Genomic DNA, 55,105 nt, shown 5'->3' with positions numbered 1-55,105 from the left:
CGCCCTTTTCATGAGGGTGAGACACCAAGCAAAGCTCGGGCGAGATGAGCCGCGAGAGCGTGAAGGTGTGTCTTTGGACGATATGCGGATCGGAAGAGCGATGGACGCCGCCTCACATTCCGTCATTGCGGGCGCAGCGAAGCAATCCAGAGTCTTTCCGCGGCAGGATTCTGGATTGCTTCGCGGAGCCTGTCATCGGGCCGCGCTTCGCGCGGACCCGTTGGCTCGCAATGATGCTGTCGATGCAGTTGCGCGCGGACACTCCAACTGTCGTGCCCCGGCTCTGCAGCGCGACGCGGTGCGCTGCAGAGCCGGGGCCATCCCGGCCCTTGCAGCGGCAACGGTCCTTGTAACAAGACTGTCATCCAGCGAAACTAAACGAAGCTCTGGAGGCCGCGTTCGCGGCCACGCCGGCTCACCGCAGGGAGAGAATTGATGCGCCGTTCACTGGTGTTGCTGTCCGCCGGACTGACTGTGCTGTCCACCGGATTGGCGTCTGCCCAGAACAGCACGCCCCGCAACCTGATCCTGTTCATTCCCGACGGTCTGCGTGCGCTGAAGGTCACACCGGAAACCGCGCCGGCGATGGCTGAAGTCCGCGACAAGGGCGTCCACTTCAAGAACCCGCATTCGCTCTTCCCCACCTTCACGATGGCCAACGGCTCGGCGATGTCGACCGGCCATTATCTCGGCGACACCGGCGTGTTCTCCAACACGATCTGGACCAACTACACCTCCGCACCTGCGGGTGACACCGTCGTCCCCTTCATCGAGAACGACGCCGTGCTCGGCGACATCGACGAGCATTTTAGGGGCGACTACCTCAACGAAGAGACAATCCTGAAGATGGCTCGCGACAAGGGGCTGAGCACCGCGGCGATCGGCAAGGTGGGCCCGACCTACCAGTTCGACCACACCGACAAGCCTGAAAAGCCCGGCCAGCATTCGATCGTGTTCGACGATTCCACCGGCGGCAAGAACGGTGTCGCATTGTCCGACGAGGTGAAGGAGGCCTTGACCAAGGCCGGCCTGCCCCTCGCCACGCCGGCGCGCGGCGACAACTCCAAGGCGGGCGATGCCAGGACGCCGGGCACCACGGTCGCCAACGTCGCGCAGCAGGCCTATTTCGCCGACGTCGCCACCAAGGTGGTGTTGCCGATGTTCAAGGCGCGCAACAAGCCCTTCGTGCTGGTGTTCTGGTCGCGCGATCCTGACGGCAGCCAGCACAATACCGGCGACAGCCTCAACCAGATCATGCCCGGAATCAACGGGCCGACCTCGATGGCCGGCATCAAGAACGCCGACGCCAACCTCGCCCAGCTCCGCAAGGCGCTCGACGAGCTCGGGCTCACGGCCTCGACCAACATCATCGTCTCCGCAGATCACGGCTTCTCGACGATCTCCAAGGAGAGCAAGTCCAGCCCCTCGGCCAAGGTCGGCTATGACGACACGCCGAAGGATTTCCTGCCGATGGGATTCCTGGCGCTCGACCTTGCCAAGGCACTCGACCTGCCGCTGTTCGACCCCAACGACAAGAACGCGAAGGTCGAGGGCAACAAGCATCCCAGGGCGGGCAACGGGGTGCTCGGCAAGGATCCGGAGAAGCCCGATCTCGTCGTCGCCACCAATGGCGGCTCCGACCTGATCTATCTGCCGAACAAGGACAAGAAGCTGGCGGCGAAGACCATCAAGGCGCTGCTCGAGCAGGACTACGTCTCCGGCCTGTTCGTCGAGGATTCGCTCGGCCGCTTTGCCGGGACGCTGCCGCTGTCGAGCATCAACCTGCGCGGCAAGGCTGCGACGCCGACGCCGTCCATCGTCGTCAACTTCCGCTCCTATGCCAGCGATTGCGGCGAGGCGCCGACCAACTGCTCGGTCCAGGTCGCCGACACTGTGCTGCGCCAGGGCCAGGGCATGCATGGCAGCTTCAGCCGCGGCGACACCATGAACTTCATGGCCGCGATCGGGCCGGACTTCAAAGCCGGCTATGTCGACGAACTGCCCGTCAGCAATGCCGACGTCGGCATGACCGCTGCCCAGCTCATGGGCCTGCGCGTTTCGCAGAAAGGCGACCTGGTCGGCCGCGTGATGTCGGAGGCCATGCCGAACGGCACCGTGCCCAAGGCCTATGTCGGCACGCTGAAGTCCAAGCCCGCCGAGGGCGGCCTGATGACCGTGCTGAACTTCCAGCGCGTCGGCAGCCAGCGCTATTTCGACGCCGCCGGTTTTCCGGGCCGCACGCTGGGGCTCGAGCCTGACACCGGCAAACAAAAAACGGCGGGGAAATGACCCCGCCGTCCCCTCGCGTCCTCGAGTGACGCACAAATCTTAGATGTCCAGTTTCTTACATCCCGATGTCGAACACGTTCGGCAATTGGCCCGCCAGAGGCAGCGCAGTCGCGCCGACGAAGGTCGCTACCATTGCCATCAGGCGACGGTTATTCTGGCGCTTGCCGCGCATCTGGCCGGCGATCCACTCCAGCATCTCGCTGTTGACCTTGGAGGCATAGGACGGCGCCCAGCTCTCGATCTCGGTGTCGGCCGACAGCGCCACGCTCCGCGGCGGCACCTTCAGGCCCGAGGCGCTCGCCGCGTAATGGGCAACCGCCTTGGCGAGCAGGTCGTCGAACCGGCCGCCATCAGTGCGCTCGGTCGCGGCCTCGTTGATCTCGAACAGGCGTTCGGCTTCACCGCGGCTGACCGGCTGGTCGTTGACGGCGGTCGCGGTCAGGATGCGCAGGCACCAGGCGGTGTCATCGGCATCGAGCGAGCGGGAGAAGTGGACGCGGCCCTTGGTGGTCGGCCCCTCGCCCGTGATTACGCCGTCCCGCACGATGGAGAGTGCATGGGCCGCGGTATCGCGGCAGGACGGTTCGAGGGACGGCGACTCGACAGACTTCTCAGCGGATTTGGGCGCAGCGGCAGACATAGTTCACTTCCAGACTTCTTCTGATCGGCCAGCATTTTCATGCCGGCGTAAAGGGGTGGTTAACGATTCGATACGGGGATCGCGACTTTTCGAGATGGTTGCCAATTGGTCGCTGTCAGGACCATTTCGGTTCCGGTACGCGCCGGGCGAGCGTGATGGAAGTCATAAAAGGCATTAGCGGGGCGAGCGAGACCGTGTGACCCCGGATGGGGATGTTTCGCCGCAGGTGCCGCTGTAACAATAAGTTGCTAGGAAATCGGCCCTTCAAGCAAGGAATTCACATTTTACTTGAGCCGGTTCAGTCGGCGTTCACTTGGCCTTGTAAGGGCCCTATACTGAGGGTGACGGCCTGAGACGAATCTTCCAGTAAATTCAATGCGATGAGGTAAAATCATGACACTTCCGATCGGCGCTACCGCACCCGACTTCGAAGCCGAGACCACCGAAGGGAAGATCAAGTTTCACGACTGGATCGGCAACAGCTGGGCGCTCTTGTTTTCGCACCCCAAGGACTTCACGCCGGTGTGCACCACCGAGCTTGGTGCGCTCGCCAGGCTGAAGCCGGAATTCGACAAGCGCGGCGTCAAGCTGATGGGGCTCTCGGTCGATCCCGTCGACAACCATGCCAAATGGTCGGAAGACATCAAGGAGACCCAGGGCGCCGCGCCGAACTACCCGATGATCGGCGACACCGATTACAACGTCTCGAAGCTCTACGGCATGCTGCCGGCCGCGATCTCGGGCGATCCCCTCAAGCGTACCGCCGCCGACAACCAGACCGTCCGCAACGTCTTCATCATCGGGCCGGACAAGAAGATCAAGCTCGTGCTGGTCTATCCGATGACCACGGGCAGGAACTTCCAGGAGATCCTGCGCGTCATCGACTCGCTCCAACTCACTGCCAAGCACCGCGTGGCGACCCCGGCCGACTGGACCCAGGGCGATGACGTCATCATCGCGGGCTCGGTCTCCAACGACGAGGCCAAGACGATCTACCCGCAGGGCTGGAAGGAGCCGAAGCCTTACCTGCGCATCGTGCCGCAGCCGAAATAACCAACTGTCATCCCGGGATGGTCCGAAGGACCAGACCCGGGATCTCGAGATTCTCTGGTGCGCAATTGCGCACCAGAGTTCGGTCCTACGGACCGCCCCGGGATGACTGTAGCGATTACGCCGTCCGCACGCGGTCGAGGAAACCGTCGACCTCTGCCTTCAGATGCAGGCTCTCGCCGGACAGCGCCTGGGCCGAGGCAAACATCCGGCTCGAGGTCTCGCCCGTCTCGCTGGCACCCTTGGCGGCGTGCCGGACGTTGACGGCGACCTCGGTCGTGCCTGAGACCGCCGCGCGAACGCTCGCCACGATGTTGTGGGTTGCGCTTTTCTGCTGCTCGACCGCAGCCGAGATCGAGCCGGCAATGCCGCTGATGCGCTCGATGGTCTCGCTGATCGCCTTGATGGCAGCGACCGATTCCTCGGTCGCAAGCTGCATGCTCTCGATCTGGTTCGATATCTCGTCGGTCGCTTTCGCGGTCTGGCCGGCGAGCGTCTTGACCTCCTGAGCCACCACCGCAAAGCCGCGGCCGGCATCGCCGGCGCGAGCGGCCTCGATGGTGGCGTTCAGCGCCAGCAGGTTGGTCTGCTCGGCGATCGAGGTGATCAGCTTGACGACGTCGCCGATGCGCGTGCCGGCCTCCGAGAGCTGCGCAATGCGCTGGTCGGTCGCCTCTGCCTGCCGCACCGCGTCTGCGGAAATCTGGTTCGATTCCTGCACCCGGCGGGTGATCTCGGAGATGGATTGAGACAGTTCCTCGGAAGCCGACGCCGCCGAACGCACATGCTCGGAGGCGGTTTCGGACGCTCCGGCCGATTGCGCCGACAGATCGGCCGTGGTGCGCGCGGCATCGGTGAGTTGTCGCGCAGCGCGCTCGAACTCGCCGGACGATGCGAGCACCTTGTCGAGAATGCCGCCGACGCTGCCGCGGAACTCCTCGACGAAGCTGCGCAGTTCGGCCTTGCGCTGCTCGGCTGCGGCAGCGGTTGCCGCCGCCTGCTCGCTGCGCAGGCGCGCCCGCTCCTGCGAATTGCTCTTGAACACCGCAACCGTGCGGGCGATCTCGCCGATCTCATCGGCACGGTCCTCGCATTCGATCGCGACGTCGCTCTGGCCCTCGGCAAGCGCGGTGAGCGAGCGCGTGACCGAGGTGAGCGGCCGGGTGATCCGGCGGACGACCAGCAGGGTCAGAGCCAGCACCAGAAGCGCGGCAAGCCCGGCGGCCGCCGCCATGCTCTCGATGGCCTGGGCCAGCATGTTCTCGTACTGGATCATCGGGATGCCGACATAGAGAATGCCGGCGACCTTGCCGGTCGAGTCCAAGATCGGGAAATAGGCGGTCATGAACGTCTTGCCGAACAGCGTGGCCGGCCCCTTATAGGCTTCGCCACGGCGCAGCGCGGCCTGCCCCGGATGATCGGCGGCAAGCTGGGTGCCGACGGCGCGGTCGCCGTTTTCCTTCTTCACATTGGTGGAGCGGCGAACGAACTGCCCGCTCGCCGCGTCGAACACGAACAGGGTCGCATTGCCGCCGACATAGGACACCGCGCGATCGACAATGGCATGGTCCTTGAAATCGGGCATCTTGGGGATCTCCGCGCGCACGACCGCGCCGTCCTGGACCGTGATCTTGGCCTCGGGAACGGTCTCTGCGAACGCCAGCGCCAGCGTGCGCAGGCTGACGTCGATGTCGCGGAGCGCGCGATCATTGAAGGCGGAGGTCAGCGACCAATAGCCGGCGCCGACCACGAGCCCCGTATTCATGGCGATCAGCAGCACTGCGCACAGGACAGCCTTGGTGCCCAGCTTGAACTGCGGCAGGAACTTCGAAGCTTTGAACATGGTTGGAATGGCCCCAGTAATTCCTGCATATTCGTGCAATAGGCTTACGGCGGCATTAACGACCATGATACCGCTGCAGGCGGCACGCCTTTCCAAATCGTAAACGAGGATCCCCCCTGACCGCGCCAAACGTGCCGCCCGTCATTGTCTGGTTTCGCGACGATCTCCGCCTGTCCGACCACCCCGCCCTGCACGCCGCCGCGAAGACCGGAGCGCCGGTGGTCTGCCTCTATGTGCTCGATGAGACAACCGGGCGGGCACTGGGTGGCGCGGCGCGCTGGTGGCTGGCGCAGTCGCTGCGGGCGCTCGGGGCCGAGATCGCCGAGCGCGGCGGATCGCTGGTCCTGCACAGGGGACCGGCCGCCAGGGTCATCCCCGAATTGGTGCGCGAGAGCGGCGCCCGCGCCGTCTACTGGAACGGGATCGCCCAGGCGCCGCATCAGTCGGTTGAGCGAGCGCTCGAAGCGGCGTTGGCAACGCTCGGAGCAGACTCGCAAAATTGTCCCGGCGATTTGCTCGTCCCACCCTCGGCGATCCGCAGCAAGGACGGCCGGGGTCTGCGCGTGTTCACACCATTCTGGCGGCGCGTGCTGTCGCTCGGCGATCCGCCAAAGCCGCTGCCCGCACCGAAGGCGCTGCGCCCTGCACCAAGGATCGCCGGCGATCGTCTGGAGAGTTGGGGACTGGAGCCGAGCAAGCCTGATTGGGCCGAAGGCCTGCGCGAAACATGGACCCCGGGCGAATCCTCTGCACGAGAGCGCTTGCGCGACTTCCTCAAGCACACCGCACGCGGCTATGTCGGCGACCGCGACCGCCCGGACCGGGACGGCACCTCACGGCTATCGCCGCACTTGAGGTTCGGCGAGCTCAGCCCGCGCCAGGTCTGGCACGCCGCGCGGTTCGCCGCGGCCGAAGATCCGGCGCTCGGGCCGGGCATCGAGAAATTTCTGAGTGAGCTCGGCTGGCGCGAATTCTGCCGCCACCTCCTCCACGACCATCCCGACCTCGCCACCGAAAACCTGCAGACGAGCTTCGATGGCTTCCCGTGGATGCGCGATGACAAGGCGCTCGCTGCCTGGCAGCGCGGGCGCACCGGCTACCCGATCGTCGATGCCGGTCTGCGCGAGCTCTGGCACACCGGGGTGATGCACAACCGGGTACGGATGGTTGTCGCCTCCTTCCTGATCAAGCACCTGCTGATCGACTGGCGCGAGGGGGAAGCCTGGTTCTGGGATACGCTGGTCGATGCGGACCCCGGCAGCAATCCCGCCAACTGGCAGTGGGTCGCCGGCTGCGGTGCAGATGCTGCACCCTATTTCCGCGTGTTCAACCCGGTGCTCCAGGGCGACAAGTTCGATCCGGATGGCGCCTACGCTCGGCGCTGGGTGCCGGAACTGAAGAACCTGCCGGCCAAGCTGATCCACCAGCCCTGGCAGGCAACGCCGATCGAGCTTGCGAGCGCGGGCATCACGCTCGGCAAGACCTATCCGCAGCCGATCGTCGATCATGCCAGGGGGCGCGAGCGTGCGCTCGCCGCCTACGCAAAGATCCGCAGAGGTTGAGCGATGCTTTGACACAATTTCGAAACCCGCTATCGTCATCACTCCTGTCAAACCGCGGGGGACGATATGGACGACGAAAAGCCGATCACCGAACAGGCGATGGACACGATCACCAGCGCCGTGGACGCGACCAAAGACGCGGCGGTCAATGCCGTCAAGCAAGTCAGGAAAGCCGCCAAGAAGGTCGCGAAGAAAGTAGGCCCGAAGAAGACGTCCAAGAAGAAGGCCAAGAAGGCAAAGACATCCTCGAAGAAAGCGGCCAAGAAGACCGCAAAGAAGGCCAGCAAGAAATCTGCGAAAAAAGCCGCCAAGAAAGCCGCCAAGAAGAAGAAGGCCAAGAAGGCGAAGCGCTGATCGCAACGTTCAGAGCAGGTCTCCAGGTGCGGATGTGCCCGGAGACCTGCCCTGCGATATCCTACCCTTGCCGCTTGGCCGCGCAGCGGCCCGGGTGGTGCTTGCCGTCGGAATCGCGGAATTCACTGCGATGGCCGCGCCGGCCCGCGGCGTTGAATCGGCGCCGCTTTCCTGGTGCCCCGAACCGCTTGATCAGCCGTCTTCCGATGCGCCAGCTCACCCACATGACCGGGAAGCTGAAAATGCATCCCGCCTACCACGAACGTGCCCCGCACGGCAGGGATGTATTCCAGCGCCCGTTCCGTCCGCCTAGAAGCGCCGGTTGACGACGAAGACCGCCGCCGCGCACATCGCCATGCCGGCAATCGCCAGCGCATCGAGTCTTTCGCCGAACAGCAGATAGGCCATCAGCGCGGTGACGGCGGGCACCAGGTAGAACAGGCTCGCGACCGAGGTTGCTGCAGCGTGGCGGATCAGCCAGTACAACAGCCCGATCGAACCGATCGAGAGCGCCACAGCGAGCCAGGCGAGCGCGAGCACGAACTCCTGCGTCCAGTGCACCACACGGTCTTCGAACAGGAATGCCCCGATCGCGAAGAAAATGGTGACGGCAACGTATTGCACGAGATTGCCGGTTCGCCAGTCGATGTGGTTGCAGTAGCGGCGCTGATAGAGCGTACCGAGCGTGATGCTGATCAGCGAGACCACTGAGGCAAGCCAGCCAAGCCCGGCTTCGCCGGTCATGGGGCGGTTGTGCAGGATCAGCACGACGCCGCCCAGGCCGAGGACGAGGCCGGCCCATTGCACCGGCGTCACCTTCTCGCCGAGCCAGCGGTTGGCGATGGTCGAGGTCAGGATCGGCTGCAGGCCCGGAATCAGAGCGGACAGGCCGGCCGGAATCGAATGCGCGATCGCGATCGCGGTGCCGCCGAGATAGAAGCCGTGGACGAGGATGCCGGCGACCGCGCTGTGCGCAATGCCAATCCGGTCGGGCCATTTCGGCCGCGCGATCCCGGCGATGATTGCCATCAGGCCGACCACGATCGCCATGCGGATGGTGAGATAGGTCAAGGGATCGGCATTGTTGACGACGTATTTGGTGCCGATGAATCCGGTGCTCCAGAGCAGGACGAACAGGATCGGCGCAGCGCGGGCGGCCAGGTTTTCTTGATTATGGTTCATTCCCGCCCTCATTGCCTCAGTGGAAGGCCATGCGGCAATGCGAATTTCATCCGGACGATGCTGCGCCGCGGCGGATGACAGCGGCCTGGCTCAGCTGATCACCATTCTTCCGGACAAGGATCGATGATCTTCCAGAGCTCGACGCCGTTCTTGATCTTTTTCATGTCGGTGGTGAGCCCACCATTGCGACGAATCCAGTCCTTCACCTTGTCGGGATAATAGGACATGAGATCGGAGGTGCCTTCGGCGCTGGTGACCTTGATGCCGAAGGTGAACGCCTTGTCGTAATAGGCCTGGTGGAAGCCGAGGCTCGCGCGCGGCGTCACGCAGATCTTGTTCATCGGCACGATGCCGAGCACCAGCGTGCAGGCCGAATTGCAGATGCCGTCGATGATGACGCGCTCGCCTTTCTCGCGCACGCGCTTGTATTTGGCCTTGTACTCCTCGACATAGCCGCCATGGTCGCGGGTGATGTGCAGTTCGGCCCGCGCCGGCATAGCGGCGGCGAAGGAGAGCAACAGCAGGCTCAGAAGCGTGATGCGCATGGCGAGGTAACGGCGATGGCCTTCAATGAACCGGCCTCGAAGGACCCGCAAAATGATCCCTGGGGCCGGCGACAGGATTCTTACCAGAATGCTCTTTGGTCATACTTGTGTGGGGAATTCGTTAAGCATCCCGAAAAGGCCAAAAATGGGCAGCTTTCGACCGCATGTCCGGCAATTCTGTCACACCCGACCGGCAATCTGCGGGACTGGCCATGATTTCGAGCCTCCGCAGCAATGCCTGACCGCTCGAAATTGCTATAAATAGCTGATCTATTCGAGCGGGTTCTGGAGAATCGAGATGAGCAAATTGACGCTTGTAGCCGCGGTTGCGGCCCTGACGGCTGCAATTCTGGCCCCCGGCCTTGCGGAGGCGCGCGGACATCACCGGCACCACCGCTTCCATGCCAACGCGCTGCCCTACCCGATCAGCTACCTGCACAATTACGGACCCGGCATCACCCCCGGCACCTTCGCCTATTATGACGGTCCATCGACCAACGCCTGCTATCGCAGCGCGGCCGCTTATATCGGCCAGGACGGCCGGCGGCACCCCTGCTACTGAGGCGCCGCGCCCTCTGCGGGTGCCCTATTTCGCGGCATCCGACAGCAGCAATTGCTTCTCGATCTCGTAGACCGGCAGCTTGACGAGATCCTTGCTGACCTCCCCCTGAAGCGCCTTGCGCACGACGTCAGAATAATCGGCCCGGATCATGCCCAGCGCGCGCGGTGAGGCCACCATGGTCAGGGCCTTGGTCTCGCCGGAGCTGACGGCGGCATCGAGCCGGCCGGCCAGTCCCCGCAAGAAGGCGCGCTCGGTCTCATCGTGCCAATCGGTCTGCTCGACCGAGCTGCGCGCCCCGCCGGCCGCCGGGTGCAATCGGCCCGGCGCATCGCTGCCTTGCGCGGTGGTCGAGGGGTTGGGCTGCTCATGCACTTCTCTGGTGTGGAGATTCGGAAACTTGTCGTCGCCGAGGTTCTCCAGAATCAGCGCCTTGCGCCCGTCACACACGACCAGCCAGTCACCCTTGTCCATTCTCATCTTGTTCATCACAACTTCTCCTTGACACATGCAGATGCCGCTTCGGCATCAGAGCTGCTCTTCGAATTCCTCGAAGGACTCGCCGAATTGCGCCATCGCTTCTTCCAGATAATCGGCGAGCATGGGCGTGCCGATCAGGTAGGAGGCCGTGCGCTGGTTGTGCGCCTGTGCGGCCTGAGCGCGCAGTTCGCGCCAATCGGAGAGATCGCCGTCGCCGCGGCCGAGCCAGGTCAGCGCCACGAGATCAATCTGCTCGTCGACATTGAGATCGCGGATGAAGCCCGCAAGCTCCGCACGATCGGTGGTTTCGCCGCGGCCGCCGCGACCGTAGCCCATATCGTCGTCCCCGGATTCCAGGATGACACCGCTTCCCGCTGCTTCGCTGTCGGATCGGCGCGACTTCGAGATGACGAAGAAGACCTTCTCCGGCGAGATCGATAGATTTGGAATGACTCGCATCCGCTCACCTTGTCCGGCAGCAGGCACCGCGCCGCTGCCATATCGGTGAGACTAAAGCCAAGGCAGACTTGCGAATTGCGCAGGATCAAGGTCTAGGGCACGGCATTGCTCTACGGCCAAGCCGGTTGGCGCGCTGGGATTGAGCCGGGCCAGATCGCTGAAGGTTTGTTCATCAGTATTACATTTCGGTTCCGCCACAATTTGATCAGAACAACTTCGATATCCTTGCATCGCGTAAGCGGAGGAAGACATCATGAATCTCAAGACTGGCCTCGTCGCCGCGTCCCTGTTCGGCGCCCTCGCGGCATCGTCGGCGGCATCCGCCATGCCCATCGCGCCCGCGCCTGCGACACCGCGGGTCTCCGGCGTCGAGCAGGTCCGCATGGTCTGCAACGCCTGGGGGCAGTGCTGGTGGCGCCCGAACTACTACGGGTACTACGGACCGCGGCCGTATTACGGCCCACGGTACTATGGGCCGCCGCGCTATTACGGTCCGCGCTATTATGGTTACCACGGCTACCGCCGCTGGTGACGTTTGAAGGGGCCCTTAGGGCCCCTTCGCTTTTGCAACGTCATCTTGCGCGGCCGAACCCGACCCGGATCTGATCTGGATCAAAGTTGAAATTAGCCGATACCGTCATTCTACATCCTGATGAAGCGACGAAGTTTCGTCCTTCGCACGTCAGCTTGCATGCAGCATTTCATTCACCTCGCTTCCGGCGAATCGATGAACCGAGAACGTGCGGTGACTTCAATCCGGCGGATCGCATGACATGATGCCCGCAATACTACGGTCCGGAATCCGGTTTACTGAAACGCGATGTTTCGCCATTGATGGTGCATCGACGTTCATTTGATTGTCTTATTTCAGCAGCCGACCAGAACCATGTTGTTCGACGAACTCACGCCATCCTCCGCACTTCAACTGATCGGCTTTTCCGACGTCGATGCGTTTCGGCCGATCGAGACGATGGAGGATGCGAGAAGCATTCCGCTCGACATCCCGAACTTCGCGGCGGCCCGCGCCGTCGTCTCCCTGCCGGCGTGCCGCATCATCATGATGAAATCGTTCGCGCGGATCCTCGATACCGCCTATCGCATGCCGGGCGGGATGGTGATCCTGTCCATGACCGACGACCTTCAGGTCAACTTCAATGGAATGGATCTCGACGCCCGCTTCTTCGTTGCACTCCGCGGCAGCGATGAGTCCCATTTCGTCGAGCCGCGGACCAATCATTATGCCATGATCATCTTCTCCCCCGCGCTGAGAGACCGGGGCTGGTTCGACCAGATCGACGATTTACGGGTCCATGTCGCGAACCGGGCCGCCCTGCTGCACACGCGACAACTCCTGCTCGATATCCTGCGCACCGCGTCAATGCAGCCGAGCCTGTTCGAAGCCACCGAGGTTGCGGCCCATCTCCAGGAAGGCCTGCTGCTCGCGCTCGACGATCTGTTCCGGATCGATTCGATCCCAGATCGGAGCACCTCGGTCCAGGGCGAGCGAGCGATCAAGCTCGTGCAGCGCATCGACGATTACGTCGCGGCCTATCCCACGACGCCGATCTATACAGCCGATCTCGCCCGGGAGTTTGACGTGTCGATCCGGACGCTCGGCGGCGCCGTCGGCAAGGTGCGCGGCATGAGCCTGCACCAGTACATTCGCCTGAAAAGGCTGTGGGCGACCCGCGTCCGCCTGCTCAAGGGCGGCGGCGCCACCGTTGCCACCTGCGCACGCGCCCACGGCTTCCACCATCTCGGTGAATTTGCCGCAGCCTACCGCGCGATTTTCCGCGAGGCTCCCTCCGACACGCTGGCACGCGGCCGGCGAAGCGGTGTCCCGGCAGGCTGATCGATCCCGCAGGCACCCGACCGTGATCGGCGCTAGCGCCGTTTCGGAACATATCTAGAACATTAAAAGTGGCGCGCTCGGAAGGATTCGAACCTCCGACCCTCGGAATCGAAATCCGATGCTCTATCCAGCTGAGCTACGAGCGCCCTGGCCCGGGCACCGGGCCACCGATATTCGCCAGACCGCGCCGGTGACAAGCCAGCACACCGGACGGCGTTCGGATTGGTTCGAATTAGCAGAGAGCCCGGCCAATAAAAAGCCCTTCCCGCCTCGATCGAGGCGGGTCGAAGGCGCTGTCACCAGGTCGTGTTGAACAGACCGAAATGCGGCTGCTGAGCGACCTGCATCATCGGCCGGCCGGGCTGCGGCGCCGGATGCGTCCTGACGATCTTGCGCTTGGGTTGAGGAGCCGGCGCAGGAGAAGCTTGAGCCTGAGCAATCTGAGATTGAGTGGCCTCTGCCTTCTTGGCCGCGACGGTATTGGCCTTCGGCTCCGGCGTGAACTGGGCGAAGGTCTCGCGCACCCGCGTCTTGGCTGACATCTCGGCCAAAGCTGGCGATAGGCCCTCCGGCTGCACCGGCGGCTGGGGAGCCGCAACAGCGGCAGTCGTCACCGCGGGTGCGGCAATTGTCGGCTGGCTGGTGTCGAGCACGACACGCTCGGGCAGGTGCCGATCAGACCGGATTCGGATCAGAGGCTGATCGTTGCCCGCGGTCACGACGGCTTGTGCCACGGGAGCCGCCGGGAAAACGAAATCCGCCGCGAACAGCAGTGCCAGCAAGGCTCCACCGACAAAAATGAAATACCTAAAGATGGGCATTGGCCGCGCTCCGCCCCCCGCATTCCCGCGTAGGCTCTCCGCCTCAACAGGCGATCTCTCAATTGGTTCCTGGCCCAGCCGTTCGGTTCAAATGGCGATGCATGGCTTTTTCGCCAAGTCCGCGGAGAGTAACTTTTCCGCTACCTGAACGTGCCGCCTTCAGGCGCGGCGCGCTGCGACCAGCGAGCATTTCGCCTGATCGGCATTCACGTTAACGAAGCCGACGGGAATACGCGCAAAGGTCTTGCGACTCTTCATGCTGACCGCATCCGCCAGCACGCGGCTACGGTCGGTAAGATGAGTGCCATCGCGCCGCGTAAAGGCGCAGACGATCTCGACATCCTTTACGGCATAGTCGTTGTCGTTTCGCAGTGTGAACGTCACCAGAGCTTTGGAGCCAAGGCCGCCGCGGCGCCAGGTCTGCGATGAAATCCTGAGACGGCTGAGTTCCGCCGAAACCGGTGCCGGAACTTCGGACGCCGACGACACCACGGCGGAAGCATCGCCCGAAGGAGCCGGCTCAACAGCCGCCAGCTCCGGCCTCACCGGCTCGGCACTATTGCTTTTGGAAAGGGGCAGCAGCATCCAAATGCCGCAGCCGACGATGATTGCGGCCAGCAGCCACAGAAGGCTGCGGCCAAACGAGACGCTCGCGATCGTTACGGCCCGGGCCAATCGTTCGCCGCTCCCGGCGAAGCGCCCCAATCCGATCCGGTCGAGCCTGGCACCCATGGTTCCATCACCGATCGCGGCCGGGCACCATCAACGATGGACTCGGCCACTGCTTACCTTAAGCCGGGCGACGAACTAAGGTTCCCGCACTCGATGCGAGTCGGCGAGAGCGGTGGCGACCACCGGCCCAGGCCGCTAACATGCGCCGGCAACATCGAAAGACCCCGTTGGGAGAATATGAAATGCCGATCGCCGTCACTTGGGATCACGTCCATCTCCGCAGTCCCGACCCAGAGGCCACGGCGGCCTGGCTGCGCGACATCCTTGGTGGCGAGATCGTGCGCGCCCCCGGACGGATCGAGGTGAATCTGGGCGGAGCCAGGATCTTCATCGCACCACTCGAAGGCGACAGCGCCGTCAACCCGCCGCCCCCGCATCCGCATCAGGGTCTCGACCATTTTGGCCTGACGGTGAAGGACCTCGACGCCGTCGCCGCCGAGATCAAGGCCAAGGGCGTCACCTTCACGCGCGAGCCGACGACCATCCGGCCCGGCGTGCGCATCTGCTTCATCCGCGGCCCCGAAGGCATCTCCATCGAGCTGCTCGAGCGCGACAAAAAGTATACCTGACGTGACGCGGCGCGGGCCGTCTCAGGCCTCCACCGGGGGACGTGACACCCCGTGGGGCTAAGTCATGCTACCGGGCATAAAGCAGCGGATAGTGACGCCCATGTAGCCGTAGATCGGCCAGACCATGGTGCGTCCCACCCGGTTCGGCTCCGAAATCACGGCCTCCTCGGGGACGTCGACCCAGACGAGTTCCTGCTGCTGGCCGTCGAGCGCGTACCCGTAGCGCGGGACGCGGACGCGATAGTGCCCGTCCTTGCTATCCCAGTCGGAATCCGAGAGCGCCGAACCATCAGCATCGGAGCAGCAAGGCCCCTTGCCGCTCCGCAGACTGTCGAACCAGGCCTTCAATTCGGGATTGGTGTTGGCGAACTGCCCACGGTCGCGCGCGTGCCCGAAGGGGGCCGCGAGCGCAATCAAGGCCAAGGCGCACGCCAGCCTTGTCAGGTTGCGCCGGCGTATCGCACTGCCAATCCGCCGTTGCTCGCTTTTATAATTCGCGGGACGCGCACGGTACAGACGCGGCTCATCGCCGCCGGAATCGATCCAGCTGGTCACGTTCGTCTTGCTCCAGCACCCCGCGGCCAGTGCAACAATGATTATGCATTTCGCGGGCCAACTCTAATTCATAACGGCGGGCCCGCTTCACCATCAGAGCGTCATGACAGCGTCCCGCGCAAGTCGGGACAACTACGGCTCGCCGCTGCAGGCCTCCCGCGACCTGCCGCCAAACTGCCGCGTTGCGCGAGGGGATCGGCTTTGGCATAAAAGCCGGACCGGTGACGCCATTGGGCGATGGCGGCCGGCCTGCGGGACGTTATGAAGAACGGCCTCTATTCAATTCACGTGACCCTGCTCGATGGTCGAGTCGGCAAGGGCAGCGGCGTGATTCTTTTCCGCGACGGCAAGATTCTTGGCGGCGATGCCTACCTCTATTACACCGGCAGCTACACGGTGAAGAACAACAACACCTTCAAAGGCGAAGTGCTGGTGCAACGGCACACTTCGCCTCGGGGCGACGACAATCCGCTGTTCGGCGGCCCTGCCCCGGTCGGCATCGGCGTCAGCGGTACCTACACGGACACGCGCGCGGAGATGACGGGCACGGCGCTGGTCGGCAAGGCCAGCCTGATTTTCGGCGCCACCCTGCACAAGCTCGTAGACGTCGATTAGCTATTCCGCAGCCTGCTCGAGCGGCGCCACGCGCGGCAGGATGATCTGGATACGCGTGCCGCCGCCAGGTTCGGAATCGAGATCGAGCCGTCCGCCGAGCCGGTTCGTAACGATGCTGTAGACGATGTGCAGCCCAAGGCCGGTGCCGCCCTGGTCGCGCCGTGTCGTGAAGAACGGATCGAAGGCACGGCGGCGGACGTCGAGCGACATGCCGCAGCCATTGTCGGAGAAGATGATCTCGACATTGTCCTTGCCGGATTCGCGCACCTGGATCTCGATGGTCCCAGGCCGGCCGTCCGGGAAGGCATGCGCCACCGAATTGAGGAAGAGGTTGGTCAGCACCTGGCCGTACGGGCCGGGATAGCTGTTCATGGTCAGGTCCGGCTGGCACTCGACGTTGAGCGTCAGGTTGTGCTTGCGCAGGCCCGGCCGCAGGCTCATCACCACCTGCTCGGTGAGATCGCCGAGATCGAAAGTACGCTGGTCCGAATAGTTGCGGTCCGCGGCGACCTGCTTGAACGACTGAATCAGCTCGGCGGCACGGTTGAGATTGGAGACGAGCTGCGAGGACGCATCGCGGCTGGTGTTGAGGAAGTCGTTGAGCGTGGAGCGGCGCAGCTCGCCGCGCTCGACTTCGGCCGTGAACATCGCGGTCTTGCGCTCCAGCGCGGAGGCGACCGTGAGGCTGATGCCGACGGGATTGTTGACCTCGTGGGCGACGCCGGCGACCAGGCGTCCGAGCGCGGCGAGCTTCTCCGCCTCGATCAACGAGGCCTGGGTCTCGCGCAGATTGCGCAGCGCGGTTTCGGCGGCTTCCTTGGCCTTGCGCATCTCCTGCTCGCCGCGCTTACGCTCGCCGATGTCGAGCGCAACGGTCACGATCCGCTCGATCTCGCCCTCGGCATCGAGCAGCGGCAGCTTGTTGACCAGCCATTGCCGCATATTGCCGGTCACGTCCTTGTACTCCTCCTCGTAGAAGCCGAGTCCTTTGCGGAGCTTGAGCACCCTCTTGTCGCTCTCGTCGGACTTGGCCGCGCCATAGCGCGACATCAGATCGGCCGTGGTGCGGCCGAGCGCATCGCCGGGCTCGATGCCGAATATGCCCGCCATGTAGCGGTTCATCAGCACGTAGCGCAGATCGCGGTCCTTGACGTTGATCACCGCTGGCACGGTGTCGATGACCTGCTGGAGCAGGCGCCGGCCCTCGGCGATGGCGTCTTCCGCGCGCTTCTGATCGGTGATGTCGCGCAGGGTACCCTCGTAGCGGACGATGTTGCCCTGCTCATCCCGCACACCCGTGGCGCTGTCGGAGAGCCAGAGGATGTTGCCGTTGCGCTGGCGCACCTGGTACTCGAATTCGCGCACCATGCCGTCCCGCGCCATCAACCGCTGGTATTCGACACGCGCCTCTGGATGGACGTAGATCGTGTGGGCGATGTCGTTGATGCTGTCGATCAGCTGCTGCGGACTGTCATAGCCCATCATCCGCGCCAGCGCCGGATTGGCGTTGAGGAGGTCACCGGCCGGCGTCGTCACATAGATGCCGTCGACCGAACCCTCGAACAGCTTGCGGTAGCTCTCTTCGGCGAGACGCTGCTCGGTGAGCGCGCGCACCGCCGCCTCGCGCGCCCTGTCGGCCTCCTCCAGCGCGCGGCGGAACACTTCGGCCGCCCGCGCGATGTCGCCGATCTCGTTGTCGAGGTCGGCGGACGGAATCGACGTGTCTTTCCGGCCGGCCGCAAGCGCGCGAATGGATCGCGCGATCTGGGCGAGCGGACGCACCGTCCGGCGCACGACGAACAACGCAGCGCCGATGCCGATCAGCACGCCGATCGTACCGAGCACGATGCTCTGCCACCGCGCTTCGGTCAGCGTACGGGCAAAGTCGCGTGACAGCACATGGCCGCGCCTTGCGCTGACCTCGCGCAGCAATTCGGTGACGCGGCCGATCAATCGGCCCTCGGTGCCCAGCACCTCGCGGTCGATGTCGGCGATCTGCCGTTCGCGGACGGCGACGGCCATAATGGCCTCGGCATAATCGTTCACCGCCGACTTCAGCCTGGCATCGCCAATGTCAAGCGCCCGCATCCCCTGCGCAGCCTGCTCGGCGGCGGACGGGTTGCGCGCGAGCAGCCCGACCGAGATCCGGCTCTGCGCCTCGGACAGATGGGATGCCAGCTCGCGGTCCGCGGTGCCTGCGACGGCAGCATCGAACCGCTCGCGCAGCGGCGGCAGGCCGGCAAGCAGTTGGGCGCGGCGGTCGATCAGGGTCGAGATCCGCTCCAGACCGTTGCGATAGGTCGCAAGCCGCTCGGTGACCCCGTCGATCATGTCCTGCTGCTCGGGCGCGAGCTCGATGCGGGTCTTCTTCAGGATGTCGCTCAGGGTCGAGGCCGCCTCGCCCACCTGCTGGAACTGGATGCCCGCGCCGGGGTCTGTGACGAAATCGCGCGCGGCGAGGCGCAACTCGTTCATGCGGCGGTCGATATCCTCGGCGAGATCTCCGACGCTCTGGAGCCGCTGCAGCTCGGCGAAGGTCGTGTCGATGTGCCGGATCGCGATCACGCTCGCGGTCGAGGTGACGATGATCACCGCCAGCATCAACAGAAAGCTGCCGAAGGTGAGCTGGCCGATGGAGAGCGAAAATGTTCGCCTTTTCTCAGGGGACGGCGTCAATTCGGCGGACATTGGTGGTTGAGGACCGGGGCTGCTGAAACCCCAATATACGACGTATTGCCACCCGGGGGGAACATGCATCGGGGCACGGAATATCCCTAATATCGGGCCTGCCGCCCTCTCCAGCCTCGGCCTACGACAGTTTGACGCTGGCTGACCTGCGGGCCGGGATGGTCATGGCGGCGACGCCGAGGACGACGCAGGCAAGGCCGATCCAGGCGGTCCGGCTCAGGGTCTCGCCGAGGAAGGCAACGCCGATGGCAACCCCGATCGGCACACGCAGATAAGCCTGCGCGGTAGTGCCAACCGAGCCAAGGGCCTGGATCAGGCGGAAATAGATCGCGAACGCTGCCGCGGTCGAGAACGTCGCGAGCGCCGACAGCGCGAGCACGGAGCTCAGCGAAGGCGACAGCGTCCAGGGCTGCTCGAGCACCAGCGAAGCCGGGATCAGGACCGCGGCACCCGCCAGCAGCGAGCCGGCCGCCGGCGCCATGGGATCGAGGTCCTTGAAGCTGCGGCCGAAAATCGCGGCACAGGCGTAGCAGAGGGTGGCGGCAACGATGGCGGCCTCGGCGAGGGGGCCGCTGCCGATGCCATGAAAGGCATCGGCCCCCACGATCAGCAGGATGCCGGCTATTCCCGCCAGGACCCCGAACAGCTTCCGGGGCGTCGTCGCCTCGTGGCGGCTGACGATCGCCGTGAGCAGGAAGGTGAAGATCGGTCCGGCCGAGTTGAGGATGGTCGCGAGCGCGGCATCGACGTGACGCTCGCCCCAGGCGATCAGCGTCCAGGGGATGACGCTGTTGAGCACGGCCTGGAACGCGAAGCGCTGCCAGCTCGCCCCATCCCTCGGCATCTTGATCCCACGTGTCCACATGACCGCCAGCAACAGCAGCCCGGCGATCGCGGTGCGCGCCGCGATCAGCGTGATCGGCGGGATGGTGGCGACGCCGAGCTTGATGAAAGTGTAGGAGCCGCCCCAGAGCGTTGCGAGCAAGACCAGCAGTGTCAGCTCGACGGCGATGTTGGTGTTCTGACGGTTGTCCATGGCGCGCATTCCGTCCTTCTCGGTGGACGGAACCTAACCCGTTCGGGCTCGCCATACTTCGTTGCGTATCGAAGTGTACTAGCCGACCGCTCCGACCTCGAACACCTCGCCGTCATAGCCGGCTTCGCGGGGGATGCGGAGCTGGCGGCCGGTTTCGGTCTTGGTCATGACCGGCATCACCGTGACGATGGACAGGCCGCGGGCGTGCTCGAGCGCCGCGCTCACGTTGGGCTGCTTCGCAAGCCGGATCAGATTGCGCGTGGTCGGAAACGGCAACTTGAAGCGGCCGCTCTCACCGCCCTCCACCGCTTCGCGCGGCGAGACCCAGATCGAATCCGTGGACTCGCGGCCGTCATGGGCGCCGAGTTGATCGGGCGGAGCTGCAGCGAGGAAGAACCAAGTGTCGAAGCGCTTCGGCATGCCTTCCGGCGTGATCCAGTGCGCGTAAGGCACGAGCGTGTCCAGCGCGAGTTGGAGACCGTTGTCGGCCAGAATCTCGAGGAAGCTGATCTTGTGCTCGTTGAGCGCAACGCGGTGCCTATCTGCGATCTCGCCGGCACGTCTGGCATCGACCGGCGTCCCTGTTGCCTTCGACCGCGCCAGCAGGATGCCGCTCTCCTCGAAGGTCTCGCGGATCGCGGCGATACGAAATCCGCGGTCCGCTTCGCTGAGGCCCTCGCCGCCCGAATACAGGTGCGAGCGCGCGACGATCTCCTTGTCGCCGGCATCGACGCTGCCGCCGGGAAACACCAGCGCGCCCGAGTTGAACTCGATCTGATGATGGCGAACCATCATGAAGACCTCGACTTCCTGCGCGGCACCGTCGCGGAGCAGGAGGATCGTCGACGCCGGGCGTGATGCTGATGCTTCGACCATTCAACTAACCCGCGGCACTGGATTGCGGGCCGAGATTGGCGCGCTTGTCGAAACGGGCAACGCGCGACAGGAGGTAATCCACCTCGGCCTTCGCCGTCGCCGTCATGGTCGCGCCGGGCTTGCGCTGGGCACTGGAGGCGATGACGCCGCGCTTCTGCAGCACGTATTTGCGCACGGTTAGGCCGACGCCGGGCTGCTGCTCGTAGCGGATCAGCGGCAGATGCGCGTCGAACAGGTCATGCGCGGCATCGCGCTTGCCGGCCCTGGAGAGGTTCACGACGTCGATCAGAAGCTCGGGGAAGGCGTAACCGGTCATGGCACCGTCGGCGCCGCGCTCCATCTCGAAGTCCAGGAAGGTGCCGCCATTGCCGCAGAGGATCGAGAGCGGACGCAGCGAGCCGTCCTTCTGGAAGCCGCGCAGCGTCGTGATCTTCTCCAGGCCCGGCCAGTCCTCGTGCTTGAGCATCATGCAGTTCGGATTGTCCATGACGATCTTGCGGATCACGGCGGGGGTGAACACCACCTGCAAGGTGAGCGGATAGTCCTGGAGCACCCAGGGCACATCCGGGCCGATCGCCTCGGCGGCCTGCTTGAAATAGCCGATGATCTGGTCGTCGGTGCGCAGGCTCGGCGGCGGTGCGATCATCACGCCGGCCGCACCCGCATCCATCGAGGCCCTCGCCAGCGAGCGCATGGTGGCAAAGCCGGGCGCGGAGACGCCGACGATCACCTGCATCTTCTTGGCGCGCTTGACGTAGCGCACCGCCACCTGTTCGGCTTCAGTGGCATCGAGCTTCGGGGCCTCACCGAGGATTCCCAGCACCGTGACGCCGTCGCAGCCGACCTCCTCGTAGAAATCAGTCAGTCGGTCGATCGAGCGCTCGTCGATCCGGCCGTCGTCGTGGAACGGCGTCGGCGCGATTGCGAAGGTGCCCTTGGCGTCGGCGGTGAGTTTCATCAGTCCTTGTATCCTCTTGTTCGTCATTTCAGGGCGATGCGTCAGCATCGAACCCGGAATCTCGAGGTCCCGGGTTCACGCTTCGCGTGCCCCGGGACGACAACAAAAGCTAGAACCGCCGCGCCCCCATCTTGATCTGTTCCTCGGAGAAGAAGATCTCCTTGGCGTGATCGACGATATCCTGGGCCTTCCAGCCCGTGTGCGGCGGCTTCCAGCCTTCCATTTCCATCATCCGCATTTCGCGCACGCCGCGGGGCCCGGACACGCCCAGCACCTTGCCGGTCTGGTCGCCCGACAAGTCGCTGACCATGTATAGCACGGCCGGCGCGATGCCGTCCGGGCCCAGCGCCGCGCCGGGGTTCTCCTTATAGCGGGGCAGGTCTGCGGTCATGCGGGTCAGGGCGCCCGGAGCCAGCGTCCAGATCCGGATATTGTATTTGCGGCCCTCGATCGCCAGCACGTTGGACAGGCCCCAGATGCCGCCCTTGGCCGCGCCGTAATTGGTCTGGCCGAAATTGCCGATCAGCCCTGACGTCGAGGAGGTGTTAACGATGACGCCGCCGCCATTTTCCCGCATCCAGCGAAACACCGGCAGGGTGCAACAAAAGGTGCCCTTCAAATGGACCTTGATGACCTTGTCCCAGTCGGCTTCCGAGGCCTTGGCGAAGGTCTGGTCACGCAAAATGCCGGCGTTGTTGACGAGGATGTCGGCGCGGCCAAAGTGCTTGATTGCATCGTCGAACACCGACTGGCCGCCTTCCATGGTGGAGATGTCGGCTCCGTTGGCGACCGCCTTGCCGCCTTCGGCCTTGATCGCGTCCACGACCTGCTGCGCCATGGACTTGTCGGCGCCGGAGCCGTCGCGGGGACCGCCGAGATCGTTGACGACGACCGAGGCCCCTTCCCGCGCGAACAGCTTTGCGTAGGCCTCACCGAGCCCCCCGCCCGCGCCGGTGATCAGCGCAACCTTGCCGTCGAGTAGTCCCATGGTGGCTTCTCCCTGTTCTTGTTTTCTTGCGTCCCGGACGCGATGCAGCGTGAAAAGCTGCTTCGCAGAGCCGGGACCCAGTTCTTGGTTACGGCCTCTGGGCCCCGGCTCTGCGGCGCATCACTGCGTGCTGCGCCGCGTCCGGGGCACGAGACCAACTAACCCAGCACCGTCTTGCCGTTCTTGATCACGGTGACGCCGCGCGACTTCACCTTGGCTTCGAACGAGACCACGTTGCCGTCCTTCCAGAGGTCCATGGTCACGGTCTCGCCGGGATAGACCGGCGAGGAGAATCGCGCGACGTGCTGGCGGAAGGCGCTTGCGTCGTAGTCGGCATAGGTCTGGAGCACGCCGCGGCAGGTGATGCCATAGGTGCACATGCCGTGCAGGATCGGGCGCGGGAAGCCGGCCTTCTTGGCGAACTCCGGATCGGAGTGCAGCGGGTTGCGGTCGCCGCAGAGACGATAGACCAGCGCCTGGTCCGGACGCGTCGTGATGTCGATGGTCTTGTCGGGCGCGCGCGAGGGGATCTTGTGCGGATCGGGTTGGGTCAGGCTCGGACCGCCGAACCCGCCGTCGCCGCGGGCAAAGCGCGAGGCGACCAGCGTCGCCAGCTTATCGCCTTTTTCGTTCTTCAGCACGGTCTGGTGAACGATGACGACGCCCTTGTCCTTGCCCTTGTCGTAGACTTCGATCACGGAGGAGTCGGCGGTGATGTTGGCGGCGACCGGCAGCGGCTGGTGGAAGGTGATGTCGCGTTCGCCATCCACCACCATCACGCGGTTGAGATTCATCTCGCCCGGGCCCGAGCCCCAGGCCGCGACCGAGGCGAAGGTCGGCACCACCTTCAGCGGCCGCGGCGTGAACGTGCCCTCGTTGACGAAGGCGAGTTCGTTCTCGTCCATGGGATCGGCGCCGAGCCCGATGCCATAGGCATAGAGCATGACTTCGCGATCCGTGTAGGCGTATTTCTGGCCGAGATTTTTCAGGCCTTTGAGCTCTTCGTATCTGGCGGACATGTCGTCTGTCTTCCTCCCGGTCTCTCCGCGAGCAGCGGCGCCCGTTGATGTGCCCTCTCCCCTTGCGGGAGAGGGCAGCACCGCCCTTGCAACAAACTCACTCGGGTGAGGGGTTGGCTCGCAGTGACACTTCTCTTGTGGAGAGAGACCCCTCACCCGGCAGCCTTCGGCTGCCACCCTCTCCCACAAGGGGAGAGGGTTACATCGTGCTTCGCGTCAAGCCACCGTGAAGAACGGCAGCGGCGCGCCGTCGGTCGGCTTGAACACCACCTTCACCTTCTGGTCGATCTTCAGCTTCTCGAGATCGCAGTCGACGAAATTGGTCTGCACCGACGGTCCCTCCTTCAGCGTGACGTAGCCGATCGCGTAAGGGCCGGTCGGCGACTTCCGCATCAGACTGTAGGTGTAGATTGTGCCCTCGCCCGAGGCTTCCTCCCACACCGTCTTATCGGAGTAACAGAACGGGCAGATCGAGCGCGGGAAGTAATGCGCTTCGCCGCAGGCGGTGCAGCGCTTGATCATGAACTTGCCCTCTTTCGCCGCATCCCAGAATGCGGCGGTCTCGGGGTTCGTCACGGGGGCCGGATATTTCTTCGTCTCGCTCATCACACGCGCTCCAGAATGGCCGTCGAAGCGGCATGGCGAACGCCCAGGAGGCCGCCGGTGCCGTGGGCGATGGCGAGATCGCAATTCGGAACCTGCACCTTCGGATGCGCCTCGCCGCGCAGCTGCCTGACAGCCTCGAGGATCTTGGTCATGCCGCCGCGGTTGACGGGATGGTTGCTGCAGAGGCCGCCGCCGTCGGTGTTGAACGGCAGCTTGCCGACGCCCGAAATGAGATTGCCGTCGGCGACGAACTTGCCGCCCTCGCCCTTCTTGCAGAAGCCGAGGTCCTCCAGCTGCATCAAGACCGTGATGGTGAAGCTGTCGTAGATCGAGGCGTATTTGATGTCCTTCGGCGTGATGCCGGCTTCCTCGAATGCACGCGGACCGGACCAGACGCCGGCGGAGTAGGTAAGATCGAGATCCTTGCCGCCGCGCGGGCCCTTCATGGCTTCGCCATGGCCGATCAGGCGCACCAGCGGCTTCTTCAGGCTCTTGGCGATCTCCGGCGTGGTCACGATCAGCGCGCCGCCGCCGTCCGAGACGACGCAGCAATCCATGCGATGCAGGGGATCGGAGATCATCGGCGAGTTCAGGACGTCCTCGACGGTGACGACGTCCTTGAGCATCGCATGCGGATTGTATTGCGCGTGATGGGAGGCCGCGACCTTGATCCAGGCGAGTTGCTCGGAGGTGGTGCCATAGTCGTGCATGTGGCGCATGGCACACATGCCATAGGCATTGTGGGTGGTCGCGCCGTAAGCGGATTCGAAATCGGCCTCGGCGCCGGCGGCGCGCGGCGGCATCACGCCGGTGCGCGGCTTACCGGCCAGGGTGATCAGCGCGATCGAGCACTTGCCCGCCGCGATCGCTTCTGCAGCGTGGCCGAGATGGATGATATAGGAACAGCCGCCGGTCTCGGTGGAATCGACATGGCGGAGCTTCTTGGTGTTCAGGCCGAGATAGTCGACCATCGGCCAGGCGCCGCCCGGGGCATCGCCGGCGCAGAAATAGCCGTCGACGTCGTCCTTGCTGATCCCGGCATCCTCGATCGCGCCCTTGGCGACCTCGGCATGGAGCTGGGCGGTGGATTTGTCCGGCGCATGCCGGGTCGGGTGTTCGTAGATCCCGGCAATGTAGGCCTTGCCCTTGATGGTCAAAACAGAGGTCTCCGCTCGCGTTTCTTCTTGCTCCGTTTTTCTGAACCGCGAGGGCCTGATTGGCAAGCGCGGAAATATTCCGTCGCGCGAGAGGGTGGTGGGTGGCGCAAAAGGGTGCGCCGATATCGGGCCGAGATAGGCGGCCACCCGTCCCGCCGCGTCGTCATTGCGAGGAGCCCTTGCGACGAAGCAATCCAGAGTCCCTCCTCAGATGGATTCTGAATTGCTTCGCTGCGCTCGCAATGACGGAGTTCGCGGAAATCGAGGTTGCTCTTCCACTCCCAGCTGAATCGCAGTCGCAATTCCGCATCCTCGCGGCGTGTTTTCGCCCGAGCTTTGCTTCCGCCTGGCTCCCTCACAAAATAGAGGGCGCAGGGAAGACCGGGTGCCGGCTGGGCACCCACGGTCCGCTGTGCGCGAATTGCGCGAAGAACAATTGCACAGCGGCATACAGGTGCGGCCAAACATCCGGCCTTCCCTGCGCAGTGGTTTTACGGCTTATGTCGCGCTCTCCCCGGGGAGCGATGCACTATTGCCCCCGTCGCCTTGCGAGCGACCCGCAAGACTTGACGCACAGACCCCGGGCGTCAGGACCACACGATTTTGCCGTACGCGAGCCGCGCCCGTCGTGCGCGCGAGACGATCGCTCGTGCGACGCAGCCCGCGTCCACCGCCGCTCACCCCGCGTTTCGTGACGATCGCGATACGCCCCTCTGACTAGGATGAGGTGGCGAACGAATACGACGATTCCGAATTTCGGTAAAGCGGAATGTTTTTGGGAATGCGGGTTGACCATAGCGTGGGTGTTTTGCCCGGCGGGCGGCACTAGGCGTGGTGTGTAGGGTGGGTTAGCCGAAGGCGTAACCCATCACTTGCTCTCAGCGGAGGCCGAAGCGGTGGGTTACGCCTCGCGAACGCGCTTCGCGCATTCGCGAGGCTAACCCACCTTACAAGACCGGCTACTCCGCGGCGATCTGCCTCGGCGCGGGCGGCGGATTGGCCAAGTCCGCGGCGAGCTGGGCGTAGCGGGCCTTGGCGTCTGCGACCGCCTTCTCCTTCACCGGGCCGTAGCCGCGGATGCGATCGGGCAGCGACAGCAATTCCACGGCGGTGTCGATCGTGACCGGCGACAACAGGCCGAGCACGGTGGCGACGTCCTTCTCATAGCCGGCGATCAGGTCGCGTTCGAGCTTGCGGTCGGCGCTGCGGCCAAAAATGTCGAACGGCGTGCCGCGCAGGAACTTGAACTTTGCCAGCACGCGGAAGACGTTCAGCATCCACGGGCCGAACGCGCGCTTCTTCGGGCGTCCGAGCGCATCGACGCCGCTCGCCAAAATCGGCGGCGCCAGGTTGAAGCTGAACTTGAAGTCGCCCTCGAACTGGTCGCGGAGCTGCTGCTCGAACGCGCCGTTGGTGTAGAGGCGCGCGACTTCGTATTCGTCCTTGTAGGCAAGGAGCTTGGCGTAGTTGATCGCGACCGCCCGCGGGAGCGCGTCGCCATAGCCGCCCTGCTTGGCGGCATCGCGAACCTGGTCGACCAGCTTGCGATAGCGTCTTGCCAGCCGGCTGTTCTGATAGGCGGTCAGGTGCTTGGCGCGATGCTCGATCACCTCGTCGAGCGTCATTGCCTCCAGGGCTTTGGGCGCGATGACCTCGTCGCCCCCCTTCAGCATGTCGGCGAGGCGCTTGGGGTCCGCGACCGCGAGGCGGCCGAGGCGGAAGGCTTCCTTGTTCATCTTGATCGAGACGCCGTTGACCTCGATCGCCTGCTCGATCGAGTCCGCCGACAGCGGGAACAGGCCCTTCTGATAGGCGTAGCCCATCATCATCATGTTGGTGGCGATGGCATCGCCGAGCAGCTGCTCGGCCGGCCTGGTGAAGTCGAAGAACACCGAGTCCTTGTGTAGTGCCGTCTCCAGCAATCCGTTCAGCTTGCGGGTCTGGAAGTTGAAATCGCGGTTGAGGACGAAGTCGGCAGTGGGGATGACGTGGCTGTTGATGATGCCGCGGGTGCGGCCGGAATCACAGAGCGAGATCGTGTCCTTGGCGACCGCGACCACCTCGTCGGCGGCCAGCACGAGATCGGCCGTGCCGGTGACGATGCGCGAGCAGGTCACCTCGGCCGGATGGTCGGACAGGCGGACGTGGCTGAGCACCGCTCCGCCCTTCTGCGCGAGGCCCGACATGTCGAGGATCATCGAGGCCTTGCCCTCGATATGGGCGGCCATGCCGAGCAGCGCCCCGATGGTGAGCACGCCGGTGCCGCCGACGCCACCGACGGCGATGTTGTAGGGCTTGTCGAGTGTCGGGCGCGAGGCCGGCTCGGGCAGCGCACCGATCTCTTCAAGTTCGGCCGGCGCACGGTGACGCGGCTTGCCGCCATCGACGGTGACGAAGGACGGGCAGAAACCCTTCAGGCAGGAATAGTCCTTGTTGCACGAGGACTGGTTGATGGCGCGCTTGCGGCCGAACTCGGTCTCCAGCGGTTCCACCGAGATGCAGTTGGACTGCACCGAGCAGTCGCCGCAGCCTTCGCAGACCGCAGGATTGATCATGACGCGGCGCGCCGGATCCTCCATCAGGCCGCGCTTGCGGCGGCGGCGCTTTTCGGCGGCGCAGGTCTGCACGAAGACGATCGCCGAGGTACCCTTGTATTCGCGGCACATCTTCATGACGCTGTCGAGCTCGTCGCGGTGATACTTCTTCACGCCGGGCGCGATGGTGTCGGCCGGATAGGTGTCGGGCGCCTCCGAGACCAGGTAGATCTCGCGGATTCCCTCGGCGTGGAGCTGGAAGGTGATCTGCTGCGGCGAGAGATCGCCGTCATGGCGCTGGCCGCCGGTCATGGCGACGGCGTCGTTGTAGAGGATCTTGTAGGTGATGTTGGTCTTGGAGGCGACCGCCTGGCGGATCGCCAGAAGCCCGGAGTGGAAGTAAGTGCCGTCGCCGAGGTTCGCGAAGATGTGGTTCTCGTTGGTGAAGGGCGCGATGCCGACCCACGGCACGCCCTCGCCGCCCATATGCGTGAACGTCTCGGTCGAGCGGTCCATCCACAGCGCCATGAAGTGACAGCCGATGCCGGCGAGCGCGCGGCTGCCTTCGGGGATTTTTGTCGAAGTGTTGTGGGGACAGCCGGAGCAGAAATAGGGAGTGCGGGAGACAGGAGCGACCGCCTGCATCTGGGTCGCCTGGCGGCCGTTGAACCAGTCGGCCTTGGCGCGGAGCATCTCCGCGATCTCGGGGTTGAGATTAAGTCGAAGCAGGCGTTCCGTGAGCGAGGTCGCAAGCGAGGCGACGCTGAGCTCGGCGGCGAAGGTCAGGAAGCGCTTGTCGTGCTCGTCCATCTTGCCGACGATGCGCGGACGGACATCATCGCGCCAGTTGAACAACACCTGCTTGACCTGGTTCTCGACGATCTCGCGGCGCTCCTCGACGATGAAGATCTCTTCGAGGCCGACGGCGAATTGATGCACGCCTTCCGGCTCCAGCGGCCAGGGCATGCCGATCTTGTAGAGGCGAAGGCCGATCTTTGCGGCGACCTCCTCGGTGATGCCGAGCTCACGCAGCGCCTGGCGCACGTCCTCATAGCTCTTGCCCGACGCCATGATGCCGAAACGTGCATTCGGCGAATCCATGGTGATGCGGTTGACCTTGTTGGCGCGCGCAAAGGCGATGGCGGCAAAGCCCTTGTAGTCCTGCAGGCGGCGGTCCTGCTCGAAGCGGTCGTCGGGCCAGCGCAGGTTGAGGCCGCCAGGCGGCAGCTCGAAATCGGTGGGGATGATGAAGGGCTTCATCTCGTCGGTGAGGTCGATCTCGGCGGTGGTCTCCACCGTCTCCGTGATCACCTTCATGCCGACCCAGCAGCCGGAATAACGCGACATCGCGATGCCGAGCAGGCCCATCTCGATCATCTCGTGGATGCTGGAAGGATAGAGATAGGGCATCAGCGCCGAGATGAAGGCGTGGTCGGACTGATGCGGAACGGTCGAGGATTTCGCGCCGTGGTCATCGCCGGCAAGGCACAGCACGCCGCCGTTCTTGGCCGAGCCGGCGGCATTGCCGTGGCGGAACACGTCGCCGCAGCGGTCGACGCCCGGGCCCTTGCCGTACCAGATTCCGACAACGCCATCATATTTGGCACCGGGCGAGAGGTTGAGCTGCTGCGAGCCCCAGACGGCAGTGGCCGCCAGATCCTCGTTCACGCCGGGCTGGAACTTGATGTTGTATTGTTCGAGATGCTTGCGGGCGGCGAAAAGTTGCTGGTCGTAGCCGCCGAGCGGCGAGCCGCGATAGCCGGAGATGAAGCCCGCGGTATTGAGGCCGTTGGCGCGGTCGCGCCGGATCTGGGCCATCGGCAGGCGGACCAGGGCCTGGATGCCCGTGGTGAAGACGTGTCCGGTTTCCTGGGTGTATTTTTGATCGAGACTGATCGGACCCTGGTTGATGCCCATGCTGTCCTCGTTTGGCCCTGCTCAGGCCTTGGTTACTTAAGGTCGCTTAAGCCGTTGCCTTCCCGTCTTTTTTAGCTAGGGCGCGCCGACCGTCGCCGCCACTCTATGTCGGATATTTCATGATCCGCACCACAAATCTGGATGAAAGGGCGCGCCGGGCAAAAATCGCAATTTCGTGGCCTCAAACACGCCGGGCATTTTCAATTTGTGTCACCATACCCCCGCCGTCGCGAAATGAATGGCCGCCCTCATGGCGCCGATGACGGCGATTGGTCGCAGGAGAGGCCCAAGCATGCGCACGATTCTGGCTTTGATTGCGTTGTGCAGTGCAGTTGCTGGCGCGGCGCTTGCCGCCGAGCCATCGCCGGAGCTGATTGCCTATGGCAAGGCGCTGGTCGAGGCCGGCGACTGCGCGGGCTGCCACACTGCCGATCCGGCCAAGCCGTTCGCAGGCGGCAAGCGCATCGACACGCCTTTCGGCGCGATCTTTGCGCCGAACCTGACGCCGGACCGCGACACCGGCATCGGCGCCTGGACGGACGCCGATTTCGTGCGCGCGGTGCGCACCGGCATCGCGCCCGACGGCTCGAACTATTATCCGGCCTTTCCCTATCCCTACTTCACCAAAATGACGAAGAACGACGTGCTGGCGATCCGCGCCTATCTCGGAACGCTGGCGCCCGTGGCGAGCCGCAACAAGCCGCCGGAGCTGCGCTGGCCGTTCGGCTATCGCGGCCTGATGCGGCTCTGGAACGCGATGTATTTCAAGCCCGGCCTGTTTGAGCCGGATCAGAGCAGGAGCGCGGCCTGGAACAGAGGCGGCTATCTCGTCACGGGGCTCGGTCATTGCGGCGCCTGCCACACGCCGAAGAACTATTTCGGCGCCGACAGGAATGGGCAGGCGCTATCCGGCAATGAGGTCGGCGGCTGGTTTGCCCCCCGCCTCGATGGCGCCGCCCGCACCGGGCTGAAATCGTGGAGCGAGGAGGACATCACGGAGTATCTGCAAAGCGGGCGCAACGCCAAAAGCCATGCCGGCGGGCCGATGGCGGAGGTCGTCGTCAACTCGACCGCGAAAATGAGCGATGCCGACGTGCGTGCGATCGCGCAGTATCTGAAGAGCCTGCCGCCGGCGCGGCGCGAGACGATCGTGACGCCGCCGGATGATGCCGAGATGAAAGCCGGCCAGGCGGTCTACGCAAGACTCTGCATCGCCTGCCATGAGGCCGACGGCTCCGGCGCCCCGCGCATCTACCCGCCGTTGCCCGGCAATGCGCTGCTGCAATCCAACAACCCGTCCTCCACGTTGCGCATCATCCTCGACGGCGCCCACACCGTGACCACGCCGCGCGCGCCCAACACCGGCGAGATGCCGGGATATGCCAAGCAACTGTCCGACGACGAGATCGCGGCGGTGACGAATTACATCCGCAATTCCTGGGGCAATGCGGGCCCGCTGGTGACACCGGCCCAGGTGGCGAAGGCGAGGAAGGAGCCGTAGCCAACTTCCTCTCCCCGTCATCAGCGTGAGGCAACGTGACTCTACCTCTCCTCATCCCCGGTGAACACGAATTTCGGCATCTCCCATCTGTAGTGCACCGCGAGCAGGCGGAAGCTGAGGCCGAGCACGAAGGTCAAGATCGTCCAAAGTTCGGCATGGAGATTGAAGCCGAACGCGGTGGCGTAGAACAAACCCGTCACGACCGAGACGCTGGCATAGAGCTCGGATCGGAACAGCAGCGGCACGTCGTTGCAGAGCACATCACGCAACACGCCGCCGGCGCAGCCCGTCACCATGCCCGAGACGATCACGATCGGCAGCGAGGCATCCATCTGCCAGCCGACGTTGCAGCCGATCATGGTGAAGACGACGAGGCCGATCGCATCGAGCACGATGAAGGCGAGGTGCAGCCGATGCACGAGGCGCGCGATCAGGATCGTCAGCAGCGCCGCCCCCCCCGGCAGTGCAAGGTAGATCGGGTGGGCCACCCACACCAGCGGATAGTGACCGAGAAACAGATCGCGCAGCGTGCCACCGCCAAGCGCGGTGATGCAGGCGAGAAGACAAACGCCGACATAGTCCATGCTGCGCCGCCCCGCGGCCAGTGCCGCCGTCATGCCCTCCGCCGTCAAGGCGACGAGAGCCAGAAAGTGAAGCACGCTATCGGTCGGCGGCAGACTCCACATCGGCTTCGTTCCCTCGTCGCGGCCATGGAACTCGCCTCCAGTTCCCGAGTGAACAGGTTCCCGATTCCCGGCGTGAGGGCAACATGCGACGAAAGCATTACGTGGCGCGGAACGGAATCTCGCACCTGAGGGTTGTCCCGACGTCATAACCCGAGGAGACCCAATCGATGGCTGACGACCGTTTTCCCAACGATCCGTACCGCCCGAACCTCGCCGACGATGAATATTCTCGCGCGGCACGCCGGGATGCCGACCTTCAGGCCGATCCCGAGCTCGGGGAAGGCCCTGCCTCCAGCGGCAAGATCGCGCTGTTCGCGGTAGCGGTCGCCCTGGTGCTGGGCGCGGTGTTCTACGGCTTGAACAACACCACCACGACCAACCAGGCCAGCAACACGCCGGCCTCGCAGACCGCGCAGACGCAGCCGACCAATCCGGCGGCGCCTCCTGGCGTGCGCGACGTGACGCCCCGCAACAACGCCGAGCCGGGCGTGACCACCGGTGCGGCGCCGAGCAGGCCGGCTGCCCCGGCTCCCGATACGCCTGCTGCAAAGCCGGCGCCGGATTCGCAGACGCCGTCTAACGGCGCGAAGTAACGGTTCGCAATGAGACGTGAGAGCGGCGGGATGCACCATCCCGCCGCATTTCGTTTGCCTAGCTGAACATCTTGTTGAGCTCGCCGCCGGGATAGCCGCCACCGAGCTCTGTGAACGTTCCCTTCTCCGCCATCTCCTTTGCAGCGCGCATGAAGCCGCCCCAGGCGGCGCGGGCGAGCGAGCCGCCCACACTGATCCGGCGCACACCGAGATCTCTGGCCTCCTGCAGCGACAGGCCGGACGCGCCGATCAGGAGATTGAACGGTTTGGGATGCACCGCCTTCACCACCGCGGCGATGTCCTCGCGGCTCTTCAGGCCCGGCGCGTAGAGACAGTCGGCGCCGGCATCGGCATAAGCGGTCAGCCGATCGATCACGAGCTTGAGGTCGGTGACGCCCCACAAATAAGCTTCGCAGCGGCCGACCAGCAGCGTGCCGCTGTCGCCGATCGCCTTGCGGGAGGCCTTGATGCGCTCGACCGCCAGCGCGCGGTCATAGAGCGGCTTGTCCTTGTCGCCGGTGGAATCCTCGATCGAGAGGCCCGCCACGCCGGTACGCACGCCGCGCTCGACATTGTCCGCGACCCTGTCCGGCTCGACCGCAAAACCGCCCTCGAAATCGGCGTTCACGGGAATGTCGACGGCCGAGCTCAATGCTGCCAGATGCTGACAGACGTCCTCGACGCTGACGTGGTTGTCGGCCTTGCCGATGGTCCAGGCAAGTCCCGCGCTCGACGACGCGATCGCCTTGAAGCCGAGATGCTGCAAGGCTTTCGCGCCACCGACATCGACCGGATTGGGCAGGATGAAGCAGCCGCTCTCGTGCATCTTCCTGAACGTCGCGCGCTTGTCCGCAGTCGTCACGTGCATAGTTTCTCTCCCTTGTTGGCCGCGCAGAGATAGGCGCGCCTTTTCAAGTGCGCTAGTGCCCGTCGTGCACCGCGCGACTGTCCTTCGGAGCCTGCTCGCGGTCGGTCATGCTGTAATCCCGGATCACGCTGGCGATGCGCAGATGATAGTCCGCGAAGATCTCTGCGCGGCCTTTCGCCTGCGTGCGGCGATGCTCCATCGTGTTGCGCCAGGCCGCGACGGCTGCCTCATCCCGCCAGAACGACACGGACAGAATCTTGCCCTTCTCGGTCAGGCTCTCGAAGCGCTCGACCGAGATGAAGCCGTCGATGGTCTGCAGCAGCGGCTTCAGATCGGCCGCGAGATCGAAATAGTCCTGGCGGTGTTCCGGCTTGGGCCAGACCTCGAAGATCACGGCGATCATGGGCATCTCCTGCTGTTGGTAGGCTACAATACCACCTTGCGCAGGAAGGTGCGCTCTTCCGCAAGGATGAATTTTTCCGCCTCCGCGAAGTTGAAGTTTGCCGTGCCGTCGAGATCGGCGCGCAGCCGCTTGCGGTAGGACTCGTACGCCGCCAGGCTCTCGAACGAAATCAGGCCGAAGGCGATGTTGTTGGTGCCCTCATGTGGCATGAAGTAGCCGATCAACTCGCCGCCGCATCTCGGGATGATGGTGAGCCAGCGCTTCGAATATTCCTCGAACTGCGCCCGCTTGAACGGATCGAGCTGGTAGCGGATGAAGACGGTGACGGACATGACGGGCTCCTGTGCTTGAAGCAACACGCTACGCGCTTGCCCAACTACGATGCTTCGGCTATCATCGAAGCATGAAATCAGGTCCCGACATTGCCATGGTCGCCTCCCTCGTCGGCGACCCCGCCCGCGCCAACATGCTGACCGCGCTGATGAACGGCCGTGCGCTCACCGCGAGCGAGCTGGCGCAGGAGGCCGGCATCACGCCGCAGACCGCGAGCTCGCATCTGTCGAAGCTCGAGGCCGGCGGCCTGATCGAGCCGGAGAAGCAGGGCCGGCACCGCTACTACCGACTCACCGATGACGACGTCGCCGGAGTGCTCGAGGGCCTCGCCGGCCTTGCCGCGCGGACCGGCCACATGCGCGTGCGCACCGGACCGAAGGATCCGGCGCTGCGGCGCGCGCGGATCTGTTACGACCATCTTGCCGGCGATCTCGGCGTGCAGATGCTCGACACCATGCGCGAGCGAAACCTGATCAGGCAGAAGAAGCAGGACATCGAGCTGACGGCCGAGGGCGAGCGCTTCCTCGCCAAGCATCTGCAGATCTCGCCGGAGATGCTGGCGCATCCGCGCCGCCCGGTCTGCAAGGCCTGCCTCGACTGGAGCGAGCGGCGGCATCATCTCGCCGGCACGCTGGGCGCCGCCATGATGCAGCGCTTCGCCGAGCTGAAATGGGCTTCGCGCGATGCCACGCCCGGCAGCCGCGTGGTGAATTTCACCCGCACCGGCGAGAAGCATTTCGCCGTGCTGTTCGGCAGCGGGCAGGACTGATCACGCAACGCGCGTGGGTTCGCACGTTTGCGTGTGAATGCGCGCTCTGGTCATGGCCGGGCTTGACCCGGCCGTCGACGTCTTTATGCGCATTGTCATTCCGGGATGGTCCGAAGGACCAGACCCGGAATCTCGAGATTCCGGGTTCGTGCTGCGCGCGCCCCGGAATGACTGCTCCAATTACGAGACCCTCCATGAACCGCGCTCTCCCGGCCGCACTCGCCGCCGTCCTTCTCGTCTCTCCGTTCACATCCGCCATCGCCGCCGACACCGCGCCGCGCGAGCCCTATGGCATCGCGCTCGAAGGCTTTGGCTATCCCTACCCCGTGCACCTCATGCCTGTTGTCAACGATGGCGAGCAGCTCAGCATGGCCTATATGGATGTTGCCGCTGCGCAGCCGAACGGCCGCACCGTGGTGCTGCTGCACGGGCGCAATTTCCCGTCGAGCTATTGGGCACCCGTGATCAAGATGCTCGGCGAGGCCGGCTTCCGCGTCGTGGTGCCGGACCAGATCGGCTTCGGCAAATCCTCCAAGCCGCAGGGCGAATTGCATTTCGACAATCTGGCGCGCAACACAATCGCGCTGCTCGACCATCTCAAGATCGACAAGGCCGAGATCGTCGCGCATTCGCTTGGCGGCATGCTGGGCGTGCGCATCGCCCGCGCCTATCCGGACCGCATCGCCCATCTGGTGCTGACCGCGCCGATCGGGCTCGAGGATTACCGCCTTTACGTGCCGCCGACACCGACGGAAAAGATGATCGAGACCGAGGACAAGCTCACGGCCGAGGGCTATCGCAAGCAGCTCCAGACCAATTATGCGATCAAGCTGCCGGCGGAGGCGATCACGCCGTTCATCGATGCCCGCTTCAACATCAAGGGCAGCCCCGATTATCCGCGCTGGCTGCGCGCCTTCGTCAGCTCCGGCCAGATGATCTACCGAGAGCCGGTGGCGCACGAGATTCCGCTGATCGCGGTACCCACCCTGTTCGTGATGGGCGCCGACGACCACAACGCGCCGGGCCGGCCGCTCGCGCCGGAGGCGGTGCGGGCCAAGATGGGACAGAACGCCGAACTGGCGAAGGCGCTTGCCGCCAAGATGCCGAATGCGCGGGCCGAAGTGATCCCGAACACCGGGCATCTCGTCTTCCTGGAGGCGCCCGAGAAGTACAAGGAGCTCGTGCTTGGATTTCTCGGCCGCTAGCGACACTAGCGTGTCGTCTGAGGCCAGATGCGCGGAACGTTCATGCCGCATTCAGGTCATGATTGGCAGGTTTGGATCACGACGTGTCGGCACGCTCCAGATTTAACGTGTCGAATCGTGTCTCTTGATTCATTCTGCGCCGCAAGCGCCGTTCCCCTAGCCTGCCTAAGGACGAGAAGGAAATCCCAATGAAATACCTGTTTGCCGCCGTCATGCTCGCCAGCGCGGTCGTCGGTTTCAGCGAGGCGGCCAGCGCCGCCGGCGGTTGCGGCCCGGGTTGGTATCGCGGCCCCTATGGTGGCTGCCGTCCGATGCGCGGCCCCGTCGTCGTTCGCCCCGCTCCGGTAGTGGTCGCCCCGGCGCCGGTCGTCGTTGTGCCTCGCGCACGTGTGTGCCCCTACGGCTTCCGCTGGTACGCCGGCCGCTGCCGCCCGTTCTGACCTCGTCCATTTGCGTTCAAAGTGGCCGCGCGGCGGAAGCCAGCGCGGCCATTTTTTTGGAGTTGCTGCCAACGCTTCGTCCGCCGTGGAACTGAAGCGCCTCCAGAATCGAAACGGGGACCGCCGGCGGCGATCCCCATCCCATCCACAAATTTCGCGAGCTTACCAGTAATGGCGGCGGTGCCAGCGTCGGCGATGCCGGCGCCAATGACGGCGGTGCCAACCCCAGTGGCGGTGATGGCCGTAGTGAACCTGCTCTGGCGCCAGCTTCGCGGCTTCCTCGCTGGTGGTGACCGCGGGATGAGCGTCGGAATTGCCCTGCGGCATACGGGCGGGATCACCGACCGGCTGCGGTGACAGCGGCGCGGCCTGCGCGGCCGTCGCGGCGAAGGCGGCGGCGCCCGCCGTCACTCCCAATGCAAGTTTCAAAAAGTTCCGGCGCTCCATCATTTCTTCCTTTGGTCATCGTGACTGTGATGCAGAGGAAGTGTCGCGTTCACGACATGAACCGGAGCTGAATCGCGCGTCCCGATTCATCGAGCTGCGGAATGTCTTCCGCTTATTTCGCAAACTCCTGCGCCAGCACCAGCGTTTCGCGCGTGCGCTTCACGTCGGGCCAGTCGCGATTGAAATCGGCGACGAGCTTCTGTAGTGCGTCACCTTTCAGCATCGCATTCAGCTTGGCCTCGTCATCGAACTGATACATCGCTTGGTGCAGCGAGGGATCGTCGAGGCTCCAGAACCGCCAGGCCTTGGCCACGCCGAACGTCTTCACCGCGTCGGGCAGGTGTTCCGTCTCATACCATCTGTCGAAAGCAGCGCGCTTATTGGGATCGGTGACGATGGCGCGGACGATGAAGAATGCTGATGGCATCGGATTTCCTCCTGTTGTTTGAACCGAGACTAGCCGGTTAAGCCGCCGGCGACAAAAAGAGTTGGTGCCGCTGTCGGAATGGACGCCCTTCGTTCGTCCTTTGCCTCGAACCAGGACACGGAGACAGCAAATGGCCGACCTCACCCTGACCACCTTCGATTGGGTTCCAGCAGCGCCGCGAGGCTTCGTGCGCGACTTCCGCGTGCGCTGGGCGCTGGAAGAAGCCGGCTTGCCCTATCGCGTCGCCAGCGTGCCGTTCGACGATCGGGGGCCTGCGCACTTCGCGCACCAGCCGTTCGGCCAGGTGCCGTGGCTGACCGACGGCGACCTCTCGATCTTCGAGACCGGCGCGATCCTGCTGCACCTCGGCGGGCTCAGCGAGAGGCTGATACCGTCCGATCCGCGCGGTCGCGCCGAGGCGACGAAATGGGTGTTCGCGGCGCTCAATTCGGTGGAGATGGCCAGCCTGCCCTGGGGCATGTCGAAGTTCATGGGCCATCCGGCCGACACGGCGGCGTGGACATTCGTGGACGACTTCCTCAAGCTTCGGCTCAAGCATCTCGAGCCGGTGCTGGGCAGCCGCGAATGGCTGGCGGGCTCCTTCTCCGTCGCCGACATCCTGATGGCGGACGTGCTGCGCCCCGTCGATCGTTTCGACGGGCTCGCGGACCATCCGGCCTGCCGCGCCTATCTCGCACGCGCCACCGCCCGCCCGGCCTTCGCCAGGGCTCACGCCGATCAGATGGCGCATTTCGCCGCGGCGGATGCGACGCGCGAGACGTGATGTGGCTCACACATTCAATCCGGCTCTTGGACTAAAGTCCCCGCCGCCGGAATGAAGCAAGTCGCCGTTCGATTATTTCCCCGAGAGGGTGAACATGGCCCGCATCGAATATCTCAAGCAACAGATCGCCCGGGTCGAGCGGTTGGCAAAAGCCATCCTCGACCGGCAGACCGCCGAGCGGCTTCAAGCCTTCGCCGCAGAATGCCACACGGAATCGTCGGTGCTGACGCTCAAGACGGCCGCGTGAGGCACGCTGGCGCTGGTTGCGTCACACCAGCTTCAAAGGAGCATCGGCGACCAGGCGAAGGTCGATGCGTCCGATCAACGCCGCACGCCGCGCCTCCGCGGCAGTAATGGCGTCATCCGTCTGCCGCAACGTAGAGACATTCGAGCCGAGCGAGACGATCCCGCCCAGCACCAGCGCGATCGATCCAAGGGCGGCGGTCTGACCGAAGCCAAATAGCCCGAGGACCGTCATCAACAGCAGCACCGCCCCGCCACCGATGGCGATCTTGGACGCCAGGATGTACTTGCGGCAGCGTTCAGCGATCTCGGCAAGCCGCTCAATCCGGTCTTCGATGTCGGAGATTTCGTCGGTCGGATCGTCTTCGGTCATGAGATTTGTGAGCGCGTAGATCGGGAGACAAACGAACTTCAGTTATAGGCACCTAGGACACCGGCACAACGCACGCAGGGATAGGCCCAATCGACATAGCCGGCTCGTATGAAGACCCGTCAGGGTTGGCCGGCATTTGGGAAGCGTTTGCAGGGTCGGGCAAGACCGTGACGCGAACAGACACTCGGTCCCGCCTTCGATCGGTAATCGCTTCGTATCGGAGACTATCCGGCCCGCTGTAACCGGGTCGAGCCAAGTAGAAAACGCTTATGCCGCGGACCCAGCGCCCGATACAAGCCTGATCCCCTCCAGAGTCGCCGGCGACCTCGAAATCCTCGATACGATAACAGACGAACCCATGTTCTGGTAGCTTCATGAGCAAGAGCCGGGGGAACTCGATCAGCGCACAGGTATTGTCGGCGTCGGCGTAACCTTCGATAACGGTCTCTTCTGGCGTTCGGACGGCAACGGTCAACTCGCTGTCTTGTGCGAAGCACGACATGTCCGTCGCCAGGACTGCGGACAACGCACCCAATATCAGGGCGCACCATCCGTTGGCACTCCGCCGCAAGCTTGATCGTCGACGCCAGATTGCCACCGACGTCTCCGCCCGTCACAACGGCAAATTGTCGTGCTTCTTCGCCGGCATTTCCGTCTTCTTGTCCTTCAGCATCGCCAGTGCCCTTGCGATGCGCTTCCGCGTCGAGTGCGGCATGATGACGTCGTCGATATAACCGCGCTCGGCGGCGATGAACGGCGACAGGAAGCGGTCTTCGTATTCCTTGGTGCGGGCGGCGATCTTGTCGGGGTCGCCGATGTCGCTGCGGAAGATGATCTCGACCGCGCCCTTGGCGCCCATCACGGCGATCTGGGCGGTCGGCCAGGCGTAGTTCATGTCGGCGCCGATCTCCTTGGAAGCCATGACGTCGAAGGCCCCGCCATAGGCCTTGCGGGTGATGATGGTGACGAGCGGCACGGTACACTGCGAATAGGCGAACAGCAGCTTGGCGCCATGCTTGATCAGGCCGCCATATTCTTGGCTCGTGCCCGGCAGGAAGCCCGGCACGTCGACGAAGGTGACGATCGGGATGTTGAAGGCGTCGCAGAAGCGGACGAAGCGCGCGGCTTTCCGCGAGGCGTCGCTGTCGAGCACGCCGGCCAGCACCATCGGCTGGTTGGCGACGAAGCCGACGGTGCGGCCGGCGATGCGGCCGAAGCCGGTGACGATGTTCTTGGCGAAGGCTTCCGCGATCTCGAAGAAGTCGCCCTCGTCCACGACCTTCAGGATCAGCTCCTTCATGTCGTAGGGCTTGTTCGGATTGTCCGGAATCAGCGTGTCCAGCGACATGTCCACCCGGCCGATGTCGTCGAAGCTCGGCCATTCCGGCACGCCGTCGGTGTTGTTGGACGGCAGGAAGTCGATCAGGCGCCGCATCTGCAGCAGCGTCTCGACGTCGTTCTCGAAGGCGCCGTCCGCGATCGAGGAGCGCGTGGCGTGCACCGAGGCGCCGCCGAGTTCTTCGGCGGTCACGACCTCGTTGGTCACGGTCTTCACGACGTCGGGGCCGGTGACGAACATGTAGCTGGTGTTCTTCACCATGAAGATGAAATCGGTCATCGCAGGCGAATAGACGTCGCCGCCGGCGCAGGGGCCCATGATGACGGAGATCTGCGGGATCACGCCCGAGGCCAGCACGTTGCGGCGGAACACGTAGGAATAGCCGGCGAGCGCGGCGACGCCTTCCTGGATGCGGGCGCCGCCGGCATCATAGAGGCCGATGATGGGCGCCCTCGCCTTCATCGCCATGTCCTGCAACTTGGTGATCTTGAGCGCGTGGGTCTCGGACAGCGAACCGCCGAACACCGTAAAGTCTTTGGCAAAGACAAAAGTCTTGCGACCGTTGACGGTGCCCCAGCCGGTAACGACGCCGTCGCCCGGCACCTTGGTCTTCTCCATCCCGAACTCGGTCGAGCGGTGCTCGACGAACATGTCGAACTCCTCGAACGACCCCTTGTCGAGCAGCAGCTCGATGCGCTCGCGCGCCGTCAGCTTGCCGCGGGCGTGCTGCGCCTCGATGCGCTTCTCCCCGCCGCCGAGTTTTGCGGCGGCGCGACGGTCTTCAAGGGCGTCCAGGATGTGTTTCATTTGCTCCCGCCAGTTCTTAAGTGATGCGGGGTTCTAACACGGCATTTTGCGGGCCGGGAAGCGGCTTTCGGCGGCGCAGGGCTGCCCTGCCGCAGCGTGAAAGCGCAAGGAATTACAGAGCTTTGCTGGGAGACGAACATGACCGAAGGAACGGGCGCGGCGACAGGCGGCGTCAACATCCTGCTGCGGCTGGAGGGCCTGACCCTGTTCGCAGGGATGGTGATGCTCTACTGGGCCTGGGACGGCTCCTGGCTGGTGTTTGCCTTGCTCTTCTTCGTGCCCGATCTGAGCTTCCTGGCATACCTGTCCGACGCAAAGTTCGGCGCGATGGTCTACAACGCCGCCCACAGCTACATGGCCCCGGTGGCGCTGCTGACGTTGGGCTTCGGCCTCGCCTCGCCCCTCACTTTGTCCATTGCTTTGATCTGGCTTGCCCATATCGGCATCGACCGGGCGCTGGGCTACGGCCTGAAATATTCCGCTGGATTCGGCTTCACGCATCTGGGCATGATCGGCCGGCAGAAGGATGCCTGAAGGGGGGCGCCCACTCGCAATGGCGTTGCTGAGAGACCTGCGGTCGCAATGACGAGGACTTCTTTGCGGTCCGCAATGAGGCGCGATCACTGCATCCGTCAGACCGCGCCGATCTCGGCAAGACAGGCTTGCGTCAGCGGCATGCGCTCGCCGACCAGACGCGGCTCCTTGCAATCCATGTTGAGCGCGAACACGGTGTGCGCCTCGCCCTTCTCGGCCCAGCCGACCATCCAGCCGAGCGACGGCTCGCCGCGCTCGGCCCCAAGCAGGCCCGACTTGGCGCGGATGATGCTGTCGCCCAGTTTGGTCACCGGCAGGATGTCGGCGACGAGGTCCTGGCTGCGCTTTGAGATCGGCAGCACGCGGCGGCGCAGCCGGTCGACGAAATCGACCTGCTCGACCGGATCGATGCGCAGGGCGCCGGTGAGCCAGAACTGGTCGATGCCGCCGCCGATGTCGCGATTGCCGTAGTCGAACTCGTCGACATATTTTTGCATGCGCTCCTGGCCAATGCGCCGTGCAATCTCCTGAAAGACCGGCACCGCGCTGACCGCGATGGCGCTGCGCAGCGTGTGATCCTTATTCCAGGCCTCGATCGGACGCTTGACGCCATCCCAGGGAAACACGTCCTTGTCGGGGTCAGCGACCACGCCGGTCTCCAGCGCGATCAGCGCGTTCGGAATCTTGAAGGTCGAGGCCGGCAGCTTGCCCTCACCCGAGCGCTCCTTGTCACTGGCGACGATCAGATAGTCCTCGACCTTGTAGCCGACGAAAGTGCCTGACGTGCCGAGATCGGTGAAGCGTTTTGCAAGACTCTCACGGATTTCATTGCGCGGCGGCGCGACGTGGGCGCGCGCGCGGGATGGCAGGACCGCGGCTGCGGCGAGAAGACCGAGGGTGGAACGACGGGTCAGCAAGAGCGATATCCGTGACTGTGAGAAGCCGCGCGACCATGCAGCCGCTACGTGGTGAAACGATGACAGGTTATTCTTACCGCCCCCGGCCCGACAGCCGCAGAACGAACACCAGCACCTCGGCGACGGCCTTGTAGAGATCGGGCGGGATCTCCTCGCCAAGCTCGACCTTGGACAGCGCGCCGGCCAGGACCTCGTTCTCCTCGATCGGGATGTCGTGGGCCTTGGCGATCTCGACGATCTTATCGCCGATCGTGCCCCTGCCCTTGGCGACGACGACAGGCGCGTTGGTGCCCTTCTCGTAATGCAGCGCGATCGCGAGCTTGGATGGATCGCTCATGTCGCACGATCCAGGAAGTGCCCGGCGCGAACAGGCGCCGGTTGCGGCGGCGTGCCGTCGCGGACCACGATGTCGCCGGGCTTGAGCTCGGCCCTCGTCAATGCCTGGCTGAGCTCACCGACGCCGGCACGAAGCTGCTGCGCCGTCGCCGGCCGCTCCGCCCACATCCGCACGAAGGTCGTGTCGCCGTTCAGCGTGATCAGCGCATGCACGGGTCCGGCCGGCTCCACATCAAGAGAGAAGCGCGCGCGCCAGGCGCGCTGGGCGGGATCGACGGACTCGTTGCCGCCATCGCGCGATATCTCAAACTGCGCCATCGCAGTGCCCTGCGGGGTCGCGAACGGAATCTCGAAACTCCACTGCGGCACGGCCGGATCGATGCGGTACCCGCTGGCATCGGCGCGATCGGGCAGCGACGCAATTTGCAGCAGCGTCTGCCGCGCGAGCGCCGCGTCGGTATCGTCGAGCAGGCGATGCACGGTGGCTGCGAGCGGCGTGTCCGGCGCGAGCGATGGCGCGGCGATGGACTGCGGCGCCGGCAGCGCACCGCGGAATGGCGGGGGCGTCGCGTGTGCAGCGGCCTCGAAGCCATGGCCCTCCGGCACGGCCTTGTTGGACCCTGGCACGTTGCCGGTCAGGCGCGGCAGGTCTTGCGTGACCTCTTGCAGCAGGCTCGCGGCAAGGCCAGCGGACATGATCCGCGACGTCGCCGCGCCGCCGGCGAGATCGGCTGGCACGGCACCCGCGGGATTGACGCTGCGCGGCGTTTGCGGCTGTTGCGCGGTTGATGGCGATCCCGCCTGCGCCGCCCCACCTGCTGCCGGAGCCGGCGAGGCGCCTTGCGTCGGTGGCACGTCCCTCTCAATCGTAGCCAGTGCCTGGCGCAGCACCAGCAGCGCCGCCTTCAAATCGGGCATTGCGCGGGACGACGGCGGCGCGCCTGCCGCAAGCGAAGCCTCGAGGAACAGCCCTGATTTCTGGAAGGCGGATTCAATATCGCCGCCGGCAAGCCCGGTACTGAGCGGGGTCTGCTGCGCCAGCACGTCCAGCACCGCCTGCTTCAAGCCGGCGGGCAGATTGCTGCCGGTGACGACGGCGGCCAGATTGGCAAACAGCGGCGCCTGGCTGCCCTGCCTGGTGACGGCCTCGGCCGAAGCCACCGTGACGGCGACTTGCTCTGGAGGTGTCAGCGCGCTGCGCGCGGCGCCCGCCGACGGCGCAAGCGGCGGGCTCTCCACCAGCGAGGCCGCACGCGGCGTCAGCGTGACCACGTCGGCGGCCCCCTCGCCCGCCCCGCCCACGACGGCAAGACGGATGGCGGCGTCGTTCTGCGATACCGCCAGCTGGAGATTTTGCCCGGGCGACAGCGCGACTTCCGACATCACGTCGAGCGATAGATTTGCGATCGCGATCCGCACCAGATTGTCGGCGAGGACGCTGACGACCCTGGCATCGACGACACTGCCGGCTTGAAGCACAAGATCGGGTGTCGCCGCATCAGCCAAGGGGCCGGCGGCGCTGACGGGAGCAATGGAAGTGACCGGCGTCGGCATCTCAGCGGCCTCAGGGAGCGCCGGCTACCGTAACGCTGCGCCGTAAACCTCCCGTTAAGAACCTGTGGTTGCGGCAGGCTTTGCGGCCGCCAGCACAGCGACGGCGGCCTCGAAATCCCTGAGGCGGATGGCCCGGCGGCTGGCTGCCTCCTCGTCCACGCCCCATTGCTCGGCGTTCCAGTCCTCATCGACATGGGCGGCGGCCCAGACCTGGCCAGCGTCCCGTGCGCCATGGGCGAGTGCCAGCGCCAGCAGCGCCGAGCCGGTCAGGGTCGTCACCACATGAAGGGCGGCGACCGACCAGGCATCCTGCGGCAGCGCCTCGCGCGCCGCCCGAAGCGCTTCGTCCGGCTGCTTCACATGCATGATGCCCTCGGACAGGATGAAATGCGCTCCCAGCGTCTCCGCCGCCCAGAACAGCACGGGATCCCAATGCGCGGCCTCGCGGGCGACCAGTCCCTCCGGATGGCCGGCACGATAGAACAGCAGGTCGGACTCGAAATATTTGGCGAGGTCGTCGCTGACGAGCTCGACGCGATCGACGACACCTTCCACCACGCTGTTGGCGATCCGCGTCAGCGGCATGCTCATGGGGTCGATCGTCTCGCCCTGGGCCGCCCATTCCGCGGCCACCCCATCGGCGAGTTCGCGCGAAGGGATCAAGACCTGGCGACCGGACGGCGTGCGGATCGGCTTCCCGTCCAGCGCAATGGCATACCCGCCCTCGGCCTCGCTCACGCCCGCCTCCTTGTAGAAGCGCTTACGCTGGGGCGGGCGCGCCGACTGGCGTGCCGCCTCGCGCGGATCGGGCGGGCTTTGCCCCGCAGCTTCATCGAACAATTCGCGCATGTCGTTTTTCGGTCCCTACCGCTGAATGCCAAGCTTTTACGATATGACCGGCGGCCGATAAAGCGAGCGGCGGGCATGAGGGAACTTGGCGGGCGTTGCGGCCCTGTTCGCCGGGTCTGGCCGCTGGATCGACCCTAGTTCGCGCATCTGAGCGCATAGGTGCCGCGGTGAGCGGGGCTCAGCCCCGCGCCAGCGGCATCCTCGAGGCACTTCGAAAAGCGATCGCCGAACGAATTACGCGGAAGCGGCCGGTAATTGTAGCTCGGCGGCGCATCGATCCGCGGCATCTTCGGCACGTCGAGCTTCGGCGGCGGTGGCGGCGAAGGCGGCGGAACGACCTGCGAGGGGCCCGGCAGCACAATTTGTGCCAGTGCCCCCTGCCCCATGAGCAACGCGGTCAAAACCATCAGACAGATCGAGAGCCGTTTCATGGGCGATATGTTGTGCTCCGATCACCCCCGTTCAACCTGACTTAACTATTCTTCAGGCGCGTTCTCGATCGGATCAAACCTGGTTGCATCCAGCCCGAGCAGGTTCCAAGACTGCTGCATATGTGGCGGCAGCGGCGCGGTGGCGTCGATCACGCCGCCGCGCGGATGCGGGATGACGATGCGGCGTGCCAACAGATGCAGCCGGTTTTGCAAGCCGCCCGGCAGCTGCCAGTTCTCGATGTTGAAATATTTGGGATCGCCGACGATCGGATGGCCGATATGAGCCATGTGGGCGCGCAGCTGGTGGGTGCGGCCCGTCACCGGCTTCAGCGACACCCAGGTCAGCTTGTTGCCCGCGGTCTCGACCACCGCATAATAGGTCACGGCGTGGCTCGCGCCCTCATCGCCATGCTGGGCGATGCGCATGATGGTGTCGTCCTCACCCTCCTCTTTCGCCAGAAAGGTCGAGATGCGGCCCTGCTTGGGCTTCGGCAGGCCCGGTACCAGAGCCCAATACACCTTTCGCGCCGACCGCGAGCGGAATGCGCCGGTCAGGTGCGAGGCGGCGAAGCGCGTCTTGGCGATCAGGAGACAGCCCGACGTCTCCCTGTCGATGCGGTGCACGAGGCGCGGCTTCTGGCCCTTCGCGTCGCGCATCACCTCCAGCATCTGGTCGACGTGCCGCGTCATGCCCGACCCGCCCTGCACGGCAAGGCCGGCCGGCTTGTTCAGGACGAGAACATCGTCGTCCTCGTAGATCGTCATCTCCTGCAGCGCCTTGAGCGTTTTTTGCGCAGCGTCCGAGAGCTCCCCGACGACCTTCGGCGCGTCGAGCTTCAGCGGAGGAATGCGGACGCTCTGACCCTCCTCCAGGCGGTCCTTGCTGTCGACGCGCTTGCCGTCGACGCGCAGCTCGCCTTTGCGGACGACGCGCTGGATGTGGGAGAACGACAGGCCGGGAAAGCGCGCTTCGAGGAATCGGTCGACGCGCATGTTGTTCTCGTCGGCCGTCACGGTGACGGTCTGCACCTTGGTCGGCAGAAATGCCTCGACCGGCTTTGCAGGTGCGGCCCTATCCGGCTCAGCCTTGGGCGCGCGCCGCTCGGCGCGCTCGCCCGCAAAGCGCGGTGGCTTGCCGCCCGGCTTGCCTCCTGGGCGCGGTCCTGATTTCTTGGCGCCACGTGCCTTGAACGGGCGCGCCTCCTTGCGCTCGTCACGCGAACGGGGCTTCGGATCGGTTCTTTTGATGCGGCGGCTCATGGCTGCCTGCGTACCCTAAAAGGCGGCTGTCGTCACGGCGAAATGGCCGCATCTAGCCCGTCCCACCCCGCTCCTTGCGCAGCTTGGCCCAGTAATCCAGCCGCTTCCGGATCTCCCGCTCGAAGCCGCGTTCGGGCGGGTCGTAGAAGGTCTGGCGGCCCAGGGCTTCCGGGAAGTAGTCCTGGCCCGAGAAGGCGTCGGGAGCGTCGTGATCGTATTCGTAAGCTGCGCCGTAGCCTTCCGACTTCATCAGCTTGGTCGGGGAATTGAGGATGTGTTTCGGCGGCAGCAGCGAGCCGGCCTGCTTGGCGACCTGCATCGCCGTGCCGAAGGCGGTGTAGACCGCGTTCGATTTCGGCGCGGTGGCGAGATAGACGACGGCCTGCGCGATGGCGAGTTCGCCTTCGGGGTGGCCGAGGAAGTCGAAAGCATCCTTGGCGGCATTGGCGATGACGAGCGCCTGCGGATCCGCAAGCCCGATGTCCTCGACCGCCATGCGCACGACGCGGCGGGCCAGGAACAGCGGGTCCTCGCCGGCATCGAGCATGCGGGCGAGGTAATACAGCGCCGCATCGGGATCGGAGCCGCGCACCGACTTATGCAGCGCGGAGATCAGGTTGTAATGGCCATCGGCCGACTTGTCGTAGATCGGCGCGCGGCGCTGCAGGATGTCCTGCAACTGCGCGGCATTGAAAATCTCGTCCGCCCGCGCCGAACGCCAGACCTCTTCGGCAAGCGTCAGCGACGCACGGCCGTCGCCGTCGGCCATGCGCACCAGCACCGCGCGCGCCTCCGCATCAAGCGGCAGCTTGCGGCCCTCGACTGCCTCGGCATGCGCGAACAGCTTTTCGATCGCGGCGGCATCGAGCGAACGAAACACCAGCACGCGGGCGCGGGACAGGAGCGCCGCGTTGAGCTCGAAGGACGGGTTCTCGGTGGTGGCGCCGACCATCACCACGGTGCCGTCCTCCATGACGGGCAGAAAGGAATCCTGCTGGGCGCGGTTGAAACGATGCACCTCGTCGACGAACAGCAGCGTGCCCTTGCCCATCTCGCGGCGGGCGCGCGCGGCATCGAAAGCCTTCTTCAAATCGGCGACTCCGGAGAACACGGCCGAAATCTGCTCGAAGTGCAGATCCGTCGCGTCCGCCAGCAGCCGTGCCACCGTGGTCTTGCCGGTGCCCGGCGGGCCCCAGAACACCAACGAGCCGAGCGTGCGCGTCTCCAGCATGCGCGTCAGCGCACCGTCGGGGCCGAGGATATGGTCCTGGCCGACGACCTCCGAGAGCGCGCGCGGACGCAGCCGGTCCGGCAGCGGATGCGGCGCCTCGTGGTCGAGCCCCGCCGCGGCAAAGAGAGTCGGCGTCTGCTGTGGTCGCTTCGGACTCATCCGCCCAACGTGACGTTGATCTGCTGGCCGCCGCGCACCAGCGTGATGCGCCAAATCCGCGGCCGCTCGCTTGCGGCCTTCTCGAGGTCGCCGGTCTTGCTGATCTTCTGGTTGTTGACGGCCAGGATGATGTCGCCTTTCTGGAAGCCGACGCTCGCGGCTGCGGTATCGCCGCCGACATTGGTGATGACGACGCCTTCGGCGTCGGCGTCCAGATGCAGCTCGTCAGCGACGGCCGGCGTGATGGTCGAGACCTTCGCGCCCTGGAACGGCGAGCGCGCGGTGACGACGAGCTCGTTGCGGCCGATGTCGGGCGCGGTCTCCAGCGCCACGGTCAGCTTGAGCGGCCTGGTGCCGCGCTGCACGTCGATCTGCGCGGTGCCGCCGAGCGGACGGGTCGCAAAACGGTAGTCGAAGGCGTTGGGATCGTCCACGGTCTGGCCGTCGATCCCGGTGATGAGGTCGGAGGATTTCAGCCCGGCCTTCGCTGCGGGGCCATTGGGCACCACGCTTGCGACCAACGCACCGGTCGGCGAGCGCAGGCCGAGGCTCTCCGCGATGTCGGGCGTCACCGCCTGCAACTTTGCTCCCAGCCACGGCCGCTTCACCGCCTTGCCACCGCTCTTGGCGGAGGCGACCACGACGCGCACCATGTTGGCGGGAATGGCAAAGCCGATGCCTTGCGAGCCGCCGGAGCGCGAATAGATCGCGGTGTTGATGCCGGCGAGCTTGCCGCTCATGTCGACCAGCGCGCCGCCGGAATTGCCGGGATTGATCGGCGCATCGGTCTGGATGAAGAACTGGTAGTCGGTGATGCCGACTTGCGTGCGCGCCAGCGCCGAGATGATGCCGTGCGTCACGGTCTGGCCGACACCGAAGGGATTGCCGATCGCCAGCACGACGTCGCCGACCAATAGCTCATCGGAATTCGTGAAATCGAGCGTCGGGAATTTTTCCTTGGCGTCTTTCAGGCGCAGCACGGCGAGATCGGTACGCGAATCCTTCAGCAGGATCTCGGCCTCGAACTCGCGCTTGTCCGACAGCGACACTTTCACCTGGTCCGCGCCTTCGATGACGTGGACGTTGGTGACGACGAGACCGGAGGCATCGACGATGACCCCGGAGCCGAGCGAACGCTGCATCTGCTCGGGCTGCTGACCCGGCACGCCGAAGAAGCGGCGGAAGATCGGGTCGTCCAGCAGCGGATTGCGATTCTGCACCACCTTGGCGGCATAGACGTTGACGACCGCGGGCTGCACCCGTTGCACGATCGGCGCATAGGACAGCCGCAGTTCGGCCGGCGACGACGGGACGCGGCGGTCCTGCGCTGAGGCCGGATTGAAATGGGCCGAAAAGGCTATGCACAAAGCCGTGACGACGGCGGTCCAGGTCGATCGAAACATTCCTACCTCTTGGAAAAGACGCCGGAATATAGGCGCGTTCGCCCCTCAATAGAAGGGCGCGGGGCGGCAATATTCGGTCTCCTTCCGGTGTCTCCCGAATGCATGCCCGGCGTGCGATTCGGCAATCTGCCGGAGCGATGGATTGGCATGATGCGCGTCATCCAGCATGGTGGAGTGACGCGGATTCGGTTGCGGCGAATTTGCACCAGTGGGAACCGCGCAACCGGGCGCAGCGTCGCGGGGCAGTCATCGATCACACCTAGGCTCCGCAAACAAGTTGGGGAAGTTCGTCAAACGATGGAGTCGTGACGTGAGCAGGACAAGACTTGCAGCAACAGCGATTGGTCTCGCCGGTGCGCTGGCGGCCTCGCAGGCCCAGGCACAATCGGCAAGCAGCAGCGAGCAGGAGATCGCACTGCTGAAGCAGCAGTTGAAGATGCTGGAGCAGAAGCTCGACAAGCTCCAGAGTCAGACCGCGGCGAACACTGCGGCCACAGCGAAAGCCCGGGCCGAGGCGAAGGCGGAGGCCAAGGCCGAGGCGCGTTCGGAGGCAAAGGCCGTCGTTGCCAACGCCAATGCGGCGATCCCCGTCAAGGGACCGGCCCCGGCATCCGGCGTCGTCGTGACGATGCCGAACAATCGCCCGACGATCTGCACCGCCGACCAGGCCAACTGCGTTGCCATCACCAGCCGCCTGCATTGGGATGTCGGCGGCTATGACTATCGTCCCAATACCGCGGCCACTGTGCCGCAGAAGCTCGACAGCGGCCAGAACGTCCGTCGCGCGCGCATCGGCGTCGCCGGCAAGTTCTTCAACGACTGGAACTTCGCGCTCGTCTACGATTTCGGCGGCTCGTCCGACGGATTTGGCGGCGCCGCGACAGGATCGCTGCCGGGCGGCGGCGTCTCCGGCGTCGAGAACGCGTATATCAGCTACAACGGCTTGAAGCCGTTCGGCGGCAAGATGGCGATCGAGGCCGGCATCATGGATCTGCCATACACGCTCGACGAAGCGACGAGCTCAAACGACATCATGTTCATGGAGCGCGCCTCGCCCGGTGTAATCGCGACCAACATCGGCGCCGGCGACTTCCGCTCTGCAGCCGGTGCGCGCTGGTTCAACGACCAGCTCTGGATCGGCGGCTATGTCACGGGGCCCTCGACCGGCGCGATCCATTCCGCCTCGAGCGCTTCGCCGCCGGGTACGAGCGAGCAATATGGCGCCGTGGCCCGCGTGGCCGGCAATCCCATCAGCGGCAAGGACTACTCGGTACATATCGGCGCGGACGCGCAATGGCTGATCCAGCCGCCGCGCAATCTGATCGCCAATACGCAGACGCTCGCGCTCAGCGATCGACCGGAATTGCGTCTCGATCCGACCACCCTGATCTCGACCGGCGCCATCGCCAATGTCTCGGGGGCGCAGGTCTACAGCGTCGAAGCGGCGGCGACCTACGGGCCGTTCATCGTTCAGGGCGAGTACTTCTGGTACAACGTCGATCGCACCGCCAACACCGGCGTGCCGCTGGTCGGTGCACCGAGCCTGAAATTCCAGGGCGGCTATGCGCAGGCCGGCTACGTGCTGACGGGCGAAGGCCGGACCTACAATCCCGCGGCAGCGGCCTATCAAGGCGTCAAGCCGGCGCATCCGTTCTCGCTCGACGGCGGCGGCTGGGGTGCGTGGGAAATCGCGGGGCGCTTCTCGACGATTGACCTCAACGATCAGCTCGCGACCGCGACCGGTGTCGCCGGTGGCCGGCAGACGGTCTACACCCTCGCGCTCAACTGGTACGTCAACGGCAATGTCCGCTTCATGCTGGACTATCTGCACGGCACGGTGTCGCGACAGGCCTCGCCGATCTCGACCGCTGACGTCGGCTCGAAGTTCGATGCAGTCGCGATGCGCACACAGTTCGCGTTCTGACGCTCACCTTTTCCGGGAGCGGTACGATCCGCTCCCGGAAACTCACGCCGCGCGCTTCGGCTTGCTCTCTACCACCGGCGGAGGCGCGCAGGACAGCCGCTCCTGATGGCTCTCGCCCCAGGCTTTCAGGATATCGATGACCGGCTTGAGACTCTCGCCAAGCTCGGACAGGCAATACTCCACGCGCGGCGGCACCTCGGCATAGACCTTGCGGATGACCAGCTTGTCCTCCTCCAGCGCGCGTAGCTGTTTCGTGAGCATGCGCTGGGTGATGCCGGGCATCCGGCGGCGCAGTTCGCCGAAACGCTGGGTGCCGCTCTGGAGGTGGTAAAGGATCACGCCCTTCCATTTGCCGTCGATCAGGTCCAGCGTCGCCTCGACCGAGCAGCCGGGACGACGGGCAAAATTGCGCCGCTTCATGCGTGTTTTCCCAATAGTATCCAAACAGGGACTATATCCCCGAATTTACAGTACTTGCCAATTTGAAGCCAGGGCGACAGTTAGAGCGGCAGGCGAACAGCCCATCTGATGGAGACAAGCCATGAAGGCCGTCGGCTACAAAAAATCGCTTCCGATCGAGGATGCGGATTCACTGATCGATTTCGAGACCGCCAAACCCGAGCCCAAGGGGCGCGACATCCGCGTCGCCGTGAAGGCGATCTCGGCCAATCCGGTCGATTACAAGGTGCGCAAGCGCGCAGCTCCGCCCGAGGGCGAGACGAAGATCCTCGGCTATGACGCGGCCGGCGTGGTCGATGCCGTCGGCCCCGACGTGACGCTCTTCAAACCGGGCGACGAAGTGTTCTACGCCGGCTCGATCCTGCGCCAGGGCACCAACGCCGAGTTCCACCTGGTCGACGAGCGCATCGTCGGCAACAAGCCAAAGAGCCTGTCGTTCGCGCAAGGAGCCGCCCTTCCCCTCACTTCCATCACCGCCTGGGAATTGCTGTTCGACCGGCTCGGCGCGGTCCCCGGCAAGAGCGTCGATCCGCGCACGCTCTTGATCACGGGCGGCGCCGGCGGCGTCGGCTCGATCCTGATCCAACTTGCCCGCCGGCTCACCGGGCTGACGGTACTTGCCACCGCGACGCGGCCGGAGTCGCAGAAATGGTGCCTCGATCTCGGCGCCCATGCGGTGATCGATCACGGCAAGCCGATGAAGGAGCAGATCGAGAAGCTGAAGCTGCCCCCAGTCGCACTGGTGGCGAGCCTGACCTTCACCGAGCAGCACTACAAGGCGATTGCGGAGTTCATGGCCCCGCAGGGAAGGTTCGGCTTGATCGACGATCCCCCGGAATTTGCCATGAGCACGTTCAAGGGCAAGGCCATCTCGGTGCACTGGGAATCGATGTTCACGCGCTCCTCGTTCCAGACGCCAGACATGATCGCGCAGCATCATCTGCTCAATGATGTCGCCGACCTCATCGACAAGGGCGTGCTGCGCACCACGCTCGACCAGACCTTCGGCACGATCAACGCAGCCAACCTCAAGCGCGCCCATGCGCTGCTCGAGAGCGGCAAGTCGCGCGGCAAGATCGTGCTGGAGGGGTGGTAGACCAACTTCGTAGAGCAAACGGGTCAGTGGTGGGCAAGCTTCGCTTTTGCCCACTACTACTGCATCTTTTCCTGCGGACGCGTCGCCCGCTCGATGAATCCCTTGGCGAGCGCGTGATAGATGCCCTCCTCGCAGACCATCCGCGAGGTCGCGTGCGCGATCAGCGCCGCCGTCATCAACGGCACGACCATGCCGTGATTGTCGGTCATCTCCGTCACGATCACGAAAGCGGTAATCGGTGCCTGCACCACCCCCGCGAAATACGCGACCATGCCGAGCAGCATGATCGCGCCGAGTGGCGCATCATGGAAGAACGAGGCGATGTTGCTGCCGATGCCGGCACCGACGGCGAGCGACGGTGAGAAAATGCCGCCGGGTATGCCGCTGATCGCAGCAAAGGTGGTGGCAAGAAACTTGAGGGCGCCGAAATCGTGCGGCAGCGGCGAGCTGTGTTCCAGCGCCCCCTTCACCTGCACGTATCCGGTGCCATAGATCGTATCGCCGGATACCAGGCCGCAGATCGCGACGGCGAGACCGCAGGCGAATGCAAACCACAGCGGATGGCCCTTGATCGCGCGTCCGAGAGGATTATTGAAACCGCGCGCCATCGCGATGACGATGCGACTGAACAGGCCGCCCGCGAGGCCGCCGGCCACCCCGCAAAGTGGAACGGCGAGCCAGTCCGCTCCACGCGCCAGCGACGTCGCGCTGCTGCCAAAATAGGCGTAATTGCCGGCGAGCGCGAGCGAGGTCAGACCGGCGGCGATGACGGCCGCAATGATGAGGCTGGACGTGCGGGTTTCAAAAGCACGGCTCATCTCCTCGATGCCGAAGACGATTCCGGCCAGCGGCGTGTTGAATGCCGCGGCTACGCCAGCGGCGGCACCGGCTAGAATCAATCCGGGCTGGCGGCGCGGCGAGACGCGGCCGAGCGCGAACATGATGGAAGCACCGACCTGCACCGTTGGCCCCTCCCGCCCAACGGAGGCGCCACACAACAGACCGAATAGAGTGAGGATCACCTTTCCGACCGCAATCCTGATCGAGACCAGGCTCTCTCGCGCGCCCTGATCGGTCAGGTGCCGCGCCGCAATTGCCTGCGGGATACCGCTGCCCTGTGCGTTCGGGAATAGACGGATGGTCAGATAGGCCGACAGCATGAAGCCGAGCGGCGTCACCGCGAGCACGGCATAGCGCGACTTTGCGAGCAGCAGCGCAAAGGCGTGCTGGGCGAGGTCCGCAACTTGCGCCAGCGCCACCGCAGTGGCGCCGACTCCGATCCCACCGAGCAGAAAGATCGCCCGCCGCCGCCACCGCGCGGATGTCAGCCTGAACAGACGTCTATGGCGGGTCGACATGGGCCAGAGCATAGAGCTTCATTTTAGCCTGCCGGGCGTCAAATTGAAGCGCCAAGTAGGCGGATCAGCTAAGCTGGCACTACACCTTCCACGAATAGCAGCCGCCGCTCGATCGCCGTCTCCCGAAGCTTAAGTGCATCGGCATATTCCGCCGATGCGTACCATTCGCGCGCCCGGGCCATCGAGGGAAACTCGACGATGATGATGGCTTGGCCGGCGGCGCTCCCTCCACCACTTCGGCAGCGCCGCCGCGCGCGAGATAGCGACCGCTATATTGGGCAATGGTCTGCGCCGCGAGCGTGCGGTAGGCCTCCATCGCGGCTCTGTCGCGCACCTCGACTTCTGAGATCACATAGGCCGCCATGCCCATCGTCTCAGGCGATCGTGTTGACGATGCCGCCCTCGGCGCGCAGCGCTGCACCGTTGGTCGCAGACGCTTCCTTAGATGCGGCATAGACCACCATGTTGGCGATCTCGTCGACGCTGGCGA

General features: G+C 64.7%; 56 protein-coding genes, 1 tRNA gene and 1 pseudogene (1 of these 58 running past the window's edge). 19 read left to right on the top strand and 39 right to left on the bottom strand.

What is annotated here, in order from left to right; translation table 11 throughout:
• The first annotated feature begins 435 nt into the window (after positions 1 to 435).
• Positions 436 to 2,289, top strand: coding sequence for an alkaline phosphatase family protein (locus tag EHH60_RS01490; protein ID WP_124157733.1), 1,854 nt, complete (start codon positions 436 to 438; stop codon positions 2,287 to 2,289).
• 55 nt (positions 2,290 to 2,344) lie between these two features.
• Here EHH60_RS01490 and EHH60_RS01485 read toward each other — a convergent pair whose 3' ends face one another.
• Positions 2,345 to 2,929 carry a hypothetical protein gene (locus tag EHH60_RS01485; protein ID WP_124157732.1) on the bottom strand — a complete coding sequence of 195 codons (585 nt, stop codon included), beginning with the start codon at positions 2,927 to 2,929 and terminating at the stop codon, positions 2,345 to 2,347.
• A 393-nt stretch (positions 2,930 to 3,322) separates the two neighbouring features.
• Between EHH60_RS01485 and EHH60_RS01480 the strand changes: the two genes are divergently transcribed.
• Positions 3,323 to 3,982 carry a peroxiredoxin gene (locus EHH60_RS01480; RefSeq protein ID WP_124157731.1) on the top strand — a complete coding sequence of 220 codons (660 nt, stop codon included), beginning with the start codon at positions 3,323 to 3,325 and terminating at the stop codon, positions 3,980 to 3,982.
• A 115-nt stretch (positions 3,983 to 4,097) separates the two neighbouring features.
• Here the strand turns inward: EHH60_RS01480 and EHH60_RS01475 are convergent, their stop codons facing one another.
• Complete coding sequence (locus EHH60_RS01475) at positions 4,098 to 5,822, bottom strand: methyl-accepting chemotaxis protein (protein WP_124157730.1); 1,725 nt, start codon at positions 5,820 to 5,822, stop codon at positions 4,098 to 4,100.
• 170 nt (positions 5,823 to 5,992) lie between these two features.
• Between EHH60_RS01475 and EHH60_RS01470 the strand changes: the two genes are divergently transcribed.
• Together EHH60_RS01470 and EHH60_RS01465 are read left to right on the top strand one after the other, a co-directional pair.
• The gene (locus EHH60_RS01470) at positions 5,993 to 7,384 is read left to right on the top strand and encodes a cryptochrome/photolyase family protein (RefSeq protein WP_245454389.1); all 1,392 of its coding nucleotides are present in this window, start codon (positions 5,993 to 5,995) and stop codon (positions 7,382 to 7,384) included.
• 66 nt (positions 7,385 to 7,450) lie between these two features.
• On the top strand, positions 7,451 to 7,738 hold the full coding sequence (locus EHH60_RS01465; protein ID WP_124157729.1) for a histone: 288 nt from the start codon (positions 7,451 to 7,453) through the stop codon (positions 7,736 to 7,738).
• A 309-nt stretch (positions 7,739 to 8,047) separates the two neighbouring features.
• Here EHH60_RS01465 and EHH60_RS01460 read toward each other — a convergent pair whose 3' ends face one another.
• Complete coding sequence (locus EHH60_RS01460; RefSeq protein WP_124157728.1) at positions 8,048 to 8,920, bottom strand: DMT family transporter; 873 nt, start codon at positions 8,918 to 8,920, stop codon at positions 8,048 to 8,050.
• 98 nt (positions 8,921 to 9,018) lie between these two features.
• Positions 9,019 to 9,465, bottom strand: coding sequence for a hypothetical protein (locus EHH60_RS01455; protein WP_124157727.1), 447 nt, complete (start codon positions 9,463 to 9,465; stop codon positions 9,019 to 9,021).
• A gap of 298 nt (positions 9,466 to 9,763) precedes the next feature.
• Here EHH60_RS01455 and EHH60_RS01450 point away from each other — a divergent pair, with 298 nt between their 5' ends.
• Positions 9,764 to 10,027 carry a hypothetical protein gene (locus tag EHH60_RS01450; RefSeq protein ID WP_124157726.1) on the top strand — a complete coding sequence of 88 codons (264 nt, stop codon included), beginning with the start codon at positions 9,764 to 9,766 and terminating at the stop codon, positions 10,025 to 10,027.
• Between the two features lie 24 nt (positions 10,028 to 10,051).
• Here the strand turns inward: EHH60_RS01450 and EHH60_RS01445 are convergent, their stop codons facing one another.
• Together EHH60_RS01445 and EHH60_RS01440 are read right to left on the bottom strand one after the other, a co-directional pair.
• The gene (locus EHH60_RS01445) at positions 10,052 to 10,513 is read right to left on the bottom strand and encodes a host attachment protein (protein WP_124157725.1); all 462 of its coding nucleotides are present in this window, start codon (positions 10,511 to 10,513) and stop codon (positions 10,052 to 10,054) included.
• 39 nt (positions 10,514 to 10,552) lie between these two features.
• Entirely contained in the window at positions 10,553 to 10,963 is a 411-nt protein-coding gene (locus EHH60_RS01440; protein ID WP_124157724.1) for a DUF3775 domain-containing protein, read from the bottom strand.
• Positions 10,964 to 11,216: 253 nt separating this feature from the next.
• Between EHH60_RS01440 and EHH60_RS01435 the strand changes: the two genes are divergently transcribed.
• Entirely contained in the window at positions 11,217 to 11,495 is a 279-nt protein-coding gene (locus tag EHH60_RS01435; protein ID WP_124157723.1) for a hypothetical protein, read from the top strand.
• 354 nt (positions 11,496 to 11,849) lie between these two features.
• Positions 11,850 to 12,815 (top strand): AraC family transcriptional regulator, encoded by a 966-nt coding sequence (locus EHH60_RS01430; RefSeq protein WP_199751252.1) that lies wholly within the window; start codon positions 11,850 to 11,852, stop codon positions 12,813 to 12,815.
• 69 nt (positions 12,816 to 12,884) lie between these two features.
• Here the strand turns inward: EHH60_RS01430 and EHH60_RS01425 are convergent.
• The 3 genes from EHH60_RS01425 to EHH60_RS01415 all read right to left on the bottom strand — a co-directional run bounded on the left by EHH60_RS01425 (position 12,885) and on the right by EHH60_RS01415 (position 14,368).
• A tRNA-Arg gene (locus EHH60_RS01425) sits at positions 12,885 to 12,961 on the bottom strand.
• Positions 12,962 to 13,111: 150 nt separating this feature from the next.
• Positions 13,112 to 13,636, bottom strand: coding sequence for a hypothetical protein (locus tag EHH60_RS01420; protein WP_124157722.1), 525 nt, complete (start codon positions 13,634 to 13,636; stop codon positions 13,112 to 13,114).
• Positions 13,637 to 13,795: 159 nt separating this feature from the next.
• On the bottom strand, positions 13,796 to 14,368 hold the full coding sequence (locus tag EHH60_RS01415; protein WP_124157721.1) for a hypothetical protein: 573 nt from the start codon (positions 14,366 to 14,368) through the stop codon (positions 13,796 to 13,798).
• Between the two features lie 182 nt (positions 14,369 to 14,550).
• Here EHH60_RS01415 and EHH60_RS01410 point away from each other — a divergent pair, with 182 nt between their 5' ends.
• Entirely contained in the window at positions 14,551 to 14,937 is a 387-nt protein-coding gene (locus EHH60_RS01410; RefSeq protein ID WP_124157720.1) for a VOC family protein, read from the top strand.
• Between the two features lie 57 nt (positions 14,938 to 14,994).
• On the opposite strand, the gene EHH60_RS01405 is transcribed toward EHH60_RS01410, so the two are convergent.
• Positions 14,995 to 15,492 carry a hypothetical protein gene (locus tag EHH60_RS01405; protein WP_124157719.1) on the bottom strand — a complete coding sequence of 166 codons (498 nt, stop codon included), beginning with the start codon at positions 15,490 to 15,492 and terminating at the stop codon, positions 14,995 to 14,997.
• Between the two features lie 261 nt (positions 15,493 to 15,753).
• Here EHH60_RS01405 and EHH60_RS01400 point away from each other — a divergent pair, with 261 nt between their 5' ends.
• Entirely contained in the window at positions 15,754 to 16,107 is a 354-nt protein-coding gene (locus EHH60_RS01400; RefSeq protein WP_349629048.1) for a GrlR family regulatory protein, read from the top strand.
• Here the strand turns inward: EHH60_RS01400 and EHH60_RS01395 are convergent, their stop codons facing one another.
• The 9 genes from EHH60_RS01395 to EHH60_RS01350 form a co-directional block, all read right to left on the bottom strand.
• Positions 16,108 to 18,795 (bottom strand): PAS domain S-box protein, encoded by a 2,688-nt coding sequence (locus tag EHH60_RS01395; protein WP_124157717.1) that lies wholly within the window; start codon positions 18,793 to 18,795, stop codon positions 16,108 to 16,110. It abuts the gene before it with no gap.
• 121 nt (positions 18,796 to 18,916) lie between these two features.
• A complete protein-coding gene (locus EHH60_RS01390; protein WP_124157716.1) occupies positions 18,917 to 19,831 on the bottom strand; it encodes a DMT family transporter in 915 nt (304 codons plus the stop codon).
• A 78-nt stretch (positions 19,832 to 19,909) separates the two neighbouring features.
• The gene (locus EHH60_RS01385; protein WP_124157715.1) at positions 19,910 to 20,707 is read right to left on the bottom strand and encodes an NUDIX hydrolase; all 798 of its coding nucleotides are present in this window, start codon (positions 20,705 to 20,707) and stop codon (positions 19,910 to 19,912) included.
• A gap of 4 nt (positions 20,708 to 20,711) precedes the next feature.
• A complete protein-coding gene (locus EHH60_RS01380) occupies positions 20,712 to 21,665 on the bottom strand; it encodes a dihydrodipicolinate synthase family protein (RefSeq protein ID WP_124157714.1) in 954 nt (317 codons plus the stop codon).
• A 109-nt stretch (positions 21,666 to 21,774) separates the two neighbouring features.
• Entirely contained in the window at positions 21,775 to 22,653 is an 879-nt protein-coding gene (locus EHH60_RS01375; protein ID WP_124157713.1) for an SDR family oxidoreductase, read from the bottom strand.
• 158 nt (positions 22,654 to 22,811) lie between these two features.
• Entirely contained in the window at positions 22,812 to 23,672 is an 861-nt protein-coding gene (locus EHH60_RS01370) for a MaoC family dehydratase (protein WP_124157712.1), read from the bottom strand.
• A gap of 216 nt (positions 23,673 to 23,888) precedes the next feature.
• Entirely contained in the window at positions 23,889 to 24,278 is a 390-nt protein-coding gene (locus EHH60_RS01365) for a Zn-ribbon domain-containing OB-fold protein (RefSeq protein WP_124157711.1), read from the bottom strand.
• Positions 24,278 to 25,435 carry a thiolase family protein gene (locus EHH60_RS01360; protein WP_124157710.1) on the bottom strand — a complete coding sequence of 386 codons (1,158 nt, stop codon included), beginning with the start codon at positions 25,433 to 25,435 and terminating at the stop codon, positions 24,278 to 24,280. Before EHH60_RS01360 ends, EHH60_RS01365 begins: the two co-directional genes overlap by 1 nt.
• 959 nt (positions 25,436 to 26,394) lie before the next feature.
• Complete coding sequence (locus tag EHH60_RS01350; protein WP_124157708.1) at positions 26,395 to 29,886, bottom strand: indolepyruvate ferredoxin oxidoreductase family protein; 3,492 nt, start codon at positions 29,884 to 29,886, stop codon at positions 26,395 to 26,397.
• 292 nt (positions 29,887 to 30,178) lie between these two features.
• Here EHH60_RS01350 and EHH60_RS01345 point away from each other — a divergent pair, with 292 nt between their 5' ends.
• On the top strand, positions 30,179 to 31,387 hold the full coding sequence (locus EHH60_RS01345) for a c-type cytochrome (protein ID WP_124157707.1): 1,209 nt from the start codon (positions 30,179 to 30,181) through the stop codon (positions 31,385 to 31,387).
• Positions 31,388 to 31,428: 41 nt separating this feature from the next.
• Here EHH60_RS01345 and EHH60_RS01340 read toward each other — a convergent pair whose 3' ends face one another.
• Positions 31,429 to 32,073, bottom strand: coding sequence for a trimeric intracellular cation channel family protein (locus EHH60_RS01340; protein ID WP_124157706.1), 645 nt, complete (start codon positions 32,071 to 32,073; stop codon positions 31,429 to 31,431).
• A 167-nt stretch (positions 32,074 to 32,240) separates the two neighbouring features.
• Between EHH60_RS01340 and EHH60_RS01335 the strand changes: the two genes are divergently transcribed.
• Positions 32,241 to 32,666: a hypothetical protein gene (locus tag EHH60_RS01335; protein WP_124157705.1), complete on the top strand. Its 426-nt coding sequence runs from the start codon at positions 32,241 to 32,243 to the stop codon at positions 32,664 to 32,666.
• A 58-nt stretch (positions 32,667 to 32,724) separates the two neighbouring features.
• Here the strand turns inward: EHH60_RS01335 and EHH60_RS01330 are convergent, their stop codons facing one another.
• The 3 genes from EHH60_RS01330 to EHH60_RS01320 are packed head-to-tail and all read right to left on the bottom strand — an operon-like array spanning position 32,725 to position 34,269.
• A complete protein-coding gene (locus EHH60_RS01330) occupies positions 32,725 to 33,534 on the bottom strand; it encodes an isocitrate lyase/PEP mutase family protein (protein ID WP_124157704.1) in 810 nt (269 codons plus the stop codon).
• Positions 33,535 to 33,586: 52 nt separating this feature from the next.
• Positions 33,587 to 33,937 carry an antibiotic biosynthesis monooxygenase family protein gene (locus EHH60_RS01325; protein ID WP_124157703.1) on the bottom strand — a complete coding sequence of 117 codons (351 nt, stop codon included), beginning with the start codon at positions 33,935 to 33,937 and terminating at the stop codon, positions 33,587 to 33,589.
• 23 nt (positions 33,938 to 33,960) lie between these two features.
• Entirely contained in the window at positions 33,961 to 34,269 is a 309-nt protein-coding gene (locus EHH60_RS01320) for an NIPSNAP family protein (RefSeq protein ID WP_060736353.1), read from the bottom strand.
• A 71-nt stretch (positions 34,270 to 34,340) separates the two neighbouring features.
• On the opposite strand from EHH60_RS01320, the gene EHH60_RS01315 reads away from it, so the two are divergent.
• The 3 genes from EHH60_RS01315 to EHH60_RS01305 all read left to right on the top strand — a co-directional run bounded on the left by EHH60_RS01315 (position 34,341) and on the right by EHH60_RS01305 (position 36,684).
• A complete protein-coding gene (locus tag EHH60_RS01315) occupies positions 34,341 to 35,039 on the top strand; it encodes an ArsR family transcriptional regulator (RefSeq protein ID WP_199751251.1) in 699 nt (232 codons plus the stop codon).
• A 194-nt stretch (positions 35,040 to 35,233) separates the two neighbouring features.
• Positions 35,234 to 36,244 (top strand): alpha/beta fold hydrolase, encoded by a 1,011-nt coding sequence (locus tag EHH60_RS01310; protein ID WP_124157701.1) that lies wholly within the window; start codon positions 35,234 to 35,236, stop codon positions 36,242 to 36,244.
• A 188-nt stretch (positions 36,245 to 36,432) separates the two neighbouring features.
• Entirely contained in the window at positions 36,433 to 36,684 is a 252-nt protein-coding gene (locus tag EHH60_RS01305; protein WP_028182358.1) for a GCG_CRPN prefix-to-repeats domain-containing protein, read from the top strand.
• A gap of 162 nt (positions 36,685 to 36,846) precedes the next feature.
• On the opposite strand, the gene EHH60_RS01300 is transcribed toward EHH60_RS01305, so the two are convergent.
• Together EHH60_RS01300 and EHH60_RS01295 are read right to left on the bottom strand one after the other, a co-directional pair.
• A complete protein-coding gene (locus EHH60_RS01300; protein ID WP_124157700.1) occupies positions 36,847 to 37,131 on the bottom strand; it encodes a twin-arginine translocation signal domain-containing protein in 285 nt (94 codons plus the stop codon).
• 112 nt (positions 37,132 to 37,243) lie between these two features.
• On the bottom strand, positions 37,244 to 37,558 hold the full coding sequence (locus EHH60_RS01295) for a hypothetical protein (RefSeq protein WP_124157699.1): 315 nt from the start codon (positions 37,556 to 37,558) through the stop codon (positions 37,244 to 37,246).
• A 130-nt stretch (positions 37,559 to 37,688) separates the two neighbouring features.
• Here EHH60_RS01295 and EHH60_RS01290 point away from each other — a divergent pair, with 130 nt between their 5' ends.
• Together EHH60_RS01290 and EHH60_RS37370 are read left to right on the top strand one after the other, a co-directional pair.
• Complete coding sequence (locus EHH60_RS01290; protein WP_124157698.1) at positions 37,689 to 38,342, top strand: glutathione S-transferase family protein; 654 nt, start codon at positions 37,689 to 37,691, stop codon at positions 38,340 to 38,342.
• Positions 38,343 to 38,436: 94 nt separating this feature from the next.
• The gene (locus EHH60_RS37370) at positions 38,437 to 38,589 is read left to right on the top strand and encodes a hypothetical protein (RefSeq protein WP_199751250.1); all 153 of its coding nucleotides are present in this window, start codon (positions 38,437 to 38,439) and stop codon (positions 38,587 to 38,589) included.
• Positions 38,590 to 38,610: 21 nt separating this feature from the next.
• Here EHH60_RS37370 and EHH60_RS01285 read toward each other — a convergent pair whose 3' ends face one another.
• On the bottom strand, positions 38,611 to 38,958 hold the full coding sequence (locus EHH60_RS01285) for a hypothetical protein (RefSeq protein WP_124157697.1): 348 nt from the start codon (positions 38,956 to 38,958) through the stop codon (positions 38,611 to 38,613).
• 613 nt (positions 38,959 to 39,571) lie between these two features.
• A complete protein-coding gene (locus EHH60_RS01280) occupies positions 39,572 to 41,104 on the bottom strand; it encodes an acyl-CoA carboxylase subunit beta (RefSeq protein WP_124157696.1) in 1,533 nt (510 codons plus the stop codon).
• Between the two features lie 138 nt (positions 41,105 to 41,242).
• On the opposite strand from EHH60_RS01280, the gene EHH60_RS01275 reads away from it, so the two are divergent.
• On the top strand, positions 41,243 to 41,638 hold the full coding sequence (locus tag EHH60_RS01275) for a DUF4260 domain-containing protein (RefSeq protein WP_124157695.1): 396 nt from the start codon (positions 41,243 to 41,245) through the stop codon (positions 41,636 to 41,638).
• 98 nt (positions 41,639 to 41,736) lie between these two features.
• Here the strand turns inward: EHH60_RS01275 and EHH60_RS01270 are convergent, their stop codons facing one another.
• The 8 genes from EHH60_RS01270 to EHH60_RS01230 all read right to left on the bottom strand — a co-directional run bounded on the left by EHH60_RS01270 (position 41,737) and on the right by EHH60_RS01230 (position 49,778).
• On the bottom strand, positions 41,737 to 42,555 hold the full coding sequence (locus tag EHH60_RS01270) for a penicillin-binding transpeptidase domain-containing protein (RefSeq protein WP_124157694.1): 819 nt from the start codon (positions 42,553 to 42,555) through the stop codon (positions 41,737 to 41,739).
• Between the two features lie 73 nt (positions 42,556 to 42,628).
• Positions 42,629 to 42,892 (bottom strand): EscU/YscU/HrcU family type III secretion system export apparatus switch protein, encoded by a 264-nt coding sequence (locus tag EHH60_RS01265; protein ID WP_124157693.1) that lies wholly within the window; start codon positions 42,890 to 42,892, stop codon positions 42,629 to 42,631.
• Positions 42,889 to 44,445: a flagellar hook-length control protein FliK gene (fliK, locus tag EHH60_RS01260; RefSeq protein WP_199751249.1), complete on the bottom strand. Its 1,557-nt coding sequence runs from the start codon at positions 44,443 to 44,445 to the stop codon at positions 42,889 to 42,891. Before fliK ends, EHH60_RS01265 begins: the two co-directional genes overlap by 4 nt.
• A gap of 54 nt (positions 44,446 to 44,499) precedes the next feature.
• Positions 44,500 to 45,294: an ATP12 family chaperone protein gene (locus EHH60_RS01250; RefSeq protein WP_124157692.1), complete on the bottom strand. Its 795-nt coding sequence runs from the start codon at positions 45,292 to 45,294 to the stop codon at positions 44,500 to 44,502.
• A 134-nt stretch (positions 45,295 to 45,428) separates the two neighbouring features.
• Complete coding sequence (locus EHH60_RS01245; RefSeq protein WP_124157691.1) at positions 45,429 to 45,725, bottom strand: hypothetical protein; 297 nt, start codon at positions 45,723 to 45,725, stop codon at positions 45,429 to 45,431.
• Between the two features lie 45 nt (positions 45,726 to 45,770).
• The gene (locus tag EHH60_RS01240) at positions 45,771 to 46,985 is read right to left on the bottom strand and encodes an RluA family pseudouridine synthase (RefSeq protein WP_124157690.1); all 1,215 of its coding nucleotides are present in this window, start codon (positions 46,983 to 46,985) and stop codon (positions 45,771 to 45,773) included.
• A gap of 52 nt (positions 46,986 to 47,037) precedes the next feature.
• On the bottom strand, positions 47,038 to 48,375 hold the full coding sequence (locus tag EHH60_RS01235; protein WP_124157689.1) for a replication-associated recombination protein A: 1,338 nt from the start codon (positions 48,373 to 48,375) through the stop codon (positions 47,038 to 47,040).
• A complete protein-coding gene (locus EHH60_RS01230; protein WP_199751248.1) occupies positions 48,372 to 49,778 on the bottom strand; it encodes a DegQ family serine endoprotease in 1,407 nt (468 codons plus the stop codon). Before EHH60_RS01230 ends, EHH60_RS01235 begins: the two co-directional genes overlap by 4 nt.
• Before the next feature lie 310 nt (positions 49,779 to 50,088).
• Between EHH60_RS01230 and EHH60_RS01225 the strand changes: the two genes are divergently transcribed.
• Positions 50,089 to 51,702 (top strand): OprO/OprP family phosphate-selective porin, encoded by a 1,614-nt coding sequence (locus EHH60_RS01225; RefSeq protein WP_124157688.1) that lies wholly within the window; start codon positions 50,089 to 50,091, stop codon positions 51,700 to 51,702.
• Between the two features lie 42 nt (positions 51,703 to 51,744).
• On the opposite strand, the gene EHH60_RS01220 is transcribed toward EHH60_RS01225, so the two are convergent.
• Positions 51,745 to 52,122: a winged helix-turn-helix transcriptional regulator gene (locus EHH60_RS01220; RefSeq protein WP_124157687.1), complete on the bottom strand. Its 378-nt coding sequence runs from the start codon at positions 52,120 to 52,122 to the stop codon at positions 51,745 to 51,747.
• 121 nt (positions 52,123 to 52,243) lie between these two features.
• On the opposite strand from EHH60_RS01220, the gene EHH60_RS01215 reads away from it, so the two are divergent.
• Positions 52,244 to 53,257, top strand: coding sequence for a zinc-binding alcohol dehydrogenase family protein (locus tag EHH60_RS01215; protein WP_124157686.1), 1,014 nt, complete (start codon positions 52,244 to 52,246; stop codon positions 53,255 to 53,257).
• A 56-nt stretch (positions 53,258 to 53,313) separates the two neighbouring features.
• Here the strand turns inward: EHH60_RS01215 and EHH60_RS01210 are convergent, their stop codons facing one another.
• From EHH60_RS01210 to EHH60_RS01200, 3 genes and pseudogenes are all read right to left on the bottom strand, one after another.
• Entirely contained in the window at positions 53,314 to 54,627 is a 1,314-nt protein-coding gene (locus EHH60_RS01210; RefSeq protein ID WP_124157685.1) for a chloride channel protein, read from the bottom strand.
• Positions 54,628 to 54,683: 56 nt separating this feature from the next.
• Positions 54,684 to 54,979 (bottom strand): annotated as a pseudogene (locus EHH60_RS01205) (DUF1330 domain-containing protein).
• Positions 54,980 to 54,989: 10 nt separating this feature from the next.
• Positions 54,990 to 55,105, bottom strand: partial view of an SDR family NAD(P)-dependent oxidoreductase gene (locus tag EHH60_RS01200; protein WP_124157684.1) — the 3' end only. Its footprint extends 673 nt past the window's final position; 116 of the gene's 789 nt are visible here — the last part of the coding sequence; its start codon lies off the right edge, out of view; its stop codon occupies positions 54,990 to 54,992.

Source organism: Bradyrhizobium sp. RP6 (assembly GCF_003837805.1).
GTDB lineage: Bacteria > Pseudomonadota > Alphaproteobacteria > Rhizobiales > Xanthobacteraceae > Bradyrhizobium.
This window is presented reverse-complemented; position numbering and strand designations above follow the sequence as displayed.

Bases quoted from the DNA above. Each gene is read 5' to 3' on its own strand.
- EHH60_RS01490 (WP_124157733.1), top strand. From the start codon at position 436: ATGCGCCGTTCACTGGTGTTGCTGTCCGCCGGACTGACTGTGCTGTCC.
- EHH60_RS01485 (WP_124157732.1), bottom strand. From the start codon at position 2,929: ATGTCTGCCGCTGCGCCCAAATCCGCTGAGAAGTCTGTCGAGTCGCCG.
- EHH60_RS01480 (WP_124157731.1), top strand. From the start codon at position 3,323: ATGACACTTCCGATCGGCGCTACCGCACCCGACTTCGAAGCCGAGACC.
- EHH60_RS01475 (WP_124157730.1), bottom strand. From the start codon at position 5,822: ATGTTCAAAGCTTCGAAGTTCCTGCCGCAGTTCAAGCTGGGCACCAAG.
- EHH60_RS01465 (WP_124157729.1), top strand. From the start codon at position 7,451: ATGGACGACGAAAAGCCGATCACCGAACAGGCGATGGACACGATCACC.
- EHH60_RS01460 (WP_124157728.1), bottom strand. From the start codon at position 8,920: ATGAACCATAATCAAGAAAACCTGGCCGCCCGCGCTGCGCCGATCCTG.
- EHH60_RS01455 (WP_124157727.1), bottom strand. From the start codon at position 9,465: ATGCGCATCACGCTTCTGAGCCTGCTGTTGCTCTCCTTCGCCGCCGCT.
- EHH60_RS01450 (WP_124157726.1), top strand. From the start codon at position 9,764: ATGAGCAAATTGACGCTTGTAGCCGCGGTTGCGGCCCTGACGGCTGCA.
- EHH60_RS01445 (WP_124157725.1), bottom strand. From the start codon at position 10,513: ATGAACAAGATGAGAATGGACAAGGGTGACTGGCTGGTCGTGTGTGAC.
- EHH60_RS01440 (WP_124157724.1), bottom strand. From the start codon at position 10,963: ATGCGAGTCATTCCAAATCTATCGATCTCGCCGGAGAAGGTCTTCTTC.
- EHH60_RS01435 (WP_124157723.1), top strand. From the start codon at position 11,217: ATGAATCTCAAGACTGGCCTCGTCGCCGCGTCCCTGTTCGGCGCCCTC.
- EHH60_RS01430 (WP_199751252.1), top strand. From the start codon at position 11,850: ATGTTGTTCGACGAACTCACGCCATCCTCCGCACTTCAACTGATCGGC.
- EHH60_RS01420 (WP_124157722.1), bottom strand. From the start codon at position 13,636: ATGCCCATCTTTAGGTATTTCATTTTTGTCGGTGGAGCCTTGCTGGCA.
- EHH60_RS01415 (WP_124157721.1), bottom strand. From the start codon at position 14,368: ATGGGTGCCAGGCTCGACCGGATCGGATTGGGGCGCTTCGCCGGGAGC.
- EHH60_RS01410 (WP_124157720.1), top strand. From the start codon at position 14,551: ATGCCGATCGCCGTCACTTGGGATCACGTCCATCTCCGCAGTCCCGAC.
- EHH60_RS01400 (WP_349629048.1), top strand. From the start codon at position 15,754: ATGAAGAACGGCCTCTATTCAATTCACGTGACCCTGCTCGATGGTCGA.
- EHH60_RS01395 (WP_124157717.1), bottom strand. From the start codon at position 18,795: ATGTCCGCCGAATTGACGCCGTCCCCTGAGAAAAGGCGAACATTTTCG.
- EHH60_RS01390 (WP_124157716.1), bottom strand. From the start codon at position 19,831: ATGGACAACCGTCAGAACACCAACATCGCCGTCGAGCTGACACTGCTG.
- EHH60_RS01385 (WP_124157715.1), bottom strand. From the start codon at position 20,707: ATGGTCGAAGCATCAGCATCACGCCCGGCGTCGACGATCCTCCTGCTC.
- EHH60_RS01380 (WP_124157714.1), bottom strand. From the start codon at position 21,665: ATGAAACTCACCGCCGACGCCAAGGGCACCTTCGCAATCGCGCCGACG.
- EHH60_RS01375 (WP_124157713.1), bottom strand. From the start codon at position 22,653: ATGGGACTACTCGACGGCAAGGTTGCGCTGATCACCGGCGCGGGCGGG.
- EHH60_RS01370 (WP_124157712.1), bottom strand. From the start codon at position 23,672: ATGTCCGCCAGATACGAAGAGCTCAAAGGCCTGAAAAATCTCGGCCAG.
- EHH60_RS01365 (WP_124157711.1), bottom strand. From the start codon at position 24,278: ATGAGCGAGACGAAGAAATATCCGGCCCCCGTGACGAACCCCGAGACC.
- EHH60_RS01350 (WP_124157708.1), bottom strand. From the start codon at position 29,886: ATGGGCATCAACCAGGGTCCGATCAGTCTCGATCAAAAATACACCCAG.
- EHH60_RS01345 (WP_124157707.1), top strand. From the start codon at position 30,179: ATGCGCACGATTCTGGCTTTGATTGCGTTGTGCAGTGCAGTTGCTGGC.
- EHH60_RS01340 (WP_124157706.1), bottom strand. From the start codon at position 32,073: ATGTGGAGTCTGCCGCCGACCGATAGCGTGCTTCACTTTCTGGCTCTC.
- EHH60_RS01335 (WP_124157705.1), top strand. From the start codon at position 32,241: ATGGCTGACGACCGTTTTCCCAACGATCCGTACCGCCCGAACCTCGCC.
- EHH60_RS01330 (WP_124157704.1), bottom strand. From the start codon at position 33,534: ATGCACGTGACGACTGCGGACAAGCGCGCGACGTTCAGGAAGATGCAC.
- EHH60_RS01325 (WP_124157703.1), bottom strand. From the start codon at position 33,937: ATGATCGCCGTGATCTTCGAGGTCTGGCCCAAGCCGGAACACCGCCAG.
- EHH60_RS01320 (WP_060736353.1), bottom strand. From the start codon at position 34,269: ATGTCCGTCACCGTCTTCATCCGCTACCAGCTCGATCCGTTCAAGCGG.
- EHH60_RS01315 (WP_199751251.1), top strand. From the start codon at position 34,341: ATGAAATCAGGTCCCGACATTGCCATGGTCGCCTCCCTCGTCGGCGAC.
- EHH60_RS01310 (WP_124157701.1), top strand. From the start codon at position 35,234: ATGAACCGCGCTCTCCCGGCCGCACTCGCCGCCGTCCTTCTCGTCTCT.
- EHH60_RS01305 (WP_028182358.1), top strand. From the start codon at position 36,433: ATGAAATACCTGTTTGCCGCCGTCATGCTCGCCAGCGCGGTCGTCGGT.
- EHH60_RS01300 (WP_124157700.1), bottom strand. From the start codon at position 37,131: ATGGAGCGCCGGAACTTTTTGAAACTTGCATTGGGAGTGACGGCGGGC.
- EHH60_RS01295 (WP_124157699.1), bottom strand. From the start codon at position 37,558: ATGCCATCAGCATTCTTCATCGTCCGCGCCATCGTCACCGATCCCAAT.
- EHH60_RS01290 (WP_124157698.1), top strand. From the start codon at position 37,689: ATGGCCGACCTCACCCTGACCACCTTCGATTGGGTTCCAGCAGCGCCG.
- EHH60_RS37370 (WP_199751250.1), top strand. From the start codon at position 38,437: ATGGCCCGCATCGAATATCTCAAGCAACAGATCGCCCGGGTCGAGCGG.
- EHH60_RS01285 (WP_124157697.1), bottom strand. From the start codon at position 38,958: ATGACCGAAGACGATCCGACCGACGAAATCTCCGACATCGAAGACCGG.
- EHH60_RS01280 (WP_124157696.1), bottom strand. From the start codon at position 41,104: ATGAAACACATCCTGGACGCCCTTGAAGACCGTCGCGCCGCCGCAAAA.
- EHH60_RS01275 (WP_124157695.1), top strand. From the start codon at position 41,243: ATGACCGAAGGAACGGGCGCGGCGACAGGCGGCGTCAACATCCTGCTG.
- EHH60_RS01265 (WP_124157693.1), bottom strand. From the start codon at position 42,892: ATGAGCGATCCATCCAAGCTCGCGATCGCGCTGCATTACGAGAAGGGC.
- fliK (WP_199751249.1), bottom strand. From the start codon at position 44,445: ATGCCGACGCCGGTCACTTCCATTGCTCCCGTCAGCGCCGCCGGCCCC.
- EHH60_RS01250 (WP_124157692.1), bottom strand. From the start codon at position 45,294: ATGCGCGAATTGTTCGATGAAGCTGCGGGGCAAAGCCCGCCCGATCCG.
- EHH60_RS01245 (WP_124157691.1), bottom strand. From the start codon at position 45,725: ATGAAACGGCTCTCGATCTGTCTGATGGTTTTGACCGCGTTGCTCATG.
- EHH60_RS01240 (WP_124157690.1), bottom strand. From the start codon at position 46,985: ATGAGCCGCCGCATCAAAAGAACCGATCCGAAGCCCCGTTCGCGTGAC.
- EHH60_RS01235 (WP_124157689.1), bottom strand. From the start codon at position 48,375: ATGAGTCCGAAGCGACCACAGCAGACGCCGACTCTCTTTGCCGCGGCG.
- EHH60_RS01230 (WP_199751248.1), bottom strand. From the start codon at position 49,778: ATGTTTCGATCGACCTGGACCGCCGTCGTCACGGCTTTGTGCATAGCC.
- EHH60_RS01220 (WP_124157687.1), bottom strand. From the start codon at position 52,122: ATGAAGCGGCGCAATTTTGCCCGTCGTCCCGGCTGCTCGGTCGAGGCG.
- EHH60_RS01215 (WP_124157686.1), top strand. From the start codon at position 52,244: ATGAAGGCCGTCGGCTACAAAAAATCGCTTCCGATCGAGGATGCGGAT.
- EHH60_RS01210 (WP_124157685.1), bottom strand. From the start codon at position 54,627: ATGCTCTGGCCCATGTCGACCCGCCATAGACGTCTGTTCAGGCTGACA.